Below are 42787 nucleotides of genomic sequence, written 5' to 3'. Positions count from 1 at the left end.
TCGCACCGATCGCCATGGAGCAGGGCCTGCGCTTCGCCATCCGCGAAGGCGGCCGCACCGTCGGCGCCGGCGTCGTGTCGAAGATTACTGAATAATTCGCACAAGCGAATGTTTAGACGGAAAGGGCGCCCTTCGGGGCGCCCTTTTTCTGTCGCTATGCGCTTGTTGTCCCTAAGAGTGTGATGAATGCAATAGATCGTAGGGTTTTCTCAGGTTCGGATAAAATCGTTTATATTTTTCATCATTCTGGAAAAGTCCGGTTCGGTCTCAAAAAGTAAATGGTTCGGACTGCTTAGTTGGACAAATGACGCGTTTGGGATTTCTGAGGCCAGCAGCTTCCCCTCAGAAAGTGGTGCCACAGCGTCCATATCACTGTGGAGCACCAAAGTCGGTACTGTGACATCCGGCAACATATCGATTACGTTAATATCGTCAAACATCGCGCGAAATTGGGCAATATTTTCAGCTGGCCCGCAAAGCTTCTGAAATTCGTTGAACCATTGTGTTTCTTCTTTGGTGGCATCCGGCATGAACATCGTTGTCAAAATTTGGCGGATTGCCGGGTTATCGTTACCCCAACTGGTACGGATCAGTTTTACGAGGGCTTCGCTTTCTTCAAATTCAACTTCATTTCCACGTTGTCTGCGTCCCCGCGGATACCCCCCGCTGAGGATAAGGTGGGAAATGCGTTCGGGATGTCGAAGAGCATATGCCACCGAAACGGACGCACCCTGTGACAATCCCAAAACTGCCACGTTTTTAAAGCCGTAGGCGTCGACGACAACTTCCATGTCATCGACCATGCGGTCAAAGCTGATGTCGACATCTTTCCATTGAGACATCCCATTTCCGCGCTGATCATAACGGATGACAGAGAAATGTTGTGAAAGGTGTCGAATATAGTCGCCAAAAGCTGGGCTTTGCCAGTCTTGCTCTAGATGTGTCATCCAGCTTCCTGAGATCAGCAAAGGATAACCTTCACCAGAAACGGTATGAGCTATGGATGTTCCGTCATAGGAACGACAGAACTTTACTGGCGGCAAAGAGGACGGTTGACCATTTGGAACTCCGTTGCCTGAGCTTGGCTCTTCATCCGGTTTTATGGATATCGCGCCCAATAGGCGGAAGCCACGTCGCCCCACGGTCTCTAGATAGAGCGGATTTTTGGCGCTATCGCCGAGCGCTTTTCGGATTTCAAAGATGTATTCCCGTACCAGATCCGGGTTCACGTTCAAATCCTGCCAGACCGCCGCTAGAATTTCTTCCTTGGACAGAACGACGCCTGTCTGAGAAATCATAAAGGCCAGAACTTCGGATGCTTTGGGTGACACTGAGGAATTACCCTGGTCCGATGAAAGTGTGCCATCGTCTGGATTTAATTCCCATTGCCTCATGCAGGCCTCCATCGTTGTGTTAAAATTCAACGATATAACAACGATAAGTCAACGGTGCCGTTGTTCGTGAACGGGTAAGCTCAATCGCGAGGCTAACCGGGACTGAAGATAATGCCACAGATGTCGACAAATAATTTGCACCCGAAAACTGCTATCGGCCAACCCGAAACTGCCACTGAAGCTGCCCTTTTGTTGCTACGTATCGCAGATGAGTTGGAGGGAGAGATTTGCCGCGCGCTTTTGGATGGGGATGTTGATTTGGCTCAGCGTTTGGCATTGCCGCAAGCGCGGTTGAAAAAGCTCAGCCCGTTTCTGCGTTAGTCGAAACCGGCTGAGCTTTAAAATAAGTGAATTCCAGCGTGCTAATAAACGGACGCCAGTTTTAGCCCAGAGAGGTTTCCGCCGCTGCCCGAACGGCCCGGATGTTCTGACCGTATACCTCGGGTTGATCCACCGAACCGCCCTTGAAGACAGCCGACCCTGCGACCAGCACATCAGCCCCCACTGCGGCAACAAGGGGTGCTGTCTGGGGATCAACACCGCCGTCGATCTCGATATGCACCGGGCGGTCACCGATCATCTGGCGCAATTTGCGGATCTTGCTGGTCATGTCGATGAACTTCTGGCCACCAAAGCCGGGGTTCACGGTCATGACGCAGACCAGATCGGTGAGGTCCAGCAGGTGTTCGACCGCCTCAGCCGGGGTGCCCGGGTTCAAGGCGACGCCTGCCTTCATGCCTGCGGCGCGGATTGCTTGCAGCGTGCGGTGGGTGTGGGCCCCCGCCTCGACATGCGCGGTCAGAATGTCAGCGCCTGCATCAGCGTAGGCCTGAATGTATGGATCGACCGGCGTGATCATCAGGTGCACGTCCATGACCGTCTTTACATGCGGGCGGAAGGCTTTGACGGCTGGCGGGCCAAAGGTCAGGTTCGGGACGAAATGGCCGTCCATTACGTCAACATGGACCCAATCCGCGCCCTGCGCTTCGATGGCCTGAATTTCCTGCCCGAAATTGGCAAAGTCGGCGGACAGAATGGACGGCGCGATCTTGATGGTGCGGTCAAAGCTCATATTGGCCTCGTGTCAGCTGAAGAGTCGCGGATGCGTATACCCGTGAGGCGGAGCGATGGATACCCCCCGCGCGCCGGGGCGTTACAAAACTTTCACTACGCTGACACATATACTTTGAACGGCATCTGTAGCAGTCCGCCAACACGAATTGGGGGTGGCACGTGCTGCGTATCAAGAAACTGACCAAACGCTTTGGTGACAATGTTGCCGTGAATGCCGCGACGCTGGATGTGGACAGGCCGTGCATGATCGGGATCATCGGACGGTCGGGCGCGGGTAAGTCCAGCCTGCTGCGGATGATTAACCGCCTGACGGATGCCAGCGAAGGCGAAATCCTGTTTGAGGGTCGGGACATCACCCAACTGAAAGGCCGTGAGAAACGCGCCTGGCAGGCTGATTGCGCGATGATCTTCCAACAGTTCAACCTGGTGCCGCGCATGGATGTGGTTTCGAACGTGCTGCATGGCACGCTCAACCGTCATTCGACGCTGGCCGCTATGTTCAACCTGTTCCCGATGGATGAAATTCACCGTGCCATCGACATTCTGGACCGGTTGGGAATTGCGGAACACGCTCCGAAACGGGCCGAGGCCTTGTCGGGCGGCCAGCAACAGCGCGTGGCGATTGCGCGGGCGCTGATGCAGGACCCGAGGATTATTCTGGCGGATGAACCAATTGCCTCGCTGGACCCGATGAATGCACAGGTGGTGATGCAGGCGCTGCGCCGCATCCACGAAGAAGATGGCCGTACCGTCATCGCCAACCTGCACACGCTGGACACAGCACGTCGCTATTGCGACCGCGTGGTTGGGATGCGCGACGGGCGCATCGTCTTCGATGGGCTGCCCGAGCAACTGACCACAGGCGTCGCCCGCGAGATCTATGGCGCCGATGCCAGCTTCTCGGAAGAAGCGACATCAACGGAAATCGAAACGCTCGACGCCACGCGAAAGGCGCTGATGGAAGCAGAAGCAACCATCTGAGCCATCCCAACCCCTTTCATCGCCCGGCCCGGTGAGAGGCCGGGGTTATCAAACTGGAGAGAGACAGATGAAAAAACTGATTGCTGCCTTGGTCGCATCCACAACACTGGCTGCACCGGTCATGGCCGAAGAAATCAGCGAATTCCGCATCGGCATTCTGGGTGGCGAGAACGCTCAGGACCGGATGAGCAAAAACGAGTGTCTGCGCGAATACACCGAAGAACTGTTGGGCGTTCCGACCAAACTGTTTGCCCCTGCCGACTATAACGGAGTGATTCAGGGGCTGCTGGGCGGCACGATTGATGTCGCCTGGCTGGGTGCGTCGGGCTATGCCAAAACCTATCTGAGCGACCCCGACGCGGTTGAGCCGGTACTGGTCAAGGTGAACACCGATGGCGGCTACGGCTATTACTCGGTTGGGTTTGCACACAAGGACAGCGGCATCACCTCACTTGAGGACATGAAGGGCAAGGTTTTCGGCTTTGGCGACCCGAATTCGACCTCGGGTTATCTGATCCCGTCGATTGAGATTCCCCAGGCCACCGGAGCAACCATGGAGTCGGGTGACTATTTTGCTGAGGTGAAATTCACCGGCGGTCACGAGCAGACCATCGTTGCGGTGAACAACGGTGACGTAGATGGCGGTGTGACCTGGGCCGATGGTCTCGGCGAGTGGGAAGACGGCTATCAGTCGGGCGCACTGCGCCGCGCTGTGGATGCTGGTCTGGTCGACATGAACGATCTGGTCCAGATCTGGAAATCGGCACCGATCCCGGAAGGTCCGGTTGTACTGCGCAAGGCTCTGCCCGAGGATGTCAAAGCTCAGGTTACCGAATTGTGGAACACGCTGGATGAAAAAGACCGCGAATGTTTCTACGGCGTGGCCGCGGGTGAGGCCAAGAGCTTTGATCCTATCACGCATGAGGCCTACGAGGTCATCATAGAAGCGCGCAAGCTGAAGTCCAACTAAGACTGCATATCCAATGATCGGGGTCTGGCGATGTACCGGACCCCGTTTTCCCTTCAGGAGCATTCCATGACAGACCTTACCGCAGGGTCCTTATCCGTCGATCAGATCCGCAACGACTATACAGCGATGACACGGCGCAAGCGGGTCTATGGTGGTATCCTCCTGATCCTGTTCCTGTCGTTGATGGCGGCAGGGTTTCGCACAGCCGACAATCGGAATGCCGGCAGCTTTGTCGATGGCTGGCACCGTATCCTTGATTACCCCAAAGAGGTTCTGTCCGAAGCGGGGGAAAAGATTGCCGAAATGCCAGCCAATCTGGTCTCGTTCTTCCCAGCCCTGGTCGAGACAATCAACATCGCGGCGGCGGCGACGCTTGTCGGCACAATTGTCGGAACGTTTTTCGCCCTGATGTCGACACGCGGCATGGCGCTGTGGCCGTCATTGATCCCGCTGTTTCGCCGAATATCAGACATCTGCCGCGCCATTCCCGAGATCGTAATTGCGTTGGTTCTGATCTTCATTCTGGGCGGTGGCCCGGTTCCCGCGATGATCGCCATCGCGATTCACACTGCTGGCGCATTAGGCAAACTGTTTTCCGAGGTGAACGAGAACGCCTCGCTGAAACCGGTGGATGGGCTGCATTCCGTGGGTGCCAACTGGTCACAGCGGATGTATCTGGGGGTGATTCCGCAGGTCGGGCCGAACTATGTCAGCTACGCGCTGCTGCGGTTCGAGATCAACATCCGTGCCTCGGCCATTCTTGGATTTGTTGGGGCAGGCGGTCTGGGTTACGAGCTTCGCAATGCCATGTCCTGGGGGCAGGGGCGTTATGACGAAGCCGCGGCCATCTTCATCCTTCTGTTCGTGACAATCGTGGTCGTCGACCAGCTGTCTGGCTACCTGCGCGACCGTCTGACCCATGGCTCGGAAAAAGGAGCTTTGGCATGAGCACCTTCGCAACCAATCTGACTGTCGATGACCTCAAAGCCGAAGCAGATCGCTTGTTCAACCGCAAGAGGCTGATGAACTTCGGGTTGCCTGCTCTGGTTTTCGTCTATCTGATCTATGTCTTTTTTGTTTTTGACGTGTCGGGCCTTGTGGGGCGCGCAAACTGGGCAAATGGCAAGACGCTGGTGGCTGACAGCTATAGCTACAAAACGCATATCGCGCGGGATAATCGCACCGGTGAAGTCTCAGCCGCCATCGAGGGTGAGCGCAAGGGGGCATATCCTGAAGGGCAGGCCCCGGAGTGGGTGGCGCTGGGCGAGACAACTGTGATCGACCTTGAAAAGGGCCATGTCGTGCGTTTCGGTTCGCAGACGGTGGAATATGACATTCCCGGCTATGGCACCATTCGCGCAACACCAACGCGTTCGGCCGGTGTACAGACGGAGTTGCCGGAGGGCGAAGTTCCTGAGTGGATCAACGTCTCTAAAAACCGGCTGTCTGTGACCACGGACGCAGGTCGTTTGACTGTCACCCGCAACCGGTCCGAGGTGTTTCGCTATTTCACAGGTTGGGAATTATTCTGGTTCACGCTGGACAGCCCTTATTTCGGCAAGTCCTTCCCGGAACTGGCCAGACGCGCGGCGTCGGGCGAGGCGGGCGCGATCTTTAATGATTTCTGGACCAACAAGATGTGGCGCCATCAGGATGTGGCCTGGGCCATCTTCGAGACGATGCTGATGGCATTTCTGGGCACGTTTGGCGCGGCGATTGTGGCCCTGCCATTGGCCTTCCTTGCGACGCGCAATTTCAACCGGATGACATCCATCCGCTTTGCGACACGGCGTGTATTCGATTTTGTGCGCGGCGTAGACGCGTTGATCTGGACTGTGGTTCTGGCCCGCGCCTTTGGTCCCGGCCCGTTGACCGGTGCGCTTGCCATTCTGGTGACGGACACCGGGACATTCGGCAAGATATTCTCGGAAGCGTTGGAAAACGTGGATCAGAAGCAGATCGAAGGTGTGCAGTCCACGGGTGCGAACGCCCCGCAACGGTATCGGTTTGGCGTTATCCCTCAGGTTACGCCCGTTTTGCTGAGCCAGCTTTTGTATTTCCTCGAATCCAACACCCGCAGTGCGACGGTGATCGGTGCAATCACGGGCGGCGGCATTGGGTTACTGCTGACGCAGGCAATCATCACGCAGAAAGACTGGGAAGAGGTCGCCTATTACATCATCCTGATCATTCTGATGGTGATGCTGATGGATTGGTTTTCGGGCTGGCTGCGCCGTCGTCTGATCGAGGGTAAGGCGGGTAAAAAGCGCTGGCCGCGCACGCCCGACCCCAAACCGCTCCTGTTGCCCTGAGCCGGGTTTGGAGTGACAAGAAAACAGCTCGGTTCAGTGCGGCGCAATCGTTTGAAGAAGCGTCACAGAGCTTATTCCATTACCGTTCATCCCATATTCAGAATAATGCTGACCCGAAAGGCAGCTGAATCGATTTTCGCACCATGCCCAACGGGATGCGACCCCCGGCAGAAGGTCGAAGTCGGGCGGGAAAGGATTTGGATTACTCTTCGTTTAGCGTCAGCGTGACACGCTCACCAGCAAATACGGTTCGGCCATATTCGACGGGTCTGCCGTCCGGGTCCGCGTTGATGCCGACCGAAAACAACACGGGGGCACCTTCGGACAGTTGCAGGTGAAGGGCTTGCGTTGCTGTCGCACCGCGCGCGGTCAATCGGGTCGAGATGCGGGTGTAATCCACTATGCCGCTGCGTTGCAGGGCTTTTGTTACAGACTGGGTCTCGGTCAGCGCCTGTAACAGGTTTGGAAAGCGTTCTGCCGGGAAGACGCTTTGAAAAACGGCTATGGGCTGCCCATCCGCCAGCGATAACCCGTCATAGACATGCACCGGGTCGCCTTTGCTCAGACCCAGTGCTTCGGCCTCGGCTTCATCTGCCGCGCGTGTCGTCAGGGCCAGAATTTTCTTTCCCGGTATCTTGCCGCTGGCCGAGACGTTCTTGTGATATCGAACCCTTTTGCCAATCGGATAGTCGGTTGGCCGTGCTGCCACAAAAACGCCCGCACCGCGCCGGGCATGAACCAGACCTTGTTCCGACATGTCGGCCAATGCGCGCCGCACTGTGTGGCGATTGACACCGTATTTGGCGGCCAGCTGCGCTTCGGTCGGCAGGCGGTCACTGGTTTGATACCGCCCTTCGGCAATGTCCGAGGTCAGGCGCAAGGCGATGCTTTTCCAGATCGGCGTTTTGCTCATGTCATCAAATCTTCACACAGTTGGAGATTGCGTGTTGCGCGCACGCAGGCTAATATTTGTCTAGTTGTATAGTTCAAATAGACAACCCGGCCAAGAGGCTTTGATGACAGATCAGACAGAAATCGCGACCGGGGCGCGCAGGGATTGGATGGGTTTGCTGGCCCGTGCACCTGACGACACCCTGATGACCTTGTGGGATGGGATTGAGACCCGCCCGAGCTTTGACTGGCTGCGCCGTCCCGAGGTCGGGAGCGTGATGGTGCGCGGTCGCACCGGTGGTACCGGAGCGCCGTTCAACCTGGGTGAAATGACGGTCACGCGTTGTTCTGTGGTGTTGCAGGATGGAACGGTTGGTCACGGTTACGTTCAGGGCAGATCGAAACCCAAGGCCGAAGCCGCGGCATTGATTGATGCGATGATGCAGACCGGGGCGGCAGATGAGGTGCAGAGGCGGCTGCTCGACCCGCTTCAGCAACAAATGCAGGCGGTCAAAAGCACACGCGCGGCCAAGGCAGCGGCCACCAAGGTTGAGTTTTTCACGCTGGTTCGGGGGGAAGATTGATGGCCGTGCAAACACAGTTTTCCGGTGGCTTTCAAAACGCACCTGTCGATGCCGCATATGCGTTCCGCGCGGCGATGACCGTCATGGCGCGCCCGGGCTACATACGCGTCCTGTCGGGCGGCGAACCCCCAGCGCCCCTGTCCGTGGCGGCTGGTACACTGCTGCTGACGTTGTGCGACCCCGAGACCAGGGTTCATCTGGCCGGAGGCACCGATACCGAAGCAATCCGCAATTGGCTGACTTTCCACACGGGCGCACCGCTCGTATCCGCAGCAAAGGCTGATTTTGCCGTTGGCACATGGGACACATTGGGACCGCTTAGGGCCTATCGCATCGGAACGCCGGAATACCCGGATCGTTCAGCAACCCTGATTGTGGAATGCGACCGGCTAGAGCAGAGCGGTGCCGTTCTGAGCGGCCCCGGCATCAAAAAGACCGCGCGCCTGTCTCTGCCGGATATTCCGGCGCTTCAGGGGAATGCGATGCTCTATCCCCTGGGGTGCGATTTCTTTTTTACCTGCGGCAACAGGGTTGCGGCCCTGCCCCGCAGCACGCAGATCACGTCGGAGACTTAAGCGATGTATGTTGCTGTCAAAGGGGGCGAAAAAGCCATCGAGAACGCCCATGCCTGGCTGGCCGAAGAGCGCCGGGGTGCGACCGATGTGGCTGAACTGAGCCTTGCGCAGATCCGGGAACAGCTGAGCCTTGCAGTGAACCGGGTCATGGCGGAAGGTTCGCTATATGACCCCGACCTGGTTGCGCTGGCGATCAAGCAGGCGCGGGGCGATCTGATCGAGGCGATCTTTCTGATCCGCGCCTACCGCACGACGCTGCCGCGTTTTGGCTACTCCAATCCGGTCGAAACGGGTGAGATGGCCTGCGACCGCCGGATTTCGGCCACGTTCAAGGATGCGCCCGGAGGGCAGGTTCTGGGGCCGACTTTCGACTATACGCACCGTTTGCTGGATTTCAAACTGGCCGCGAATGGTGATGTCCCGAATGCTCCGGAAGGTCCTGCACGGCAGGAACCGACGCCGCATATCACCGAATTCCTGAAGGACGAGGACCTCATTCAGGACGAACCGGCAAGTGATGACACCCCCGGCGACCTGACGCGCGAACCGATGGAATTCCCTGCCAATCGCCCGTTGCGCCTGCAATCGCTGACACGCGGGGATGAGGGATTCGTGCTGGGCATGGCCTATTCCACCCAGCGCGGATACGCGCGCAACCACGCGTTTGTGGGTGAATTGCGGATCGGCAAGGTTGCGGTTGAAATGGACATCCCCGAGTTGGGGTTTGCCATCGATATCGGCGAGGTCGAACTGACCGAGTGTGAGACGGTGAACCAGTTCAAGGGTTCAAAAACCGAGCCGCCTCAGTTCACGCGTGGATATGGTCTCGTCTTCGGTCAGTCTGAACGAAAGGCCATCGCGATGGCCTTGGTTGATCGCGCGCTGCGGTGGAAGGAATTGGGCGAAGACTATCTGGGCGCGCCTGCGCAGGATGAAGAATTTGTTCTGAGCCACGCGGACAACATTCAGGCGACCGGTTTTCTCGAACACATCAAGCTGCCGCATTACGTGGATTTCCAGTCCGAGCTTGAACTGGTCCGCAAACTGCGCCGCGAGGCTGACGCGCGGATCACGTCAAAGGAGGCTGCGGAATGAGCGGGTTTGTCTTTCTGGTGGTAATGCTGGCAGCGCTGCTGCACGCCACGTGGAACGCGTTGGTCAAGGGTGGGTCGGACAAAAGCGCCGCGATGACGGCTGTGGTGATGGGGCAGGGGTTGTCCGGCCTCCTTCTTCTGCCGTTTGCCCAGCCGATCGATTGGACGTGCTGGCCCTACCTGCTGGCAGGCATCGGGCTGCATCTGGGCTATCAGCTGTTTCTGATTCAGGCCTACAAGATCGGCGACCTGACCCAGGTCTACCCGATCGCACGCGGTGCCTCGCCGCTCTTGGTTGCGCTTGGTACGGCGCTGTTCTTTGGGGTGACGTTCAGCCAGGCCGAGCTATGGGCGATGGCAATGATCTCGGTCGGGATTACCTCGATCGCGCTGGTGCGGCGCGCGGATGGCAATTTCAACATGGCTGCTGCCGGGCTGGCACTGATCACCGGGTTGTTCATCGCCGCCTATTCCATCGTCGACGGGCAAGGCGCGCGCATTGCGGGAACAGCGCTGGGCTTTTTCGGCACGCTGACGGCGGCAAACGCGCTGGGCTTTGCCCTGGTGGCGCGGGTTGCGCGGCCGGGGTTGTTGCGGCGGGCAGCCAGCCTTTGGCAGTTGGCGGTCCTTGGCGGCGCGGCCTCATTCACCGCCTATGTTCTGGTTGTCTGGGCTTTCACCCAAGCGCCCATCGCGCTGGTCACTGCCTTGCGCGAGTGTTCGATCATCTTTGCACTGATCATCGGCGTGACCTTCCTCAACGAAAGGCTCGACCTGAAAAAGGTCGCCTCAACCGCGCTGACCCTTGCGGGTGCGATCCTTCTGCGCATGAGCCGGAGCTGACCCATGTCTGACTACAACTTCGCCTATCTGGACGAGCAAACCAAACGGATGATCCGCAGGGCGATCCTGAAGGGCCTGGCTATTCCTGGGTATCAGGTGCCCTTTGCCAGCCGTGAAATGCCGATGCCTTATGGCTGGGGCACCGGAGGGGTGCAGGTCTCGGCTGCGACGCTGACGCCTGAGGATACGCTCAAGGTCATCGATCAGGGTGCGGATGACACGACCAACGCGGTGTCGATCCGCAAGTTCTTTGAAAAGACCGCAGGTGTGGAGACGACCGAGGAAACCGAGAAGGCGACGGTGATCCAGACCCGCCACCGCATCCCTGAGGCAAAGCTGCGCGAAGATCAGATCATCGTTTATCAGGTGCCGATTCCGGAACCTCTGCGCTTCCTCGAACCGCGTGAGACCGAGACACGCAAGATGCACAGCCTTGAAGAATATGGGCTGATGCATGTGAAGCTATATGAGGATATCAGCCAGCACGGAGCGATTTCGACCGCTTACGCCTATCCGGTGAAAGTGTCTGGCCGCTATGTGATGGACCCGTCCCCGATCCCGAAATTCGACAACCCGAAGCTTGAAATGGATGCAATCCAGCTGTTCGGTGCCGGGCGCGAGCAGCGCATCTACGCAGTGCCGCCACATACCAGGGTCGTGAGCCTCGATTTCGAGGATTATCCGTTCGAGGCCACCAAGGCCGATCATCCCTGTGACCTGTGCGGGGCCGAGGACAGCTATCTGGATGAAGTTATCATGGATGATGCAGGCAACCGAATGTTTGTCTGTTCGGACACCGATTATTGCCGGTCGCGCCGCGCGACCGGCCATGTGGGCCGCTTGGCCGGAGAGGACGCAGCGTGAAACGGGAAGATGTTCTTGGAATTGACCACCTTGGCCTGACGGTTTCGGATCTTGACGCCACGCGCTTGTTTTTTGTCGACGCACTGGGTTGGGAGATTTTCGGCAGCAATCCGGATTATCCCGCGGTCTATGTGACCAATGGGGCGGCGAAGCTCACGCTTTGGCAGCAAAAAGGTGAAAAACTGCGTGGTTTTGATCGGCATTCAAATGTCGGACTGCATCACGTGGCCTTCAAGGTACCGGACGAGAGCGCCCTGAATGCTGTATTCGAAGCAGTCAGGGACTGGCCTTCTGTCGTGGTTGAGTTTCCGCCGGAACCCTCTGGTGCGGGTCCAAAGATCCATTTCATGATCCGGGAGCCGGGCGGCAATCGGGTCGAATTTTCCTATGATCCCAGGTGAGTGACATGACACCGTTGCTGAGCGTAAAGGATATCAGAAAAACCTATGGTGCCCGTATCGGATGTGCCGACGTAAGCTTTGATCTCTATCCCGGAGAGGTGATGGGGATCGTGGGTGAAAGTGGCTCGGGCAAGTCGACCCTGCTGAATTGTTTGGCGGGTCATCTGGTGCCCGATGCGGGGCAGGTGATCTTTGACACGCGCGCGAACGGGCCGGTGGATACGGTGACCATGTCGGAGCCCGAACGCCGGATGTTGAGCCGTACCGACTGGGCCTTTGTGCATCAGCATGCACGTGACGGCCTGCGGATGTCAGTTAGTGCCGGAGGCAATATTGGTGAACGGCTGATGGCCGTGGGCGAGCGCCACTATGGTGACATCCGAGACAAGGCCATTGACTGGCTGGGTCGGGTCGAGATCGAGGCGGCGCGCGTTGATGACCGGCCCACCGCGTTTTCGGGCGGGATGCAGCAACGTTTGCAGATCGCCCGCAATCTGGTGACTGGCCCGCGACTGGTGTTCATGGACGAACCGACCGGGGGGCTGGATGTCTCGGTTCAGGCGCGATTACTGGACCTCTTGCGCGGCTTGGTGCGTGAAATGGGGCTGAGCGCGATCATCGTGACCCATGATCTTGCTGTGGTGCGCCTGTTGGCCGACCGGTTGATGGTGATGAAGGATGGTCATGTGGTTGAGGCCGGGCTGACCGATCAGGTACTGGATGATCCCCAACACGCCTACACGCAACTGCTAGTGTCCAGCGTTCTGCAGGTTTGAGTATTTGGGAAAAGGTGAAGCAATGATTGAACTGATCAATGTGAGCAAAAGCTTTACCCTGCACAATCAGGGCGGTGCTGTTATCCCGGTGATGGAAGGCGCGTCGTTGAGGGTTGAACCGGGTGAGTGCGTTGCTTTGACCGGGGCGTCTGGCGCGGGCAAGTCCACGCTGATGCGCGTGATTTATGGCAACTACCTGGCGGCCTCTGGTCAGGTGCTGGTTGGAGGTCTGGACGTGGCAAAAGCCGAGCCGCGCCAGATCTTGACCCTCCGCCGGGAAACGCTGGGCTATGTCAGTCAATTCCTGCGGGTCGTGCCGCGTGTGCCGACGCTGGACGTTGTGGCAGAGCCTTTGCTGGCCGTGGGTTGCGACAGAATTGAGGCGCTGGAGAAATCAGCCGGGTTGCTGAAGCGGCTGAACATTCCTGAGCGCTTGTGGACCCTGAGCCCTACAACCTTTTCGGGCGGCGAACAGCAGCGGGTGAACATTGCACGTGGCTTTGCCCATGACTACCCGGCGATGTTGTTGGACGAACCGACGGCGAGCCTGGATACGCAGAACCGCGAAACCGTGTTGTCGCTGATTGAAGAGGCAAAAGGGAGTGGCGCGGCGATTGTCGGGATATTCCACGACTTCGATGCCCGTGAGCGTGTCTGTGACCGCGAAGTCAATGTCGCTGACTTCACGCCGGGACTGGCGGCATGACACTTGCCCCTGTCATAGCGATTGTTGGCCCCTCGGGCGTTGGCAAAGACAGCGTCATGGAAGCGTTGGAGGCACAGGTGCCTGGCGTCCGGCGGGTGCGAAGGGTGATCACCCGCCCCGCAGGCGAAGAAGGCGAGGATTTTGACCGGGTTTCGGTAGCAGAATTCCAGCAGATGGAACAGGCAGGCGCTTTTGCCCTCAGCTGGCCTGCGCACGGACTGTTCTACGGTATCCCGGCCGAGATTTTGCGACAGCGTCAGGGGGCGAATGCGGTTCTGGTCAATCTTTCCCGTGGGATTCTTTTGCAGGCGCAGAAGGTGTTTGGAGATCTTATTGTGATCTCTCTGACGGCAGATGTCGGAGTTTTGGCGCGGCGCCTGTCCGCTCGGGGACGGGAAAGCGCAGACGAGCAGGCGCGGCGGTTGTGTCGCGCCAACGCGGAGTTGCCGGATGGTCTGAACCGGGTCATCGAAGTCGACAATTCCGGCGCGCTGGAAGACACGGTCGCCGAAATCCTGCGCCGCCTTCAACCGGAAAGCGCGTAGCGATGGATCAGGTGAAACCACCCATCTTCCGTCTCGCCCATCAGGGCAAGATCAGTGATCTGGAAGGGCTGCGGCAGCAAAGGGCTCAGATGGGTTTGCAGTGCTTCTTGCGTTGCCTTGAGGGTTGGTTTGTCCAGTTTGCCGCTCAGCGTGATGTGAAATCGAAACGCGTCCAGCACGTAGGGATAACCCCATTTGGTCAGATTGTCGTCCTGCTCGGGGGTCAGCCCGGCGGCGCGGCGGCGCGTCAGTTCAGCCTGAGTGGCAGGTGCGCGAAACCGGTCGAGGTTGCGAACACAGGCCGCGGCCAGCGCATTCAGCGCCTGCGTTTCACCCAGCGGGCACAGGGCCAGGAACCGTCCAAGGCGGGCAATTTCCAGACCGTCAAGTGTGACAGGCTGCCGAGTTGCAGCCAGCGCAATGCACGCCTGGTGCAACGCGTCAAAGGTCAGGCCATCGCGCAACCGGAACGGCGGTTTCAATGTCGCGTGCAGCCCGTATTTGCGCGGCACCTCAGTGATGGTCGCAATGTCGATGCCGCCCATGATCGGATGCGCGACCTGCGTTCCCTTTTCCATGTCCCAGCCCAGCCAGCTGGTCGCAAAATCCGTCCAGACCGCCCCGGCGGGCGGCGCAAAATAGATCGCGTATCGCGTGAATGTCACATTGGCCTCCTATTAAGTGGCCTTCCAATACCTCAGATTGCGTGAAGTTCAGATGACAGAAGACTTGATCCTTGCCAATGCCACGCTTGTGTTGCCGAATGAAACCGTCACCGGCTGTGTTCGAATTGTGGATGACACTATCATCGAAATTGACACCGGGCGTGCAGTTCCCGCAGGTGCGATAGATTGCGAAGGCGACTATGTCAGCCCCGGTCTTGTCGAGTTGCACACGGATAATCTTGAACGCCATATTCAGCCGCGCCCCAATGTACATTGGCCCCATGCCGCCGCCATTCTGGCCCATGACGCGGAACTGGCCAGCGTGGGGATAACAAGTGTGTTCGATGCGATGCGGGTTGGTTCAATCCCGTCCGGCGCCGGACGGTACGGAAAATATGCCCGCGGCCTGTCGCGGGAGTTGTGGGAACTGCGCGAGCAGGATGCGCTTAAGATCAGCCATTTCCTGCATTTGCGGGCAGAGGTGTGTTCCGAGACACTGATCGAAGAACTGGACGAGTTTGGACCCGAGGATAGGGTCGGCCTTGTGTCCATCATGGATCACACCCCCGGCCAGCGTCAGTTTCGCAACATGGGCAAGCTGGAATCCTTTCTGAAGGGCAAATATGCAATGGACGATGATACGTTCTTTCAGCATGTGGCTCAGCTGAAAAGCCTACGTGATCGCAACGGCGATGTGCACGAGGTCGAAACCGTCAAGGCCGCGCGCCGATTTGGGGCCGTTCTTGCCAGTCATGACGATACGACCGAAGATCAGGTGAAGGTCTCGGCAGGTCACGGCATTCGGCTGGCTGAGTTTCCCACAACGGTGGAGGCCGCACGGGCGTGTCATGAACATGGTATCAAGGTTATGATGGGTGCGCCAAACGTTGTACGCGGTGGCTCTCATTCCGGCAATGTTGCGGCCCGCGAATTGGCCGAGCTTGGGCATCTGGACGTAATGTCCTCGGATTACGTGCCGTCGGCCTTGTTATTGTCTGCGGTCATGCTGGGTCAAATGTGGGGCGATATGGCGCGTGGAATGAAGACCGTCACATTGGCCCCGGCGCAGGCCGCCAGGCTGGAGGATCGTGGCGAGTTGCGCGCCAATGCCCGCGCCGATGTTATCCGTTTCCGGATGCGCGCGGGTGTGCCAGCCCTCAACTCGGTTTGGGCGCGCGGTCGCCGTGTGGCGTGATCAGGCCGTATAGAACAGGTAACGGTCCGGCGCGATCGTCTCGGGCCCTTTGATCTGGTTGATGCCGACAAGGGGCTGGCCGGAAATCAACAACCCACCGGGCTGCATCACTTGCGCGATCAACGGGCTGAGGCGCGCGGCCTCGGCCACATCTTCGTGTTTGATGCCGCGTCCGAAATCATAATGCGCCAACGCGATCTTGTGCCCCTCGGCCATCAGTTTCCGCAGCATGGGTTCAGCTTCGCCTTGCAGGAAATCTTCGGCCGGTGGGGTGCTTTCGGGATGGCATTGCAGCACACGATCCATCACCCAGATCCGGCGGTGCGGCAGAATTTCTCGCAGGTGGTCATAGGTGCGACCATTGCCCAAACCCATATCCAGCACATCGCCGGGCTGGCCACTGATCTGTTCGGCTGCCCAGTTCAGCCCGTCACGTTGGGCCGTCAGTCGGCGCAGCATGGAATCCAGTCGGCTCATGACGATGTCCTCACTCGTTCTTTGGTGCGACCCAGGGTGTGGCAGGACCGTCCAGCAGATGTTTCAGCAACGCCTCGGTAAAGGCCCAGATGTCCTGATCATGGACCAGGTGATGGGTCAATACTCCAAAAGGCTCGGCGTTGTCTGCGCGGCCTTCGCGCCTGTCCCGCAGGAGGTTAACTGTCTGTGCGATCAGGCGGTCCGGAGAGATCAGACCGCATGAACCCCGCCAGTCAATCGGGTCAAGATGTGTGTTGACCTGCTCAAGCCCCGCTGCCGCCATTTTTGTTCTGCGGGGCGTTGCCGTTGAAAGAACGCGATACCCCAGCGATGGAAGATGTTCGATGACTTCTGGTGCAATGCGGTTCCACGGAGGGATAAACATCGGCCGCAGGGTGTTGCCGAACAAGGCGCCAAGGCGTGACAATCCTGCCGCGGCATCCGCGACAACCTGGTCCAACGGACGGTTGAGACGAAACTCGGCTTTCTTCTCACCGGCGGGCGCATGGTTCGTGTGGGACCAACCGTGGACCACAGGGATGAGAGTTTCGCCGTGCGCAACATAGTCGGCCAGCGCAGCGGTTGCCCCGTGCGGAATGACAGCCAGATGCACCGGCAGGCCTAACTGCGTGGCCAGATCGGACAGCCGGTCCAACTGTGGTGTCGGGTCGATCGCGTCATCGTCTCGCCACCACAACGGCAACGAAAGGCCCGCTGCATGCCAATGGGTCAGCTCGACCTCAAGTGGGTGCCAGTCCGGGTTCATTTACGCCGTTCCAGCAGGTGCTTGGCGATCTCCACGGTTTGGGCCGCGCCATCAAATCCGAAGTCCTGCTGCGCGCGGGGTCCATTTGAAATGACGCGCTCTACGGCCTGCGCCAACGCCTGCCCGCTCAGGGTTCGGCTGAGAAGCACCTCGATGGCTGGCAAACTCGACAGGCTTTGCCCACGCAGCCCCTGTTCAACCTCTTTGCCATCATCGAATGGGACAAAAACAGCGGGTGTTCCGCTTTGCAGAATATCCATGGCGGTGTTGTAGCCGCACATGCTGACCGATGCCGCCGCATGGGGCAGCATCTGGCGAAAATCGGGGCGCACAGGTTCCAGAATTGCCGAGGTTTCTTCAGCCAGTTGGGACAGCTCTGCGATCCTTGCCTTGGCATCCGTCCCGCCGATCAACAGGCGCCAGCGCCTGTTGGGCATCTGGCGGGCGGCCTCGATGGCCGCGCGAAAGATCGGTTGCCCCACAGAACCGCCGCCGGCGCTGACAAGGATTTCGCCCTGCCCAACGGACTGCGGATGCGGTGGAGGCAGTTCCGGCGCCACAAAGCCGGTATAATGCAGCCGTTCCGCCAATCGGTCCGACACCGGCCAACTGACCGAAAGCGGTGTGACACTTTCGGTCGAGTGAACAAGAATGCCGTCATAAAAGCGGGTGACGATATCTTCAGAACGCTGGGCCTTGGCAGGTTTGGATGGCGGGGCCAGAATATCGCGGATCGATCCCAGGATGACCGGAGGCTGAGGCAGGGCCCGTGCCGCATTCAGGGCCGCGTCGAATTCCGCTGCCAGCGACCGGCGGCCAAAGGGGAAAAGCTCGGTTATCAGGATTTGCGGCTGAAAGCTGTTTACCGCCTGCACCATGGCTGTCACGCGCGCGCGATGATAATCAGCATCGGCCTCGGCACCGCTTTCAGTCAGAAGCCGCGTGAAATTGGCTCCATCCGATCTGAGCGGTGGCAAACCGAACAGCGTTAGCCCGCTGCTGTCTAGTTGAGGCGCAGGCATCCCGCCCGAGACGACCATGACCTCGTGACCGTCATCCCGGAAGGCCCGGCCCAATGTCAGAGCCCGGCTCAGATGCCCTGTTCCCAACAGGTGCGTGACAACGATCATCACCTTCATGGAAGCCGCCCATGTTTGATCAAGCGAACAGGGTCCGGATCTGCGGTCATCGTATTCATATCGACGATATACAGCCGATTGCGCTTGATCTTGAAGGGGGCGGGACCATCAAAATCCCAACCCCACGCCTGGGCGAGAATGACCCGCATAATGCCAATATGGCAGACCGCGACTGTATCCTGCCGCAGCCCGGACACCCAGGGGTGCAGCCTGGTCCAGACCTCGGCAGGGCTTTCACCGTCAGGCGGGCAAAAATCCCAACTCCAGTCTTCGATATGGCGGTACCCGCTGGTTTCATCGGCGATCAGGTCGACGCCTCGAAGTCCTTCCCAGTCGCCCCAATTCATTTCTATCAGCGCGTCCGAGGTTTTCGGGGCGCGCCCAGACACGATGCGTGCCGTCTCGCTGGCGCGCAGCAAGGGGCTGGACCAGATATCGGCGGCGGCCCATGGATCAGGCAAGCGATACCCGGCCAGTTCAGACCGCGCGTCGTCATCCAGCGGAATATCACTTCGCCCCTGAATGCGCCCTGCGCGGTTCCAGTGGGTATGCCCGTGGCGAAGTAGTGCAAGACGGGTCATGATACATCCTTCAACAAGGGCCGTAGATGCGCCCACAACCGCGCGGTCGCCTGAGGTATAAGATGACGCCGGGCCACATAGCTGCGCGCATTCTCCCCAAGCGCGTGGCGCTGCGCGGTATCCTCGAGCAGGTTTTGCATGTGATCGGCAAGCCCTCTGGACCCAGCTTCAACCGGTGGGTAAACCGCAGGTGCCAGCACGTCCCGAACGCCGGGACGATCCTGTGCGACCACGGGCAGGCCTGTCGCCTGCGCCTCAAGATAGACCATACCATAGGCTTCGTTCACACCGGGCCAGACAAGCAGGGACGCCTGTCGGTAGATTTTCTGCAAGGCCGCCCGGTCGAGCTGGCCCAGAAAGTGCACCCGGCTTCCGAACGGCGCCATCAGGGTTTCGACTTCAGGCCGCGCCGGACCATCCCCTGCGATGTTCAGGTTCCAGTCACATGTCAGGTGCGAAAGGGCCTCGGCCAAAATCCGGTAGGACGCCAGCTTGTCCCCATGCCGCATCATTCCGACAGTCAGCATGGGGCCGTCCCCGGTCGTAGCCACAGGCAACCCGGTTTCAGGCAGAAATGGCGGCAATTCAACCAGTGCCTGCTTGCCAAAACGGTCCCGTTCCAACGTAATCAGGTCATTGGCTGTGTGGTAGAATATGATATCCGCTGCATCACACGCCTGATGCGCCGCTTGGGCAAAATCGGCCCACGGCCCGTTCAGCCTGCTTGATGCGCGCGTGCTTTCCAGTTGCACATATGGGATGCCGCGCGCCTGGCAGACCTTGGGGCCCAGCAAGTCGGGTGCTTTGTAGTAATTGTGATAAGTCACCCACAGATCTGTATCAAAGGGCAATTCGGCGCTCAGCCGCTGCGCTTCAATCTCAGCCGCGCGAACAAGGGTTCGCTGTAGGTCCCGGTCTCCGATCTTGTCGTAGATGCGCAGGTCCGAGGCCAGTTCGATCTTATCCCCTTGCGCCGCCAAGCCGAGCATAAGGTTTCGCGCCATTTCGCGGTCGCCCGAGGGTATCTGGCTGCCGGGGGATTTCATTGGCGCATAAAACGCGACCCGCGCCATTACGCGTCTTCCATGCTCAGGGTTTTCAACCGTGCCGACAGCCGTACAATACCGGGTTCCATTCGAAAATCTGCAATCAGGCGGTCATAGGCTGCACGCGCCATAGTTGCTGCCGTTTCCGGATCAGCGGCCAAAACTGAAATGGCCGAAGCCAATGCAGCCGGGTCGTCATCAGACAGCACGCCATGCGTTCCGGATTGGATGAATTCCGGGATGGCCGAAACCGGTGTCGACAGAATTGGCAACTGCTGCGATGCGGCCTCCATCAACACGTTCGGCAATCCATCCCGGTCCCCGTCCGCAGCAACACGGCTGGGCAAAACAAACAGGTCGGCCTTGCGCATGGCTTCGATCACCTCGGGCTGATCGCAGGCCCCCCTCCAGGTGATGCGGTCCACGATACCAGCAGCGCGCACCTGTTTGTGTAGTGAGTCCCCAAGACCCCCGCCGCCAATGTGGGTCCAATGCCAGTCCAGGTTTTCCGGCAGCAGCGTGAAGGCCGCAATAAGGCGGTCAAAGCCCTTCTTTTCAACCAGCCGCCCAACGGAAATCATGTGAAACGGATCGCCAGCGGCGCGTATCCTGCGCTTTGGCGGTTCGGGGAAGCGCGACAGGTCCAGGCCATGATAGATAAGGTCCACGCGGTTGGGGTCATCAGCGAGGCTGCGCAGGTGTTCCGCGCCGATTGCCGTGCAGGTGGCTCCGAAAGCGGCCCCATATGTTGCAGCCTGCAGCTTTTCACGCTTTTCCCAGTCCGGTGAGGTCCAGATATCCTTGGCATGGGCGGAAAAGCTCCATGGCAGACCGCGCATGATGGCCGCATATCGGGCGACGGACGAGGGGGTGTGCATGAAATGGGCATAGAGCCCCTGCGTCTGGGCGGGTAACTCGGCGGCCAGAACACATGCTTGCCCAAACCGGCGGATGCGGTTCGGCGTGGGATCGCGGCGCAGGTCGTGCCGCCAGATCTTGTAGGCCTCGGCATAGCCGGGCAGGTCTTGGGCGGCAGTGCGGGCCGCCCACACCCGCTGTGGCTCCTCATGCAGGTATTCCGGCAGATAGCGAACCTGCCCCAAGAATCGATCGTGCAAAGGGTGACGTTTGGTGTCGGTCGGACGGCGCAGAGACCAGATGTCAAATCGGTGCCCGGCTTCCTGCAAGGCAACAAGTTCCTGAGCGATAAATGTTTCGGACAGTCGCGGCCAGCCTTTGACCACAACCGCCAGATTGGGAGAGGCCGAGTTCATCCAGTGGCTCGTTTCTGTTCCCGTGTCAGCAGGCTGTCAATGCGGTCGGTGACATAGTCCAAACCGTCCAGCAATCCACTTTGGATGGCATGCGACGGCACAGATTGGTGCGGCAGATTGCGGATGGCACGGATCATTGCGTCGGGTGTCAGGCTGTCGCGTCGTTCGTCCAGCATCTTGACCAGCCCCAGCTCTTCCGCGCGTGAGGCCCTTATCCACTGTTCCAGACGAGGTGTGGTGCGTGGAACAATGACGGCCCGTTTGTCGAAGGACAAAACCTCGCAAAACGTGTTGTATCCACCCATGCAGACCACGCCTTCGGCCCCTGCAAACAGCGTTTCGATCTGCGATTCAAATCCAACCGCAGTTACGCGACCATTCAATGCGGCAACCCGTGCTTCGAAATCGTTGCGCAATTCACCCGACAGGAATGGGCCATAGACCAACACGGCACGCGGCGACAGGTCTGGGTCTTTCTCGTAGGCGGACAGCACAAGGTTGACCAGCGCCTTACCATCGCCACCGCCGCCGGGTGTGATCAGGATATAAGGTTGCTGAGGCGGTTCCCCGACCGGGCCGAGATCGCGGCGCAGATATCCCGTCCAGTGAATACGCGATCGCGCTGACGCGCTCAGCCGCAATCCTTGCGTCGGATCGTAGATCGACTGTGATCCGTAAACCCAGATCTCATGATAGAACCGCTCGGTCGCTTCGATGGCTTCTTTGCGTGCCCATTCGGCGGCCAGCACTTCGGGTTCGTCCAGCACATCACGCAGGCCCAGAACCAGTTTCGTACCGCAATGGCGTTCGAGATATCTCAGTGTTGGCAACAGCTCACCCCGGAACCCTGTCGGTTCCTTGTCGACCACCAACACGTCTGGGTCGAACTGCTGAACCGCGGTCTGGATCAATCCCGCACGCAATTCGGTTACTTCGTCGATCCCCATTCCGATTGTGCGCGCGGCATACGAGCCGTCCGCACGCTTGGTCACACCGGGCAGGCGCACATGGTCAACCCGGCGCGGAAAAGTGAAACGGCCTGCCACGGGTGAACCCGTCAGGATCAGCGCCGAGGCGCTTGGGTCCGCCTGCGTGATTGCCGCAGCCAAGGCGCGGGACCGGCGCAAATGCCCCAGACCGAACGTGTCATGGCTGTAAAACAGGATACGCGGCGCGCGGTCCGGTTTAGAATTGGTTGTGCCAAGGCTCATAGTGTTGCCCGTCTTCTTGATCCCAGAGCGAAATCCGCGCGTTCGCTAGCGTTACCGTATATTTCAATGCCACGCTTGCCAAAGGCGGATTTGCGCATTTGCAAATGTTTCAAGCATTGCGATTTGGCAACAGCGTTTTGACAACTTCGCGGCATATCGCACCACAGCTAGAGAAGATCGCATAAGGATCCCGATGAAGGCAATCGGGTCGGACCTGAAACTTTTGCCCGGTCATATTCAATTATGGCAAGATTGAAAACACCTGCGAGCATCAGAGTGCGCCAAGAACACGTCCAAACACGATATTGAGACGGAGTGATGCGAGTGTTTGAACTGCCTGAAACGCTTCTGTAATCTGGCCAATATCGGCAAAAACTGGATGCAAGACCCAATGCGAAATAACTTTCCGGCCGTATTTTTTTTGGCGTTGTGGGCCATTTTCCTGAGTGTTCCCACTGGTGCATTGGCGCAGACGTCCTTGATTCCCGGATATTCTTCCGGGTCGGGCAGTTCGTCCGGGACCGACAAGGAAAGTGATTTGGCCGCTGCAATCCGTGCTGCCAGCGATGCAGGCGCGAGTGTCATTGTCATCGACAGTGCCGGTCAGGTTGTGACAACGGCAGGTGGAAAGGATGCAGGTTCGGGGGGCGCGGACAGCGATTCGAGCAACCCGATGGGTGACGGTTCGCAGCTGATGAAGGCGCAAGAGCGGTTCTCGAAATTCCGCGAGTCGATGAATTCCCGTCTCGAGGCGCTGCCCTATTCTATTTTTGAAGTACAGTACATCCTGCGCCAGACCAGCCCAGATGGCCGTATCCAGACCTATGTCGAGGTGTTGGGCTGGAATATCCTGTTCCTGTTACTTGGGCGGTGGCTGTCGATCGAGATTTACGGGAAACGGTTCGCGCGCCGCTGGGTGGTGGCGCGGATCAAGGACGAACCACAGGGTTATCGGGAAAAGATGCCGTTCCTGCTGTTCCGGTTCCTGATGGGGATCGGTGCTACGGTCTTTGCAATGATCATGGCTTTGATCGTCGGGTATCTGATCTTTGGCGAGGCCGAGGATATCTCGGTCCAGTTCACGATCACCGCCATCTTTACGGCTTTTTTCCTGTCGCGCACGGTGTCGGACCTGTGGCGCATGGTCCTGTCGCCTTATCTGAGCCAATATCGATTACCGCCCTTTTCGGACAAGAATGCGCGCAGGCTGTACATCTGGGCGTCCGTGCTGGCGACCTATGATATTTCGGTCGTCCTGTTTTCCACCTGGGTCGCTGATTTTGGGCTGAACTACAACGTCTACGCCATGGTGTATGGCGGTCTGACGATGCTGGGCGCGCTGGGTAATATTCTGATGATCCTATTCAACGCCCGTGCCATCTCGAACGCGATCCGGGGTGGGCGGGCATCCGAACAGGTGTCTTGGCTGCTGCGGTTTGTGTCATTTGGCTGGGCGCCGGCATTGATCATCTATGTCGTGTTCAGCTGGTTCCGTCTGGCTGTTGATCTGGCGCTGGAGCATCCGACACCGCTGCCGTTGATTGCAAGCAGCTATCTGATCTTCATGTCCGTGGTCGTGGCCTATGGTGCAATGAACTACCTGCTGGAGCGGTATTTTGACCGCTCGCGCATGATTAGCGAAATAAACGGGGAAGCCGAGGCAGCGGATGAAGGCGTCATGGCGGCGGATATACCCGAGGCTGAACAGCCGAAGCAGCATCTTCTGACTTATGAAGACCTGGCCCGCCGGGTAGCCGGAATTCTGGCTTTCGTGCTCGGGGCTTATGCGCTTGTCGTGATATGGTACCCGAACGCGGACTGGAGCGAGGATCTGCCGGTAGAACGTGCGCTGGATGTGATGGTCGTCCTGTTTATCGGGTACATCCTGTTTCATTTCTTTCGGATCTGGATCGACAGCAAGATCGCTGAAGAATCCGACGATGGCACCGAGGTTGAACTGGGCGACGAAGGCGGGGAAGGCGGGCAAAGCCGTCTGGCAACGTTGTTGCCACTTTTCCGGGGCGCAATTCTGGCTGTTGTCGTGGTCACGATCGTACTAATTGTCCTGATGGAACTGGGTATCAATGTCAGCCCGTTGTTTGCGGGTGCCGGTGTGGTTGGTCTGGCCGTGGGTTTCGGGTCGCAAACGCTGGTGCGCGACATTTTTTCCGGCGCATTCTTCCTGCTGGATGATGCGTTCCGGAAAGGGGAATATATCGACATTGGGGATGTGAAAGGGACGGTCGAGAAAATCTCGGTCAGGTCCATGCAACTGCGTCACCATCTGGGTGCGCTGAACACCATTCCCTTTGGCGAGATCAAAGTGCTGACCAACTATTCGCGCGATTGGGTGATCATGAAGCTGCCGCTGCGCGTGACCTATGACACCGATGTCGAGAAGGTTCGCAAGTTGATCAAGAAATTGGGTCAGGAACTGTTGGCCGATCCCGTAATCGGAGACAATTTCATCCAACCGCTGAAGTCACAGGGCGTGATCGAGATGCAGGATTCAGCGATGATCATCCGGGTCAAGTTCATGACGAAACCCGGCGACCAGTGGCTGGTTCGCAAAAAGGTCTATCAGGACATTCGCGAGCTGTTCGCGCGAGAGGGGATCAAGTTTGCGCATCGCGAGGTCACTGTAAGATTGGCAGATGGCAAAGAGGCGGAAGACCTGACACCAAAACAGCGTGAGGCTGTGACAGGGGCTGTTCAGGCCGCAATTGACGAGGACTATCTGGACGATATCGGGCCGGATGGCGACGACCGGTAGAGAGTCCCGCCGCCGCTTTGTGTTGAGTCTCGGATGAGGTGCCCCGAAAGCGTGAGGTCAGTTGGAAACGAAGGGCCAGACCGGGTCAGATGTGCCCAGTTTCGACGCCGGTAAATCCCATTGCAGCACAGTTTCACCGAGGCTTAGCGCTGGTTTGAGGCGGTGCCCCGGTCCCCAGCCCGAGGCTTCTGTTGAAGGGGAGTAATCCGTGGGCATCGGGCGAATGGGCTCAGCCTCGACGTCGTCTTTGCCGAGAATCGCCAAAAGCTCGGCGGTGCGGGCAAGGGAAAGATGCGCATGCATGATGGAATTGCCCGACGCGGCCTCGGCCAATGCGGAAAGGACGGCGGCGGCCATCAGGTAGCCGGTTGCGTGGTCCAAAGCCTGAACCGGCAATGGCGTTGGTTTGTCTGCGTCAGCCCAACCCATGCCCGTATGCGCAATTCCCGCGCTCATCTGCACAAGGCTGTCAAAGCCGCGCCGGTTCGACCAGGGGCCTTGCCAGCCATAGGCATTCAGCGTCACCTCGACCCTGTTCGGTGCCAGCTCATCGCGCTTGGCGCGGGTCAGGCCAAGCGCGTCCAAAGCGCCGGGCCGGTACCCGTGCACGAATACATCGGCCTGGGACAAAAGCTCTTGCAGCCGTTCCATTCCATTGATCGATTTCAGATCGAGATAGGAGCAGTGTTTGCCTAGTGAAATGTCAGGGATCACACCGGGCTCGTCCCAAGCGGGCGGATCGATCCGCAAAACCTCGGCCCCGAAACCGGCCAATGTGCGGGTCGATACCGGACCCGCCAGAACGCGTGTCAGGTCAAGAACCCGCAGCCCGGCAAGAGGTCTTGCAGAAGTTGCTTGCGGCCTCTCGCGCAGCTTGACGTACCGCGGGCTTTGCCAACCAATCAGCGGGTCGCGCGATACAGCGCGGCCCTGCGGATGTTCAAGCCATTCGGTCCGGCTGCGCATAGCAGCGGCCACGCCGCCTTCGGCCACAATATCGGTTTCCAAATCGGATATGGCCCGGGTTCTGACGGCTTTTGCCACAGCTTCACGCTCTGGCAGCGTTCCAAGAACCTTCATCGCTGCCGCGCGATGGCGCGGCAGGTTGGTGTGCAACCTGATCCACCCATAAGAAGCCCTGTAATCCCCCGCGACCGAATCCCAAAGGTTCGGCATTTCCCAGCCATCAGGCTTGAAGGAATAGCCGAACCACAAGGATGCCAGCCGATGGTCGACGACGATCTCGGGTGCTTTCTGGGTCAGGTTCAGCGCCTGCATAAAGCGGGACATCTCTTGCCCAACGGCTGCAAAGCTGGCCGTCGCCAGTTCGGAAACGGCAAAAGCACTTGGCAGAGCGCCTGTGCCGACCCTGCGATATCGGTCGGCAGCCGGAAGGGTGGCAAGAAGGCTCATTGCTGATAAGGATCCAGGCTGTCGCGCAACCCGTCACCCAGGAAGTTGAAGGCCAGTACGATCACGATGATCGGCAGCATCGGGATTGCCGTCCAGGGATAGATCTCGATCGACGCGAGGTTTTGCGCGTCATTCAGCATCACTCCCCAGCTTACCGCTGGTGCACGAAGGCCCAGGCCAAGAAAGCTGAGCGCGGTTTCCCCAAGGATCATTGCCGGGATCGACAGGGTGGCAGATGCAATCAAATGAGACATGAAATTCGGCAACAAGTGCTTGCGGATCACCCGGCCCGAGCTTGCGCCCATCATTTCTGCGGCCCGCACGTATTCTTCCTCGCGCAGGGACAGGAACTTGGCACGGACCGAACGCGCCAGCCCGGGCCAGTCGAGGATACCGAGGATGATCGAAATGATGAAGAATACGGCAACCGGGCTCCAATTCGAAGGCACGGCGGCAGACAGTGCCAGCCACAGCGGCAATTCCGGCAGCGAGCGCAGGATTTCGATGACCCGGTTGATGACCCAGTCGATGCGCCCACCGAAATAACCCGCCATCGAACCGAACAGAATACCCAGAAAGAACGACACCGAAATACCGATCAGACCCACGGTCAGCGACAACTGCGCGCCATAGAGGATGCGGCTGAAGATATCGCGCCCCAACCTGTCGGAACCCCACAGGAACAAAGTGGCACCATCCGGCGCGCAGAAAAGATGCGTATCTGTCTTGATAAGACCTGCAAGTCGATATTCGGACCCTTCACAGAAGAACCGGATCGGGCGCGGGTCATCAGTGTCAGGGACGAACTTCCACTGGAAGGTTTCCAGATCCGCCTCGGCGACGATTGGAAAAACATGGGGGCCGATAAAAGCGCCGTCGTAAAACCAGTTCACGGATTGTGGTGGCGCGTACAGATGCTCTCCGTTCCGGTCATTCGGGCCATACGGCGCGATGAAACCGGCAAACGGCAGCATCAGGTAGCACAGCAGCAGGAAGATGCCCGAGATCAGGCCCAGCTTATGTGTGCGGAACTTGCGCCAGACCAACACCCAGTTGGGGGCATCCAGATCGGCGCGTTCCAGTTGCTGTATCGACGCCTGCGGATCAAAAGGCGCGTCATCGACGTAGCGATTGTCAGGACGTTCGGTCATGCTTCGCGGCCCTCATACCGTATGCGGGGATCCAGCATCACCAGCAGAATATCCGAGATCATCGTGCCGATAAGCGTCAGCAGCGCGACAAACATCAGGATAAACGCGGACAGGAATTGATCCTGCGTTTTCAGTGCTGTCAGCAAAGTCGGCCCGATGGTTTGCAAGCCCAGAACGACTGAAACCAGAACCGATCCTGACACCATTGATGGCAGAAGGTTACCGATGTCCGCAACGAACGGGTTGAATGCCACGCGCAACGGATATTTTGTTAGCATCCGCGACGGGGCCATGCCCTTGGCAATGGCCGTTTCCACATAGGGCTTCCCCAGTTCGTCGAGCATATTTGCCCGCAGGCGCTGCATCATCGCCGATGCGCCCGAGGTTCCGATGACAAAAGTCGGAACGATCAGGTGGATGAGAATGGATTTCATCTTGTCCCAACTCAGCGGCTGACCTTCGAATTGGGGGTCCATCAGACCGCCGATAGGCAGGTTGAAATACCGATGCCCGTAGTAGAACAAGATCAGGGCCAGCAGGAAGTTTGGGGTCGCCAGCCCCAGATAACCCACAAAGGCCGAGGTATAATCAATCCACGTCCGTGATCGCGCCGCAGCAATAACACCCAGGGGAAGGGCAACGGCATATACAAACAGGATCGCGGCAAGGTTGACGACGACCGTCAACCAAAGCGTGTCGCCTACAATCTCCGATACAGGCCGGTCGAACTCAAAGGACCAGCCGTAATTGCCTTGGATCAGACCTGAAAATCCGTGTGGTCCCGGCCAGAAGCCTATCCAGATCAGGTACTGTTCCCACATAGGGCGATCCAGAGCGTACTCGGCGCGCAGAAACTCGGCCTTGGCGACACCCGCTGACTGGCCCGAGGCCTGAAGCTCGGCAATCTGGTTGCTCAGGTAATCACCGGGCGGCAGGTTGATGATTATGAAGATCAGGACCGAGACCACCAACAATGTCAGCAGCATCGTGAAAAAGCGATACACCGCATAGCGCAGCATGACCATTTAGCTGCTCCTGCTTAGTCGGCGAAAAAGAACTCGTCCGGGCGGTGAACGCCGAAATGCGCACCGGGCTCCCATGCCCACATGGCCTGTTCCGGCACATTGCGCAGACGGTTCGACACGACAATGGGTTGGGGTGCTCCGTTCAGGATACCAATGGCATAAAGCTGATCGGCGTGGATTTTAAGCATTTCCGTCCAGATTTCCTTGCGTTCGTAGTCCGTTGTGGCGACCTCCCAGTTATGGGCCAGTTGCATCAGACGTTCTGCCTCGGGCATGTCGGGGGCTTCCCCGGCTTCACCACCTGTCTGGTAGAACTGGCCCCATTTTGGCCAGGCTAGGAATACCTGATCGGTGGGCGCCAGATAGGTTGGAGACGTGTGTGCCTGCGGGATGCCGTCATCCCATCCATACCAGACCGATGCCATCGAGTTGCCGGCAAACACCCGGTTGCGCAGGATATCGCGATCCAATGGGCGCATGACCAGCTTGACCCCGATCTCACGCCAGGTGTCGGTGACGATTTGCAAGGCGTTTTCAACCTCTTGCCGCTCACCAGCAGTTTCGATCACCAGTTCCATAGGACGGCCATCCGGTAACAGACGGACACCGTTCTTGTCGCGCTCGGTCAGGCCGACCTCATCCAGCAACGCATTGGCCTGGCCGACATCGTAACTGGCCCAGGCGGTGGCATTCCTTTCATCGTAAAAGGGCGAGGCAGGCAGAACCGACATTGCACCGGGGTGCGCAAGCTTGAAATACAAAGCCTGGTTGATTGTCTCGCGGTCGATGGCAAGGGAAAGGGCGCGCCGCACACGGACGTCACGCAACACTTCGCGCCAGGCGTCATCCTCGAAATTGAGGTTCGGATAGATCGCGATTTGCGATGCAACGCCGGTTTTCCACAGTAGTGTCTTGTAGCCGCCTTGCGCCTCGCCTTTTTTCAGGATGGAAGCGTCGCGGAAATCCAGGCCCCGACCTTGCAGGTCGCTTTCCCCTGCATTGGTTTTGGCGGCAACCAGACCGGGGGCAACGATCTCCATCTCGACCACATCGATATAGGGCAGCTGAACCCCTTTGCTGTCGATACGGTGGTAATAGGGGTTACGTACGAAATTGTGGCGGATTTTCTTGCCGGAACTTGCGTTCAGCCACGGTTGCAACGTGGGCAATTCGTGATTGTCGAACTTGTACAGGTTGTCGAGCTTGTTGTGCAGCGCGGCCCAGCTTTTGACGCGGGCATCGTCGACCAGAAAGGCAAGTTCCTCGGGGTCGGCATATTTCTCGTGATATCGTTTCAGGAACGCTGCGGGACGATAGATAAAGGGCGGTCTTGCCTGAGCCAGCGATTGTAGAAAACCCGGGTTAGGGTTCTCCCATTCGAAAATCACAGTGGTTTCATCCGGGAAGGTAACGGTGGGTGATTTGCCTTCGACTATCAGAAAATCCGGCGGGCCTGACGGGCTGAGCAATTTGTTGTTGGCAACGTCTTCCCACCAATAGCGGAAATCTTCCGACGTAAACGGAGAGCCGTCGGACCATTTGTGCCCTTCGCGCAGTTTCAGGGTGAACTTGCGGCCGTCTTCGTTTTCAAACGACGCCAGCAAATCGGGGATAATCTCGTAGTTCTGGTCGAAACCGACCAGCCGGGCATAGCCATAGACAACCATCTGGCGGATATCTTTGGAGCGCGTGATCATGGTGCGCAGGGTGCCGCCCTGTTTGCCAAACTCGCGCCCCTTTGCTGCCAGATCGACAATCAGCGGGTCCTTGGGCAGGCGCTCTTGAACGGGAGGAAGATTGCCCGCTTCTACTTCCGCGTTCCAGAACGCGCTTTCCTGCGGCGTCGGGATCGTCTCGGCCGTGGCGGGCAGCATCCCGATGAACGCCAGCGAAGCGGCCAGGATCAGGGGGCGAGTGGTCTTAAACATGGCAACGTACCTTATGGCCCGGTTCCAATTCCACCAATGAGGGTATCACGGTGTCCGAGAAACGAAAGGCTTCATCCCAACTGTCCGGCGCGCCGGCGCCCAAGGAAACCACTTGCAGGTCGATCGGGCGATTGATGTCGGGTTCGGGTTGAGCGGCAATCAGCGCTTTGGTGTAGGGGTGGCGCGGATTGTAGAAAAGAGTTTCGGGTGGTGCTTGCTCGACGATCAGGCCTCGACGCATCACGGCAACTTCGTCGGCGATCCGTGCAACAACGGCCAGATCGTGCGAGATGAACAGATAGGACAGATTCAGGCTGTCCTGTAGATTTTCCAACAGGGTCAGAATCTGCCCCTGTACCGATACATCCAGCGCCGAGGTGGGTTCGTCACACACGATGAGCTGCGGGTCGAGCATCATGGCGCGTGCTATCGACAGACGTTGCCGCTGCCCCCCCGAAAAGGCGTGTGGATAGCGTTTCAGCATGTCGGCTGTCAGGCCGACGCGCTGCAACATCTCGGCGGCCTTGTCGCGCTGCTCGGCGGTTGTTCCGATGCGGTGAATTTCCAGCGGCTCAGTCATCGCGTCCTGAATGCGCATCCGCGGGCTGAGCGAGCTATAGGGATCCTGAAACACCATCTGCGCATTGCGCTGAAACGCCGTGCGCTGGGCGCGGGTCATGTTGTGCACCGTGACGGGATCGGCATTCGGCGCGGTGCGAAACAGGACTTCTCCGCCGGGATCGGGCAGTTCCGCACCCAACGCGATCCGCGCGGCTGTCGTTTTACCTGATCCGCTTTCACCGACAATGGCCAGCGTCTTGCCACGTGCAAGATTCAGATCGACCCCTTTGCACGCATAGATTTCCTTGTCGGCCTGCCACCCTTTGCTGGACCGCATCGTGTAGGTCTTTGAGACGCCCTTCATCTGAAGGATCAGATCGTCGTCCGGCATCGGTATGCCCACAGCAGCCTGATCTGGAATTTCCGGCGCAGCATCAAACAGTTGTTTGGTATATGGATGCGCCGGGGAGGTCAGGATTGGTGCGGCCGGGCCAGCCTCCATGATGCGGCCCTTGTGCATGACCACAACCTGTTCGGCCATGTTGGCAACCACGCCCAGATCATGGGTCACCAGAATAAGCGCCATGCCAGTCTCGCGCTGCAATTCCTTGATCAGCCCCAGAACCTGAGCCTGAGTGGTCACATCCAGCGCGGTGGTTGGCTCGTCCGCGATCAGCAACTCGGGTTTGGATACCATGGCCATCGCAATCATGGCGCGTTGGCGCATTCCGCCCGACAGCTCGAACGGGTAGGAGTCATAGGCGCGCTGCGGATCTGGAAAGCCCACGCGCTCGAACTGCGTCAGGACCTTTTTGCGCGCCTCAGACTCGGAAAGCCCGCGATGCAGCCACAGGACTTCACTGACCTGATTCCCAATCTTGTGCAGAGGTGACAGTGATCGCATTGGTTCCTGAAAGATCATCGAAACGCGATTGCCACGAATGCCGCGCATTTCCCGTTCGGTGACCGCTGTCAGGTTACATGTGCCCTTGGAATCATTCAAAGTTATCGTGCCGCTGCGTATCTGGGCCGTTCGCGGCAGAATCCGCAAGACGGTCCGGCACGTGATGGTTTTTCCCGATCCCGATTCACCGACCAGCGCCAAGGTTTCCCCTGGTTTGACATCAAAGTTCACATCCGCGACCACGGAACTTCCCGCACCAAAGCCGATGCTGAGGTCTCTGACAGACAACAACGCTCTCATGCAGGTTTTCCAACCGTTTGGCCGCTTGGTGACATCGGTCGTTTCAACTCCCCGTGATTTTTTCGTCAGTGTCGCGCGGTTCCGCCTGTCTAGTCAAACCCGTTCTTGGGCTGAAATGTCGCGAAAATGTGAAACTTTGGGCTTCGTCGCTACACAAAGTCTTGAGAATTTGTCATCTAAGGCGGCGTCGGGGGCACCTATGCTTTCGATTGGTATCAAGGAGATATTTGCCAGTGTCCGAGAATCAAAGCCGTCTGGACTTGTTTATCGATCGTATGGTGTCGCAGCGCGCCTGCCTGGATCACGCGATTGCGCAAACGGCAGGCATGGCTGGCCCGGTGTTTGAACTGGGTCTGGGCAATGGGCGCACCTATCATCATCTTGTGCAGCATATCGATGGACGCCCTGTCTTTGTGTTCGAACGCGCGGTGGCTTCGCACCCTGATTCAACCCCGCCCGAGGATCGGGTGATCTTGGGGGATGTGCGCGAGACGCTGCCAGCGGCGGTCGACAGGTTTGGACCGACAGCAAGCCTGATCCATGCAGATCTTGGGGGGCATAATCGCGAAAAGAACGACATCTTTGCGCGGCTTGTTTCCCCGTTGATCGAGCCATTGCTGGCACCGGGTGGATTAATGGTATCAAGCGACCGGATGTATTTCGAGCGGCTGGAGGAAATGCCGTTGCCCGATTGTGCCGTCGAAGGGCGCTGTTTCATCTATCGGCGCTGATCAGAGAGAAGGGCCCCGCATGATATTCTACGATTGCTCTACGGCCCCAAACCCGCGCCGTGCCCGCATGTTCATCGCGGAAAAAGGGTTGGACATCGAAACGCACGAAATCTCGATTGCTGAGGGTGCGCAGTTGAGCGCGGAGTTTCGTGCGGTGAACCCCCGGGCCACAATCCCGGTTCTGGTTACGGATGACGGAGCAGTCTTGACCGAAAATCTTGGCATTGCCGCGTATCTTGAAGCGCGTTTCCCCGAACCGCCCTTGATGGGCCGTACCGCTGATGAAAAAGGGTTGGTCCTGATGTGGAACGCAATTGCCGAGCAGCAGGGCGGTGCGCCCATCGCTGAGGCTTTGCGCAACAGCCATCCGGCGTTCAAAGACCGTGCTATTCCCGGCCCGGTTAACCATGCGCAGATCCCCGAACTGGCGCAGCGTGGGCGCGAGCGGTTTGCGTCGTTTTTCGAGCTGCTGGAGGCGCGGCTGATGCAAAGCGCGTATGTCGCTGGCGATGTATTCACTCTGGCGGATATATCCACTTTTGTTTTTGTCGATTTCGCGCGCGTCATAAAGATGCGGATACCGGACGGCAATACGAACACGCAGGTCTGGTTTGAAAGCGTGAAAGCCCGCCCAAGCGCGCAGCTTTAGGTTTGCAAAGCAATAGGTAGAGTTCTCTCATTCCGCACTGTACAGAAATGTCTAGACAGAACTGAACAGTGCTACTAGCGTCTTCCAAGATTCTGTTCAGGGAGGTCGGGATGAAATCCCAATATCGCGTAGTGGTCATTGGTGGGGGCGTCGTTGGTGCCTCGGTTCTGTATCATCTGGCCAAATTCGGCTGGTCGGATGTGGTCATGCTGGAAAGGCGGCGGCTGGCTTCGGGATCGTCATGGCACGCGGCGGGCGGCATCCATGCCCTGAACGCGGATCCAAACATGGCCTCGTTGCAGGCCTACACAATCGACCTGCTGAGTGAGATCGAAAAAGAATCGGGCCAGAATATCGGTTTGCATATGACCGGTGGCCTGACTTTGGCCGGTACGCCTGAACGCTGGGAGTGGTTGCAGGCCAATTACCGCATCTTCCAGTCCATCGGTATTGACGACTGCGAGTTGCTGACCCCGCAAGAGGCACAGAGACGCTGCCCGATCATGTCAACCGACGGTGTTTTGGGCGCGATGTGGGCGGATCGCGAGGGGTATATCGATACAACAGGTACTGTTCAGGCTTATGCTACTGCGGCCAGGAAACGTGGTGCCGAATATTATGAGGAAACCAAGGTCGAGGAATTGATCCAAACGGCGGATGGCTGGCAGGTGGTGACCGATAAGGGCACGATCACCTGTGAACATGTGGTCAACGCGGCCGGACTCTGGGCCAAGCAGGTTGGGCGTATGGCCGGGATAGAGCTGCCAGTTTCACCGTTGAAGCACCACTATCTGATCACAGACACGGTGCCCGAAGTCGCGCAGGCAGATTTCGAGATGCCGATGACTGTGGACCTCGAAGGATTCACCTATATGCGGCAGGACCAGAAGGGCGTTCTGGTGGGGATCTACGAGGTCGATCACGAACACTGGGCGATGGATGGCGCGCCGTGGAACTATGGCGAGGAACTGTTTCAGGAACAGCTTGACCGGATCGAGAACGAGCTGACATTGGGCTTTGAGCGGTATCCGTCGATCCAGAACGTGGGCATCAAGACATGGGTCAATGGTGCGTTCACGTTCTCGCCGGATGGTAACCCGCTGGTTGGTCCGGTTCCGGGTAAACGAGGGTATTGGACGGCCTGTGCGGTCATGGCAGGGTTCCTGCAAGGTGGTGGCGTTGGGAAAACACTGGCCGAATGGATGATCCATGGCGAGCCCGAAGCCGATGCCTGGCCGATGGATGTGGCGCGCTATGGGGAATTCGCACAGAACAAGCGGTATATCCGTGAAACCACTGGCCAGTTCTATTCGCGCCGCTTCGTGATGACCTACCCGAACGAACAATTGCCTGCGGGTCGCCCGTTAAAGATGGCTCCGGCGCATGACGCGATGACTGAGGCCGGATGCAAATGGGGCGTCAGCTGGGATCTGGAGGTGCCGCTGTATTTCGCACCCAAAGGGTTCGAGGAAACGCCGACGCTCAAACGTTCGAACGCGCACGACATCGTGGCGGCTGAATGCAGAACCATCCGTGAGGGCGTGAGCCTGATGGATATCACGGGCTTTTCCCGCTTTGAGGTTTCCGGTCCCAATGCCAAAGCGTGGCTGGATAACGTTATGGCTTCGAAACTGCCCGCGCCGGGTCGTGCCAAACTGGCGCCGATGCTGGGCGAAGACGGGCGGCTCAAAGGCGATCTGACCGTGTTGAACTGGGGCGATGGCACCTGGTGGATCATGGGCAGCTATTACCTGCGCGCCTGGCATATGCGATGGTTCAACGATCATATGATGGATGGGGTCACCGTCCGCGACCTGGGAGAGGAGTATTGCGGGTTTGCCGTGGTCGGACCGAAATCGCAGGCGGTGGTCGAGAAACTGGCCGAACAGGATATCTCAAACCTGAAATTCATGGGCTGCGGTGATTTCGACATCGGCCTGGTCCGTGCCCGCGTGGCCCGCATGTCGGTGACCGGCGAAAAAGGGTATGAAATCAACTGTCGCTATGGCGATCACATCAAGCTGCGCCGCATTTTACTGGAAGAGGGTTCAGAAGAGGGAATCCGCGAGTGCGGTTTCAATGCGATGCTGTCAACGCGGCTTGAGAAAAGCTTTGGCATCTGGTCGGCAGAGTTCACGCAGGCTTACACACCCGGCATGACCGGCATGGATCGCTGGATCGACTGGGACAAGGAGTTCATCGGCAAGAAGGCCGCTTTGGCCGAACGGGATGGCAATGGCCCGGCGCAGGTACAGGTAACACTGGAAATCGATGCGTTGGACGCCGATGCCAGCGGGTATGAGCCGGTCTGGGCCAATGGCGAACGCGTGGGTTTTGTGACTTCAGGCGGTTATGGGCACCACATCGGCAAGTCGTTGGCGATGGCCTTGATTGACCGTGACAAGGTGGACCCGGGTACGGAACTGTCTGTCCATGTGGTGGGTGTGGAATGTCCGGCGCGAGTAATTGCGCCGTCGCCCTACGACCCTCAGGGCAAAGCGATGCGGGGCTGATCATGGCCGCTCCGGACCGACGACGCCGAAGGCGAGGGGGCGAGGCTGCCCCGCAGCCCAGCCGCGACGTGAACTATCGCCAGCTTAGGAACCCTTTCCCTTTGATGGAGGTGTTCCCGGCTGACCAGATCGCGGACATGCACGAGACAGCGTTGCGTACGCTCGAGGAGTTGGGTGTAAAGACCCTGCTTCCCGAGGCACGCAAGCTGTTCAAGCAAGGTGGCGCGCGCGTGGATGAAGACAGTGAAATGGTCTTTATCGGGCGCGAGATGGTTGAGGCTGCAGTTGCCTCGGCCCCCAAATCTGTCGCTTGTAGCGCCGGTTCGCGGCATCGTGATTTCACTCTGGAACTGGGTTCGCTGGTGTTTCAACCGGGGGCAGGCGCGCCGAACGCAACCGATCTGGAACGTGGCCGTCGCCCGGCGACAGGTCAGGATTATCTGGAGTTTCTGAAGCTCACCCATCATTTCGATGTGTTCCAGATGATCTCGCCTCAGGTTGAACCTCAGGATGTACCGACGCATCTGCGCCACTACTTCACGACACAGGCACAGATGGAACTGACCGACAAGTTCCCGTTCTTCTTCTCGCGCGGTACGCCGCAGGTCATGGATTGCTTTGAGATGCTGTCCACGGCGCGAGGTCTGTCGGATGATGAGTTCCGGGGCAACGCGCATTGTTACACGATCATCAACACAAACAGCCCGCGCACGTTGGACATTCCCATGGCGCAAGGCCTGATCGACTTCGCGCGCCACGGTCAGATGTCGATCATCACACCGTTCACCCTGATGGGGGCGATGGCGCCGATCACCGTGGCCGGGGCAATCACCCTGTCCCATGCCGAGACGCTGGCCGCGCTGACCTTGGCGCAGCTGGCCAGACCGGGCGCTCCGGTGTGTTACGGCACGTTCACCAGCAATGTGGACATGAAATCCGGTGCACCTGCATTCGGGACGCCCTCGCATTTTCAGGCATCACTGGCCGCAGGCCAACTGGCGCGTCACCTTGGCCTGCCCTGGCGGTCGGCGGCAGGGTCAGCGTCAAACAGCAACGACGTGCAAGCGGCGAATGAGAACCAGTTTGGCCTTTGGGGTTGCCTGATGGCCGGGGCGACTGTGATCATTCATTCCGCGGGCTGGCTGGAAGGAGGGTTGACCGTATCCTTCGAAAAGCTGGTCTGCGATGCCGAGGTGCTGAACATGGTGGCCGAGCTTTGCGCGGGCGCGCAGGCGGGGTCCGCCGAGATTGGCTTTGATACCGCTTTAAGTGAGGTCGCGCCTGGCGGTCATTTCTTTGCCTGCCCCCAGACGATGGAGCGCTACATCACCGAGTTCTATCAACCGCATGTCCATGACTACGCCAATTTCGGCACATGGACCGAACGCGGTTCAACAGATGCCAACCAACGTGCAACGGGGGTTTGGCAGGGTATCCTGAACGATTTCAAGGCCCCTGCCTTAGACAATGATCGTTTTGGTGCCTTGCAGGACTTTATCGCACGTCGCACCGCAGAGGGCGGGGCGCCACCGGAGAGTTGAATGAACAACAAACCTATCCTTCACCGCGATGATCCCGAGGCCGAGCCCCTGATCGGCAATGTCAAGGTCACCCGCGACGACTGGCTGAACGTGGCGATGGACGTGCTGATTTCGGACGGGGTGGACCAGATCAAGGTTCTTAACTTGGCCGAGCGGATGGCCGTGTCACGTTCATCCTTCTACTGGTACTTCAAGTCCAGACAGGAACTTTTGGATGCACTGCTGGCGCGGTGGCAGGCGACCAATACGGTTGCGCTTGTAAAACAGGCAGAAGCGCCGGCCGAAACGATAACGGGCGCGGTCTGCAATGTGCATCGTTGTGTCGTCAACACGGACTTGTTTGACACCGCATTGGATTTTGCCGTGCGCGACTGGGCGCGTAAATCGGGCAAAGTACGCCGTGCGCTGGACCAGTCAGACACACGGCGGCTTGAAGCTTTGCACGCGATGTTCGCCAGATACGGCTATTCCGAGATCGAGTCCGAAACACGTGCGCGCGTGCTGTATTACATGCAGATCGGATATGATCTGGCACAATTGAACGAACCCTTCGAGACGCGGATCTCGATGGTGCCGCATTACCTATACGCCTTTACGGGCGTTGAACCGAAACCCGAAGAAGTTGAAGAATTCAGCGCATATTCCCGGCGCTACTGGAAAGGAGACCCGACATGAGTCAACCAGACGCAATCATCATTGGCACAGGTGTGATCGGCGCGGCCATCGCGTTCGAAATGTCCAAGGCGGGCTGGAAAACCCTGTCTCTGGATCGCAACGCACAGGTTGGGCACGGTTCAACCGCCGGGTCCTGCGCGATCATCCGGATGCATTATTCCACCTTCGACGGAACGGCGTTTGCCTGGGAAGGCTATCATTACTGGCGCGACTGGGCTGACTATCTTGGACTGCCAGAGGGGGCCAATCTGGCTCAGTTCAGGGAAACCGGCTGCCTGGTCATGAAGACCGAGGCGAACGGGATGCTGGAAAAGCACATGCGCAATTCATCAGAACTGGATTGCCCGTTCGAAGAATGGTCGGGGGAAAAAGTGGTTGAACGCCTGCCGGTTTATTCGTTGGACAGCTTTGCCCCGGCGCGCCGCATGGATGACCCGGAATTCGGCCAGCCCAACGGGCGAAAGATGACGGGTGGAGTGTACTGGCCGCAGGCGGGATATGTCACCGACCCGGCCTTGTCGGCGCAAAACCTGATGGATGCTGCCAAACAGCACGGGGCCGAGGTCCGCACCAGTGCCGAAGTTATCGAGATCCTGACCGAAGATGGTCGCGTTTCCGGAGTCAAGCTGGCCTCGGGCGAAGAAATCCGCGCAAGGGTTGTCGTGAACGTGGCCGGGCCGGGCTCGGCTATCATCAATGGGATGGCAGGCGTTCTGGGCGACATGACCATCAAAACCCGCCCCCTGCGGCAAGAGGTCGTGCATGTCCCTGCCCCGGAGGGGTTCGACTTTGAAAACGACGGAACCATCGTCTCGGACAGCGACATCGCCTGCTATTGCCGCCCGGAACACGGCAATCACATCCTTGTGGGATCTGAGGACCCGGAATGCGATCCGCATCAATGGTGCGAGGATGATGTCACCTATAACCGAGAGTTCACGGACCAATGGACCACACAGGCCATGCGATACGCGCAGCGTGTACCCAGCCTTGGTATTCCATCAAAAACGCGGGGCGTGGTTGACCTTTACGATGCCTCTACTGACTGGATTCCGATCTATGACAAATCCAGCTTGCCGGGGTTTTACATGGCCTGCGGGTCCAGCGGGAACCAGTATAAGAATGCACCGATTGCGGGTAAAATGATGGCGGCACTGATCGCGTATTGCGAAGGCGGGGCGGATCACGACGCGGAACCGTTGCAATTCGAACTGCCTTATATCAAACGGATCATCGACGTGGGCTTTTACTCACGCAAGCGCCCGATCAATGAGGAAAGCAGCTTTTCGGTTCTGGGCTAGTCGGGTTTTTGCAACAATCAAAGTCGAGCGGGGCAGGTTTACAGCTTACCTCGCTATGACCGACCGAAGGATCGGCGCATAGCTTCCAGGCTGCGAAACGGACAGTATACCCTGATGTTAGTTACGTTGCCGCGAAGGTGACCCAGGCCCAGACCATCGCCACATAGGTCAGGTTGTGCAGGCACTGATCCAGCCCAGCCGCACGCCAGAATGCGGCCTGCGTGGGCTCAAGTTGTTTCTTGTCTGAATAGCTGGCTTTCACGAAATCGATATTGAAGTGAATAACCCATTCAAGCAATTCGACAATCAGGATAAACAACAGCGGCGCGCCGAAAGCGGCAAACACGATGACAGAGCCCGCAACATGAACTGCTGCGTGCTGCGCGCGTCCCAAGTGAAAATACTCGCCTCTGCCAGAGAGCATCTTCGGTGTCTGGAGGTAGTAGTCAGCGAACATATGCTTGATCTGTAAAAGGCAAAGCATAAGTAGCACTGCGCCAATACTGGCAGTCAAAAGAACCCTCCCGATATCGTTCAAAACTGACTTTAGGCAATAACACGGCCATGCGTAAATGAACTAGTTCACATAAGATAAAGAAAATTCTCAGGTGGGAAAAAAATTGCATAACGTGTCAGTATGGCAGTAAATTCAAACTGTTGAATTTGGGCGCACGGCGTCCGGGCCGTGTTATCGGCCAGCAGTAGGGGCAGGTTCCATAGAACGCACGATTTTCCGCTTTATCTGGAAATACTCCAAACGTGATCAGCTGATCCTGCTGGCTGTGACGGCGACGTTGTTTCCGTTGCTCTATCTTACGCTGGAGTTGCCCAAGCGTATCATCAACGACGCAATCGGTTCGACAACGGCCGAAGTGGATGTCTGGGGTTATACGCTTTCACAGACGAATTTCCTGATTATTTTGTGTTTTGCTTTCCTGGCTGCCGTGCTGGCGCACGGGCTGATGAAAATGCGCATCAACACCATGAAGGGTGTGCTGAGCGAACGCATGCTGCGACGGTTTCGGTATCAGCTGGTCAGCCGCGCGCTTCTTTTTCCGCAACCTTATTTCGAACGGGTCAGCCAGGGCGAAATGGTCTCGATGATCACGGCTGAAAGCGAACCGATGGGGGGGCTGATGGGCGATGCGATCAGCCAGCCGGTTCTGCAAGCCGGTCAGATGATCACCATCCTTTCTTTCCTGTTCTTGCAAAGCTTTTGGTTCGGGCTGGCCGCTGTCGCCCTGATCCCGGTACAGGCCTGGTTAATCCCCAAATTACAACGTCAGATCAACCTGTTGAACAAGAAACGCATTCAGGAAGTACGGGCGTTGGCTGCCCAGATCGGCGAAAACGCGGCAGGGGCGTCAACCCTACGCAGCAATGGCGGTTGGCGCTATCGCAGGGCTATGGTTTCTGATCAATTGGGGCGGCTTTTCACGATCCGCTTTGAGATTTACCAGAAGAAGTTCTTTATGAAGTTCATAAACAACTTCATCTCGCAGCTGACACCATTCATGTTCTACCTGATTGGTGGCCTTCTGGTGTTGCAGGGTTCGGTTTCGCTGGGGGCATTGGTTGCCGCGCTGGCGGCGTACAAGGATCTGAGCTCACCCTGGAAAGAGCTGTTGACCTATTACAACCAAACCCAGGACATGTCGTTGCGCTGGGAAATCGTCGTTGACCGTTTCGATCCGGCCGGATTGAAGGATGAAGTGCTGTTCGAGGGCGAACCAGCAGAGCGCCCCCACCTGAGCGGCGATATCGTGTTGAATCACGTTTCAGTTCGCGACATGGACGGAAATCAGGTGCTGGATGATCTGAATCTTACTTTTCCCGGTGGCAAGACGATTGGTATCGCCGCACCCAGCGAAGAGGATCGGCGCGCCATGGGTGAGCTGCTGACCCGCGAGATTTTGCCCGCTGCCGGCACGGTTCAGGTTGGGGATCTGAACCTGGCAGATCTGCATCAGGGCGTTGTGGCCGCGCGTATCGGGTACGCAACGTCCCGCCCGGTCATGTTTCAGGGAACGTTGGGTGACAACGTGATGATGCCGATGCGATTCAAACCCTTGGCTGAATCCTCAGACGACCCTGATTTTGCCGAGACTTTGCGGGCTGGAAACAGCATGGATCCGTTCAGGGTGGAATGGCTTGACCCGGCGCTGGCCGGGTTTGAAGACGCGACGGCGTTGCGCGACTGGTGGTTGCAGCTGATTGATGGAATGGGGTCCGGTGCAGCCTTGTTTCGGCGCGGTGCCGAACAAAGCTTTGTTGCGACCGAACACTGCGAACTGGCAAGGAAACTGGTCGAGCTGCGCCCGCTTGTTCGGCGGGCGGTCCATGACGCGGGTCTTGAGCAGCAGGCGCTGATATTCGACCGGAATGCTTACAACCCGGCGCTGCCTGTTGCCGAGAACCTGCTTTTTGCGACGCCCCGCGTGCCGGTGACGCAGGCGTTGCTTGCCCGGCAGAAGGTTTTCCTCATGCAGTTGCGAGAGCTGGGGCTGGATGAGACGCTGATCGCCCTGACCCGTGACGTGATCGAGATGCTGCGACAGATCTTCGGGTTCGACGGAACCGACCATCCGTTGTTCCGCAAGCTGGGTCTTGATGCAAAGACTTATGAGGCAGCTGTGGAGCTGGTTGAACAGACCCGCAAAGAGGGAACATCAGGGCTGGATGACGAACAGCTGGCCAGTATGTTGGCCGTGCCTTTCGTCGTCTCGGCTGAGCAGATTGGCCCGGCTTTCACGGATGAGCTGAAAGACCGCATTCTGGAACTGAGGCAGAGTCATTCGGATAAGCTGTTGGAAAGCCTGAAGGACGCATTTGTTCCGCTGGATCCGGAAGATTTCGCGCCTGGATTGACGGTCATGGAAAACGCGCTGTTCGGCAAGGTCAGCCAGATAGGCGGCGCGCGATCGGATGAGGCCCGCAAGGTCATTGTCGACGTGTTGG

41 protein-coding genes (1 of these 41 cut by a window edge) are annotated in these 42787 nt (G+C 58.2%); 24 read left to right on the top strand and 17 right to left on the bottom strand.

The annotated features are described in order from the left end of the window. Positions 1 to 95 (top strand): EF-Tu C-terminal domain-related protein (locus ACR0BK_RS10380; RefSeq protein ID WP_139204741.1); only part of this gene is annotated, 95 nt, incomplete at its 5' end. A gap of 114 nt (positions 96 to 209) precedes the next feature. Here ACR0BK_RS10380 and ACR0BK_RS10375 read toward each other — a convergent pair. Next, positions 210 to 1394: an alpha/beta hydrolase gene (locus ACR0BK_RS10375; RefSeq protein ID WP_480554579.1), complete on the bottom strand. Its 1185-nt coding sequence runs from the start codon at positions 1392 to 1394 to the stop codon at positions 210 to 212. Between the two features lie 120 nt (positions 1395 to 1514). On the opposite strand from ACR0BK_RS10375, the gene ACR0BK_RS10370 reads away from it, so the two are divergent. Continuing rightward, positions 1515 to 1715, top strand: coding sequence for a hypothetical protein (locus ACR0BK_RS10370; RefSeq protein ID WP_480518643.1), 201 nt, complete (start codon positions 1515 to 1517; stop codon positions 1713 to 1715). 61 nt (positions 1716 to 1776) lie between these two features. Here ACR0BK_RS10370 and rpe read toward each other — a convergent pair whose 3' ends face one another. Beyond that, positions 1777 to 2466, bottom strand: a complete 690-nt coding sequence (gene rpe, locus ACR0BK_RS10365) for a ribulose-phosphate 3-epimerase (RefSeq protein ID WP_480554578.1) — start codon at positions 2464 to 2466, stop codon at positions 1777 to 1779. Positions 2467 to 2627: 161 nt separating this feature from the next. Here rpe and phnC point away from each other — a divergent pair, with 161 nt between their 5' ends. From phnC to phnE (ACR0BK_RS10345), 4 genes are all read left to right on the top strand, one after another. After that, positions 2628 to 3449, top strand: coding sequence for a phosphonate ABC transporter ATP-binding protein (phnC, locus tag ACR0BK_RS10360; RefSeq protein ID WP_480554577.1), 822 nt, complete (start codon positions 2628 to 2630; stop codon positions 3447 to 3449). Between the two features lie 67 nt (positions 3450 to 3516). Next, positions 3517 to 4419, top strand: coding sequence for a phosphonate ABC transporter substrate-binding protein (gene phnD / locus ACR0BK_RS10355; protein WP_480473844.1), 903 nt, complete (start codon positions 3517 to 3519; stop codon positions 4417 to 4419). A gap of 66 nt (positions 4420 to 4485) precedes the next feature. Beyond that, positions 4486 to 5367 (top strand): phosphonate ABC transporter, permease protein PhnE, encoded by an 882-nt coding sequence (phnE, locus tag ACR0BK_RS10350; protein ID WP_480518647.1) that lies wholly within the window; start codon positions 4486 to 4488, stop codon positions 5365 to 5367. Then, positions 5364 to 6731, top strand: coding sequence for a phosphonate ABC transporter, permease protein PhnE (gene phnE / locus ACR0BK_RS10345; protein ID WP_480554575.1), 1368 nt, complete (start codon positions 5364 to 5366; stop codon positions 6729 to 6731). The genes phnE (ACR0BK_RS10350) and phnE (ACR0BK_RS10345) overlap by 4 nt, the downstream gene beginning before the upstream one ends. 202 nt (positions 6732 to 6933) lie before the next feature. Here phnE (ACR0BK_RS10345) and phnF read toward each other — a convergent pair whose 3' ends face one another. Further along, complete coding sequence (gene phnF / locus ACR0BK_RS10340) at positions 6934 to 7644, bottom strand: phosphonate metabolism transcriptional regulator PhnF (protein ID WP_480554574.1); 711 nt, start codon at positions 7642 to 7644, stop codon at positions 6934 to 6936. A 103-nt stretch (positions 7645 to 7747) separates the two neighbouring features. Between phnF and phnG the strand changes: the two genes are divergently transcribed. From phnG to phnN, 9 genes are read left to right on the top strand one after another with little or no spacing between them, the layout of a single operon-like run. Next, on the top strand, positions 7748 to 8206 hold the full coding sequence (gene phnG, locus ACR0BK_RS10335) for a phosphonate C-P lyase system protein PhnG (protein WP_480554573.1): 459 nt from the start codon (positions 7748 to 7750) through the stop codon (positions 8204 to 8206). Then, positions 8206 to 8781, top strand: a complete 576-nt coding sequence (gene phnH / locus ACR0BK_RS10330) for a phosphonate C-P lyase system protein PhnH (protein WP_480554572.1) — start codon at positions 8206 to 8208, stop codon at positions 8779 to 8781. The genes phnG and phnH overlap by 1 nt, the downstream gene beginning before the upstream one ends. Before the next feature lie 3 nt (positions 8782 to 8784). Beyond that, on the top strand, positions 8785 to 9876 hold the full coding sequence (locus tag ACR0BK_RS10325) for a carbon-phosphorus lyase complex subunit (protein WP_480554571.1): 1092 nt from the start codon (positions 8785 to 8787) through the stop codon (positions 9874 to 9876). After that, entirely contained in the window at positions 9873 to 10718 is an 846-nt protein-coding gene (locus ACR0BK_RS10320; RefSeq protein ID WP_480554570.1) for an EamA family transporter, read from the top strand. The genes ACR0BK_RS10325 and ACR0BK_RS10320 overlap by 4 nt, the downstream gene beginning before the upstream one ends. Before the next feature lie 3 nt (positions 10719 to 10721). Further along, on the top strand, positions 10722 to 11582 hold the full coding sequence (locus ACR0BK_RS10315) for an alpha-D-ribose 1-methylphosphonate 5-phosphate C-P-lyase PhnJ (protein ID WP_480554569.1): 861 nt from the start codon (positions 10722 to 10724) through the stop codon (positions 11580 to 11582). Continuing rightward, entirely contained in the window at positions 11579 to 11983 is a 405-nt protein-coding gene (locus tag ACR0BK_RS10310; protein ID WP_480554568.1) for a VOC family protein, read from the top strand. The genes ACR0BK_RS10315 and ACR0BK_RS10310 overlap by 4 nt, the downstream gene beginning before the upstream one ends. A gap of 5 nt (positions 11984 to 11988) precedes the next feature. After that, positions 11989 to 12759 (top strand): phosphonate C-P lyase system protein PhnK, encoded by a 771-nt coding sequence (gene phnK / locus ACR0BK_RS10305; RefSeq protein ID WP_480554566.1) that lies wholly within the window; start codon positions 11989 to 11991, stop codon positions 12757 to 12759. A 22-nt stretch (positions 12760 to 12781) separates the two neighbouring features. After that, the gene (gene phnL, locus ACR0BK_RS10300) at positions 12782 to 13465 is read left to right on the top strand and encodes a phosphonate C-P lyase system protein PhnL (RefSeq protein WP_480554564.1); all 684 of its coding nucleotides are present in this window, start codon (positions 12782 to 12784) and stop codon (positions 13463 to 13465) included. Then, a complete protein-coding gene (gene phnN / locus ACR0BK_RS10295) occupies positions 13462 to 14010 on the top strand; it encodes a phosphonate metabolism protein/1,5-bisphosphokinase (PRPP-forming) PhnN (protein ID WP_480554563.1) in 549 nt (182 codons plus the stop codon). Before phnL ends, phnN begins: the two co-directional genes overlap by 4 nt. Here phnN and ACR0BK_RS10290 read toward each other — a convergent pair. Further along, positions 13992 to 14675 (bottom strand): DUF1045 domain-containing protein, encoded by a 684-nt coding sequence (locus ACR0BK_RS10290; RefSeq protein WP_480494894.1) that lies wholly within the window; start codon positions 14673 to 14675, stop codon positions 13992 to 13994. The two genes, phnN and ACR0BK_RS10290, sit on opposite strands and share 19 nt — an antisense overlap. A 52-nt stretch (positions 14676 to 14727) precedes the next feature. On the opposite strand from ACR0BK_RS10290, the gene ACR0BK_RS10285 reads away from it, so the two are divergent. Continuing rightward, positions 14728 to 15870: an alpha-D-ribose 1-methylphosphonate 5-triphosphate diphosphatase gene (locus ACR0BK_RS10285; protein WP_480554562.1), complete on the top strand. Its 1143-nt coding sequence runs from the start codon at positions 14728 to 14730 to the stop codon at positions 15868 to 15870. Here ACR0BK_RS10285 and ACR0BK_RS10280 read toward each other — a convergent pair whose 3' ends face one another. The 7 genes from ACR0BK_RS10280 to ACR0BK_RS10250 are packed head-to-tail and all read right to left on the bottom strand — an operon-like array spanning position 15871 to position 22364. Next, complete coding sequence (locus ACR0BK_RS10280; RefSeq protein WP_480554561.1) at positions 15871 to 16347, bottom strand: class I SAM-dependent methyltransferase; 477 nt, start codon at positions 16345 to 16347, stop codon at positions 15871 to 15873. 10 nt (positions 16348 to 16357) lie between these two features. After that, positions 16358 to 17113 (bottom strand): polysaccharide deacetylase family protein, encoded by a 756-nt coding sequence (locus tag ACR0BK_RS10275; protein WP_480554560.1) that lies wholly within the window; start codon positions 17111 to 17113, stop codon positions 16358 to 16360. Then, a complete protein-coding gene (locus ACR0BK_RS10270) occupies positions 17110 to 18252 on the bottom strand; it encodes a glycosyltransferase family protein (protein WP_480554558.1) in 1143 nt (380 codons plus the stop codon). The genes ACR0BK_RS10275 and ACR0BK_RS10270 overlap by 4 nt, the downstream gene beginning before the upstream one ends. Then, the gene (locus ACR0BK_RS10265; protein ID WP_480473826.1) at positions 18249 to 18833 is read right to left on the bottom strand and encodes a histidine phosphatase family protein; all 585 of its coding nucleotides are present in this window, start codon (positions 18831 to 18833) and stop codon (positions 18249 to 18251) included. Before ACR0BK_RS10265 ends, ACR0BK_RS10270 begins: the two co-directional genes overlap by 4 nt. Next, positions 18830 to 19906, bottom strand: coding sequence for a glycosyltransferase family 4 protein (locus tag ACR0BK_RS10260; RefSeq protein ID WP_480554557.1), 1077 nt, complete (start codon positions 19904 to 19906; stop codon positions 18830 to 18832). The genes ACR0BK_RS10265 and ACR0BK_RS10260 overlap by 4 nt, the downstream gene beginning before the upstream one ends. After that, positions 19906 to 21153 (bottom strand): glycosyltransferase family 4 protein, encoded by a 1248-nt coding sequence (locus ACR0BK_RS10255; RefSeq protein ID WP_480554556.1) that lies wholly within the window; start codon positions 21151 to 21153, stop codon positions 19906 to 19908. Before ACR0BK_RS10255 ends, ACR0BK_RS10260 begins: the two co-directional genes overlap by 1 nt. After that, the gene (locus tag ACR0BK_RS10250) at positions 21150 to 22364 is read right to left on the bottom strand and encodes a glycosyltransferase family protein (RefSeq protein ID WP_480554555.1); all 1215 of its coding nucleotides are present in this window, start codon (positions 22362 to 22364) and stop codon (positions 21150 to 21152) included. The genes ACR0BK_RS10255 and ACR0BK_RS10250 overlap by 4 nt, the downstream gene beginning before the upstream one ends. A 391-nt stretch (positions 22365 to 22755) precedes the next feature. Here ACR0BK_RS10250 and ACR0BK_RS10245 point away from each other — a divergent pair, with 391 nt between their 5' ends. Next, positions 22756 to 25137, top strand: coding sequence for a mechanosensitive ion channel domain-containing protein (locus ACR0BK_RS10245; RefSeq protein WP_480473822.1), 2382 nt, complete (start codon positions 22756 to 22758; stop codon positions 25135 to 25137). 57 nt (positions 25138 to 25194) lie between these two features. Here the strand turns inward: ACR0BK_RS10245 and ACR0BK_RS10240 are convergent, their stop codons facing one another. From ACR0BK_RS10240 to ACR0BK_RS10220, 5 genes are read right to left on the bottom strand one after another with little or no spacing between them, the layout of a single operon-like run. Then, positions 25195 to 26550, bottom strand: a complete 1356-nt coding sequence (locus ACR0BK_RS10240) for a CoA transferase (RefSeq protein ID WP_480554554.1) — start codon at positions 26548 to 26550, stop codon at positions 25195 to 25197. After that, positions 26547 to 27701 carry an ABC transporter permease gene (locus tag ACR0BK_RS10235; protein ID WP_480518687.1) on the bottom strand — a complete coding sequence of 385 codons (1155 nt, stop codon included), beginning with the start codon at positions 27699 to 27701 and terminating at the stop codon, positions 26547 to 26549. Before ACR0BK_RS10235 ends, ACR0BK_RS10240 begins: the two co-directional genes overlap by 4 nt. Continuing rightward, positions 27698 to 28726: an ABC transporter permease gene (locus ACR0BK_RS10230; protein WP_480473819.1), complete on the bottom strand. Its 1029-nt coding sequence runs from the start codon at positions 28724 to 28726 to the stop codon at positions 27698 to 27700. The genes ACR0BK_RS10235 and ACR0BK_RS10230 overlap by 4 nt, the downstream gene beginning before the upstream one ends. Positions 28727 to 28740: 14 nt before the next feature. Next, positions 28741 to 30654 carry an ABC transporter substrate-binding protein gene (locus ACR0BK_RS10225; protein ID WP_480554553.1) on the bottom strand — a complete coding sequence of 638 codons (1914 nt, stop codon included), beginning with the start codon at positions 30652 to 30654 and terminating at the stop codon, positions 28741 to 28743. After that, positions 30647 to 32419, bottom strand: a complete 1773-nt coding sequence (locus ACR0BK_RS10220) for an ABC transporter ATP-binding protein (RefSeq protein ID WP_480554552.1) — start codon at positions 32417 to 32419, stop codon at positions 30647 to 30649. Before ACR0BK_RS10220 ends, ACR0BK_RS10225 begins: the two co-directional genes overlap by 8 nt. A 233-nt stretch (positions 32420 to 32652) precedes the next feature. Between ACR0BK_RS10220 and ACR0BK_RS10215 the strand changes: the two genes are divergently transcribed. The 6 genes from ACR0BK_RS10215 (at position 32653) to ACR0BK_RS10190 (ending at position 39829) form a co-directional block, all read left to right on the top strand. After that, positions 32653 to 33150, top strand: coding sequence for a class I SAM-dependent methyltransferase (locus ACR0BK_RS10215; protein ID WP_480554551.1), 498 nt, complete (start codon positions 32653 to 32655; stop codon positions 33148 to 33150). Positions 33151 to 33169: 19 nt separating this feature from the next. Next, on the top strand, positions 33170 to 33799 hold the full coding sequence (locus tag ACR0BK_RS10210) for a glutathione S-transferase family protein (protein WP_480554549.1): 630 nt from the start codon (positions 33170 to 33172) through the stop codon (positions 33797 to 33799). A gap of 110 nt (positions 33800 to 33909) precedes the next feature. Further along, positions 33910 to 36312, top strand: a complete 2403-nt coding sequence (locus ACR0BK_RS10205; protein ID WP_480554547.1) for a GcvT family protein — start codon at positions 33910 to 33912, stop codon at positions 36310 to 36312. 2 nt (positions 36313 to 36314) lie between these two features. Continuing rightward, entirely contained in the window at positions 36315 to 37853 is a 1539-nt protein-coding gene (locus ACR0BK_RS10200) for a trimethylamine methyltransferase family protein (RefSeq protein ID WP_480554546.1), read from the top strand. Beyond that, positions 37854 to 38528 carry a TetR/AcrR family transcriptional regulator gene (locus tag ACR0BK_RS10195; RefSeq protein ID WP_480473812.1) on the top strand — a complete coding sequence of 225 codons (675 nt, stop codon included), beginning with the start codon at positions 37854 to 37856 and terminating at the stop codon, positions 38526 to 38528. After that, positions 38525 to 39829, top strand: a complete 1305-nt coding sequence (locus tag ACR0BK_RS10190) for an NAD(P)/FAD-dependent oxidoreductase (protein WP_480518701.1) — start codon at positions 38525 to 38527, stop codon at positions 39827 to 39829. Before ACR0BK_RS10195 ends, ACR0BK_RS10190 begins: the two co-directional genes overlap by 4 nt. A 121-nt stretch (positions 39830 to 39950) precedes the next feature. Here the strand turns inward: ACR0BK_RS10190 and ACR0BK_RS10185 are convergent, their stop codons facing one another. Then, the gene (locus tag ACR0BK_RS10185) at positions 39951 to 40313 is read right to left on the bottom strand and encodes a DUF3307 domain-containing protein (RefSeq protein WP_480473810.1); all 363 of its coding nucleotides are present in this window, start codon (positions 40311 to 40313) and stop codon (positions 39951 to 39953) included. A gap of 244 nt (positions 40314 to 40557) precedes the next feature. On the opposite strand from ACR0BK_RS10185, the gene ACR0BK_RS10180 reads away from it, so the two are divergent. Next, on the top strand, positions 40558 to 42787 hold the 5' portion of the coding sequence (locus ACR0BK_RS10180; RefSeq protein WP_480554581.1) for a cyclic nucleotide-binding domain-containing protein. 767 nt of this gene lie beyond the right edge of the window; 2230 of the gene's 2997 nt are visible here — the first part of the coding sequence; the start codon lies at positions 40558 to 40560; the stop codon falls past the right edge of the window.

The sequence above is a fragment of the Ruegeria sp. AF1 genome (assembly GCF_056542125.1).
This window is presented reverse-complemented; position numbering and strand designations above follow the sequence as displayed.

What these genes read in the sequence shown, in the direction of transcription:
- ACR0BK_RS10375 (WP_480554579.1), bottom strand. Translation starts at nt 1,394, where the DNA reads ATGAGGCAATGGGAATTAAATCCAGACGATGGCACACTTTCATCGGAC.
- ACR0BK_RS10230 (WP_480473819.1), bottom strand. Translation starts at nt 28,726, where the DNA reads ATGGTCATGCTGCGCTATGCGGTGTATCGCTTTTTCACGATGCTGCTG.
- ACR0BK_RS10205 (WP_480554547.1), top strand. Translation starts at nt 33,910, where the DNA reads ATGAAATCCCAATATCGCGTAGTGGTCATTGGTGGGGGCGTCGTTGGT.
- ACR0BK_RS10255 (WP_480554556.1), bottom strand. Translation starts at nt 21,153, where the DNA reads ATGAACTCGGCCTCTCCCAATCTGGCGGTTGTGGTCAAAGGCTGGCCG.
- ACR0BK_RS10220 (WP_480554552.1), bottom strand. Translation starts at nt 32,419, where the DNA reads ATGAGAGCGTTGTTGTCTGTCAGAGACCTCAGCATCGGCTTTGGTGCG.
- ACR0BK_RS10245 (WP_480473822.1), top strand. Translation starts at nt 22,756, where the DNA reads ATGCGAAATAACTTTCCGGCCGTATTTTTTTTGGCGTTGTGGGCCATT.
- ACR0BK_RS10270 (WP_480554558.1), bottom strand. Translation starts at nt 18,252, where the DNA reads ATGAAGGTGATGATCGTTGTCACGCACCTGTTGGGAACAGGGCATCTG.
- phnF (WP_480554574.1), bottom strand. Translation starts at nt 7,644, where the DNA reads ATGAGCAAAACGCCGATCTGGAAAAGCATCGCCTTGCGCCTGACCTCG.
- ACR0BK_RS10210 (WP_480554549.1), top strand. Translation starts at nt 33,170, where the DNA reads ATGATATTCTACGATTGCTCTACGGCCCCAAACCCGCGCCGTGCCCGC.
- ACR0BK_RS10185 (WP_480473810.1), bottom strand. Translation starts at nt 40,313, where the DNA reads ATGCTTTGCCTTTTACAGATCAAGCATATGTTCGCTGACTACTACCTC.
- ACR0BK_RS10280 (WP_480554561.1), bottom strand. Translation starts at nt 16,347, where the DNA reads ATGAGCCGACTGGATTCCATGCTGCGCCGACTGACGGCCCAACGTGAC.
- ACR0BK_RS10260 (WP_480554557.1), bottom strand. Translation starts at nt 19,906, where the DNA reads ATGGCGCGGGTCGCGTTTTATGCGCCAATGAAATCCCCCGGCAGCCAG.
- phnD (WP_480473844.1), top strand. Translation starts at nt 3,517, where the DNA reads ATGAAAAAACTGATTGCTGCCTTGGTCGCATCCACAACACTGGCTGCA.
- ACR0BK_RS10250 (WP_480554555.1), bottom strand. Translation starts at nt 22,364, where the DNA reads ATGAGCCTTGGCACAACCAATTCTAAACCGGACCGCGCGCCGCGTATC.
- ACR0BK_RS10285 (WP_480554562.1), top strand. Translation starts at nt 14,728, where the DNA reads ATGACAGAAGACTTGATCCTTGCCAATGCCACGCTTGTGTTGCCGAAT.
- ACR0BK_RS10190 (WP_480518701.1), top strand. Translation starts at nt 38,525, where the DNA reads ATGAGTCAACCAGACGCAATCATCATTGGCACAGGTGTGATCGGCGCG.
- ACR0BK_RS10240 (WP_480554554.1), bottom strand. Translation starts at nt 26,550, where the DNA reads ATGAGCCTTCTTGCCACCCTTCCGGCTGCCGACCGATATCGCAGGGTC.
- ACR0BK_RS10235 (WP_480518687.1), bottom strand. Translation starts at nt 27,701, where the DNA reads ATGACCGAACGTCCTGACAATCGCTACGTCGATGACGCGCCTTTTGAT.
- phnK (WP_480554566.1), top strand. Translation starts at nt 11,989, where the DNA reads ATGACACCGTTGCTGAGCGTAAAGGATATCAGAAAAACCTATGGTGCC.
- rpe (WP_480554578.1), bottom strand. Translation starts at nt 2,466, where the DNA reads ATGAGCTTTGACCGCACCATCAAGATCGCGCCGTCCATTCTGTCCGCC.
- ACR0BK_RS10370 (WP_480518643.1), top strand. Translation starts at nt 1,515, where the DNA reads ATGTCGACAAATAATTTGCACCCGAAAACTGCTATCGGCCAACCCGAA.
- phnN (WP_480554563.1), top strand. Translation starts at nt 13,462, where the DNA reads ATGACACTTGCCCCTGTCATAGCGATTGTTGGCCCCTCGGGCGTTGGC.
- phnE (WP_480518647.1), top strand. Translation starts at nt 4,486, where the DNA reads ATGACAGACCTTACCGCAGGGTCCTTATCCGTCGATCAGATCCGCAAC.
- phnG (WP_480554573.1), top strand. Translation starts at nt 7,748, where the DNA reads ATGACAGATCAGACAGAAATCGCGACCGGGGCGCGCAGGGATTGGATG.
- phnE (WP_480554575.1), top strand. Translation starts at nt 5,364, where the DNA reads ATGAGCACCTTCGCAACCAATCTGACTGTCGATGACCTCAAAGCCGAA.
- phnH (WP_480554572.1), top strand. Translation starts at nt 8,206, where the DNA reads ATGGCCGTGCAAACACAGTTTTCCGGTGGCTTTCAAAACGCACCTGTC.
- ACR0BK_RS10315 (WP_480554569.1), top strand. Translation starts at nt 10,722, where the DNA reads ATGTCTGACTACAACTTCGCCTATCTGGACGAGCAAACCAAACGGATG.
- ACR0BK_RS10200 (WP_480554546.1), top strand. Translation starts at nt 36,315, where the DNA reads ATGGCCGCTCCGGACCGACGACGCCGAAGGCGAGGGGGCGAGGCTGCC.
- ACR0BK_RS10320 (WP_480554570.1), top strand. Translation starts at nt 9,873, where the DNA reads ATGAGCGGGTTTGTCTTTCTGGTGGTAATGCTGGCAGCGCTGCTGCAC.
- ACR0BK_RS10195 (WP_480473812.1), top strand. Translation starts at nt 37,854, where the DNA reads ATGAACAACAAACCTATCCTTCACCGCGATGATCCCGAGGCCGAGCCC.
- ACR0BK_RS10265 (WP_480473826.1), bottom strand. Translation starts at nt 18,833, where the DNA reads ATGACCCGTCTTGCACTACTTCGCCACGGGCATACCCACTGGAACCGC.
- ACR0BK_RS10275 (WP_480554560.1), bottom strand. Translation starts at nt 17,113, where the DNA reads ATGAACCCGGACTGGCACCCACTTGAGGTCGAGCTGACCCATTGGCAT.
- phnL (WP_480554564.1), top strand. Translation starts at nt 12,782, where the DNA reads ATGATTGAACTGATCAATGTGAGCAAAAGCTTTACCCTGCACAATCAG.
- ACR0BK_RS10325 (WP_480554571.1), top strand. Translation starts at nt 8,785, where the DNA reads ATGTATGTTGCTGTCAAAGGGGGCGAAAAAGCCATCGAGAACGCCCAT.
- ACR0BK_RS10225 (WP_480554553.1), bottom strand. Translation starts at nt 30,654, where the DNA reads ATGTTTAAGACCACTCGCCCCCTGATCCTGGCCGCTTCGCTGGCGTTC.